The organism is Algoriphagus sp. NBT04N3 (assembly GCF_019443765.1).
GTDB lineage: Bacteria > Bacteroidota > Bacteroidia > Cytophagales > Cyclobacteriaceae > Algoriphagus > Algoriphagus ornithinivorans.
This window is the reverse complement of record NZ_CP048415.1, coordinates 2,856,387-2,914,057: the sequence shown is the minus strand read 5'-3', so window position 1 is coordinate 2,914,057 and position 57,671 is coordinate 2,856,387. Positions and strand designations below refer to the sequence as shown.

General features: G+C 39.6%; 49 protein-coding genes (2 of these 49 cut by a window edge). 28 read left to right on the top strand and 21 right to left on the bottom strand.

Annotated features, from left to right (window positions below; translation table 11 throughout):
* The 12 genes from GYM62_RS12585 to GYM62_RS12535 form a co-directional block, all read left to right on the top strand.
* Window positions 1-432: the 3' portion of a TonB-dependent receptor gene (locus GYM62_RS12585; RefSeq protein WP_219956670.1), read on the top strand. The gene continues 2,550 nt to the left of window position 1, outside the view; 432 of the gene's 2,982 nt are visible here — the last part of the coding sequence; the start codon falls outside the window, past its left edge; the stop codon is at window positions 430-432.
* Between the two features lie 13 nt (window positions 433-445).
* Window positions 446-1,903 carry a RagB/SusD family nutrient uptake outer membrane protein gene (locus GYM62_RS12580; RefSeq protein ID WP_219956669.1) on the top strand — a complete coding sequence of 486 codons (1,458 nt, stop codon included), beginning with the start codon at window positions 446-448 and terminating at the stop codon, window positions 1,901-1,903.
* Between the two features lie 17 nt (window positions 1,904-1,920).
* A complete protein-coding gene (locus GYM62_RS12575) occupies window positions 1,921-2,751 on the top strand; it encodes a hypothetical protein (protein ID WP_219956668.1) in 831 nt (276 codons plus the stop codon).
* A gap of 179 nt (window positions 2,752-2,930) precedes the next feature.
* Window positions 2,931-6,377 (top strand): S8 family serine peptidase, encoded by a 3,447-nt coding sequence (locus GYM62_RS12570; RefSeq protein WP_219956667.1) that lies wholly within the window; start codon window positions 2,931-2,933, stop codon window positions 6,375-6,377.
* Window positions 6,374-7,078 (top strand): hypothetical protein, encoded by a 705-nt coding sequence (locus tag GYM62_RS12565; RefSeq protein ID WP_219956666.1) that lies wholly within the window; start codon window positions 6,374-6,376, stop codon window positions 7,076-7,078. Before GYM62_RS12570 ends, GYM62_RS12565 begins: the two co-directional genes overlap by 4 nt.
* Before the next feature lie 735 nt (window positions 7,079-7,813).
* The gene (locus GYM62_RS12560; RefSeq protein WP_219956665.1) at window positions 7,814-10,792 is read left to right on the top strand and encodes a TonB-dependent receptor; all 2,979 of its coding nucleotides are present in this window, start codon (window positions 7,814-7,816) and stop codon (window positions 10,790-10,792) included.
* Between the two features lie 11 nt (window positions 10,793-10,803).
* Window positions 10,804-12,159 (top strand): RagB/SusD family nutrient uptake outer membrane protein, encoded by a 1,356-nt coding sequence (locus tag GYM62_RS12555; RefSeq protein ID WP_144604069.1) that lies wholly within the window; start codon window positions 10,804-10,806, stop codon window positions 12,157-12,159.
* A 205-nt stretch (window positions 12,160-12,364) separates the two neighbouring features.
* Window positions 12,365-12,964 (top strand): hypothetical protein, encoded by a 600-nt coding sequence (locus GYM62_RS12550; RefSeq protein ID WP_219956664.1) that lies wholly within the window; start codon window positions 12,365-12,367, stop codon window positions 12,962-12,964.
* Between the two features lie 139 nt (window positions 12,965-13,103).
* Complete coding sequence (locus GYM62_RS12545; protein ID WP_219956663.1) at window positions 13,104-13,520, top strand: 6-carboxytetrahydropterin synthase; 417 nt, start codon at window positions 13,104-13,106, stop codon at window positions 13,518-13,520.
* Window positions 13,521-13,776: 256 nt separating this feature from the next.
* Window positions 13,777-13,875, top strand: coding sequence for a hypothetical protein (locus GYM62_RS21165; protein ID WP_370627672.1), 99 nt, complete (start codon window positions 13,777-13,779; stop codon window positions 13,873-13,875).
* A 9-nt stretch (window positions 13,876-13,884) separates the two neighbouring features.
* On the top strand, window positions 13,885-15,018 hold the full coding sequence (gene lpxB, locus GYM62_RS12540; protein WP_219956662.1) for a lipid-A-disaccharide synthase: 1,134 nt from the start codon (window positions 13,885-13,887) through the stop codon (window positions 15,016-15,018).
* 104 nt (window positions 15,019-15,122) lie between these two features.
* Window positions 15,123-16,370, top strand: coding sequence for a serine hydrolase (locus tag GYM62_RS12535; protein WP_255590374.1), 1,248 nt, complete (start codon window positions 15,123-15,125; stop codon window positions 16,368-16,370).
* Window positions 16,371-16,435: 65 nt separating this feature from the next.
* On the opposite strand, the gene GYM62_RS12530 is transcribed toward GYM62_RS12535, so the two are convergent.
* The 4 genes from GYM62_RS12530 to GYM62_RS12515 all read right to left on the bottom strand — a co-directional run bounded on the left by GYM62_RS12530 (window position 16,436) and on the right by GYM62_RS12515 (window position 20,990).
* On the bottom strand, window positions 16,436-17,839 hold the full coding sequence (locus tag GYM62_RS12530) for an MFS transporter (RefSeq protein ID WP_219956661.1): 1,404 nt from the start codon (window positions 17,837-17,839) through the stop codon (window positions 16,436-16,438).
* Window positions 17,840-17,979: 140 nt separating this feature from the next.
* Window positions 17,980-19,509, bottom strand: coding sequence for a SulP family inorganic anion transporter (locus GYM62_RS12525; protein ID WP_219956660.1), 1,530 nt, complete (start codon window positions 19,507-19,509; stop codon window positions 17,980-17,982).
* A 127-nt stretch (window positions 19,510-19,636) separates the two neighbouring features.
* The gene (locus tag GYM62_RS12520; protein ID WP_219956659.1) at window positions 19,637-20,605 is read right to left on the bottom strand and encodes an FAD-dependent oxidoreductase; all 969 of its coding nucleotides are present in this window, start codon (window positions 20,603-20,605) and stop codon (window positions 19,637-19,639) included.
* 25 nt (window positions 20,606-20,630) lie between these two features.
* The gene (locus tag GYM62_RS12515; RefSeq protein WP_219956658.1) at window positions 20,631-20,990 is read right to left on the bottom strand and encodes a DUF2200 domain-containing protein; all 360 of its coding nucleotides are present in this window, start codon (window positions 20,988-20,990) and stop codon (window positions 20,631-20,633) included.
* 120 nt (window positions 20,991-21,110) lie between these two features.
* On the opposite strand from GYM62_RS12515, the gene GYM62_RS12510 reads away from it, so the two are divergent.
* Window positions 21,111-21,935: a hypothetical protein gene (locus GYM62_RS12510; protein ID WP_219956657.1), complete on the top strand. Its 825-nt coding sequence runs from the start codon at window positions 21,111-21,113 to the stop codon at window positions 21,933-21,935.
* Between the two features lie 128 nt (window positions 21,936-22,063).
* Here GYM62_RS12510 and GYM62_RS12505 read toward each other — a convergent pair whose 3' ends face one another.
* The 16 genes from GYM62_RS12505 to GYM62_RS12430 all read right to left on the bottom strand — a co-directional run bounded on the left by GYM62_RS12505 (window position 22,064) and on the right by GYM62_RS12430 (window position 40,883).
* Entirely contained in the window at window positions 22,064-22,996 is a 933-nt protein-coding gene (locus tag GYM62_RS12505) for a serine hydrolase (protein ID WP_219956656.1), read from the bottom strand.
* Between the two features lie 83 nt (window positions 22,997-23,079).
* A complete protein-coding gene (locus tag GYM62_RS12500) occupies window positions 23,080-24,033 on the bottom strand; it encodes a hypothetical protein (RefSeq protein ID WP_219956655.1) in 954 nt (317 codons plus the stop codon).
* 30 nt (window positions 24,034-24,063) lie between these two features.
* Complete coding sequence (locus GYM62_RS12495) at window positions 24,064-25,026, bottom strand: 2-hydroxyacid dehydrogenase (protein WP_219956654.1); 963 nt, start codon at window positions 25,024-25,026, stop codon at window positions 24,064-24,066.
* Window positions 25,023-25,514, bottom strand: coding sequence for a VOC family protein (locus GYM62_RS12490; protein ID WP_219956653.1), 492 nt, complete (start codon window positions 25,512-25,514; stop codon window positions 25,023-25,025). The genes GYM62_RS12495 and GYM62_RS12490 overlap by 4 nt, the downstream gene beginning before the upstream one ends.
* A 5-nt stretch (window positions 25,515-25,519) precedes the next feature.
* Window positions 25,520-26,683, bottom strand: a complete 1,164-nt coding sequence (locus GYM62_RS12485; protein WP_219956652.1) for a mandelate racemase/muconate lactonizing enzyme family protein — start codon at window positions 26,681-26,683, stop codon at window positions 25,520-25,522.
* Window positions 26,680-27,567, bottom strand: coding sequence for a sugar phosphate isomerase/epimerase (locus GYM62_RS12480; RefSeq protein WP_219956651.1), 888 nt, complete (start codon window positions 27,565-27,567; stop codon window positions 26,680-26,682). Before GYM62_RS12480 ends, GYM62_RS12485 begins: the two co-directional genes overlap by 4 nt.
* 121 nt (window positions 27,568-27,688) lie before the next feature.
* On the bottom strand, window positions 27,689-28,591 hold the full coding sequence (locus tag GYM62_RS12475; protein WP_219956650.1) for an NAD(P)-dependent oxidoreductase: 903 nt from the start codon (window positions 28,589-28,591) through the stop codon (window positions 27,689-27,691).
* 22 nt (window positions 28,592-28,613) lie between these two features.
* Window positions 28,614-29,657 carry a serine hydrolase gene (locus GYM62_RS12470; RefSeq protein WP_219956649.1) on the bottom strand — a complete coding sequence of 348 codons (1,044 nt, stop codon included), beginning with the start codon at window positions 29,655-29,657 and terminating at the stop codon, window positions 28,614-28,616.
* Window positions 29,658-29,733: 76 nt separating this feature from the next.
* Window positions 29,734-30,861 carry a DUF4221 family protein gene (locus GYM62_RS12465; RefSeq protein WP_219956648.1) on the bottom strand — a complete coding sequence of 376 codons (1,128 nt, stop codon included), beginning with the start codon at window positions 30,859-30,861 and terminating at the stop codon, window positions 29,734-29,736.
* Window positions 30,862-31,127: 266 nt separating this feature from the next.
* Complete coding sequence (locus GYM62_RS12460; RefSeq protein WP_219956647.1) at window positions 31,128-31,475, bottom strand: hypothetical protein; 348 nt, start codon at window positions 31,473-31,475, stop codon at window positions 31,128-31,130.
* Between the two features lie 161 nt (window positions 31,476-31,636).
* A complete protein-coding gene (locus GYM62_RS12455) occupies window positions 31,637-31,963 on the bottom strand; it encodes a hypothetical protein (protein ID WP_219956646.1) in 327 nt (108 codons plus the stop codon).
* 75 nt (window positions 31,964-32,038) lie between these two features.
* Complete coding sequence (locus GYM62_RS12450) at window positions 32,039-33,310, bottom strand: NDP-hexose 2,3-dehydratase family protein (RefSeq protein ID WP_219956645.1); 1,272 nt, start codon at window positions 33,308-33,310, stop codon at window positions 32,039-32,041.
* A complete protein-coding gene (locus tag GYM62_RS12445) occupies window positions 33,273-34,244 on the bottom strand; it encodes a glycosyltransferase 61 family protein (protein WP_219956644.1) in 972 nt (323 codons plus the stop codon). Before GYM62_RS12445 ends, GYM62_RS12450 begins: the two co-directional genes overlap by 38 nt.
* Window positions 34,241-37,381 (bottom strand): glycosyl hydrolase, encoded by a 3,141-nt coding sequence (locus GYM62_RS12440; RefSeq protein ID WP_219956643.1) that lies wholly within the window; start codon window positions 37,379-37,381, stop codon window positions 34,241-34,243. The genes GYM62_RS12445 and GYM62_RS12440 overlap by 4 nt, the downstream gene beginning before the upstream one ends.
* Before the next feature lie 731 nt (window positions 37,382-38,112).
* Window positions 38,113-39,519: a DUF6600 domain-containing protein gene (locus tag GYM62_RS12435; RefSeq protein WP_219956642.1), complete on the bottom strand. Its 1,407-nt coding sequence runs from the start codon at window positions 39,517-39,519 to the stop codon at window positions 38,113-38,115.
* Between the two features lie 362 nt (window positions 39,520-39,881).
* On the bottom strand, window positions 39,882-40,883 hold the full coding sequence (locus GYM62_RS12430) for a Gfo/Idh/MocA family protein (protein ID WP_219956641.1): 1,002 nt from the start codon (window positions 40,881-40,883) through the stop codon (window positions 39,882-39,884).
* Window positions 40,884-41,418: 535 nt separating this feature from the next.
* Here GYM62_RS12430 and GYM62_RS12425 point away from each other — a divergent pair.
* The 6 genes from GYM62_RS12425 (at window position 41,419) to GYM62_RS12400 (ending at window position 49,960) form a co-directional block, all read left to right on the top strand.
* Window positions 41,419-43,242, top strand: coding sequence for a hypothetical protein (locus GYM62_RS12425; RefSeq protein ID WP_219956640.1), 1,824 nt, complete (start codon window positions 41,419-41,421; stop codon window positions 43,240-43,242).
* A gap of 254 nt (window positions 43,243-43,496) precedes the next feature.
* Window positions 43,497-44,678 (top strand): hypothetical protein, encoded by a 1,182-nt coding sequence (locus GYM62_RS12420; RefSeq protein ID WP_219956639.1) that lies wholly within the window; start codon window positions 43,497-43,499, stop codon window positions 44,676-44,678.
* A 2-nt stretch (window positions 44,679-44,680) separates the two neighbouring features.
* Complete coding sequence (locus GYM62_RS12415) at window positions 44,681-46,045, top strand: DUF6443 domain-containing protein (RefSeq protein ID WP_219956638.1); 1,365 nt, start codon at window positions 44,681-44,683, stop codon at window positions 46,043-46,045.
* A 358-nt stretch (window positions 46,046-46,403) separates the two neighbouring features.
* On the top strand, window positions 46,404-48,695 hold the full coding sequence (locus GYM62_RS12410; protein ID WP_219956637.1) for an RHS repeat domain-containing protein: 2,292 nt from the start codon (window positions 46,404-46,406) through the stop codon (window positions 48,693-48,695).
* A gap of 10 nt (window positions 48,696-48,705) precedes the next feature.
* Window positions 48,706-49,128: a hypothetical protein gene (locus GYM62_RS12405; protein WP_219956636.1), complete on the top strand. Its 423-nt coding sequence runs from the start codon at window positions 48,706-48,708 to the stop codon at window positions 49,126-49,128.
* Between the two features lie 16 nt (window positions 49,129-49,144).
* Entirely contained in the window at window positions 49,145-49,960 is an 816-nt protein-coding gene (locus GYM62_RS12400) for an RHS repeat-associated core domain-containing protein (RefSeq protein ID WP_219959463.1), read from the top strand.
* A 239-nt stretch (window positions 49,961-50,199) separates the two neighbouring features.
* On the opposite strand, the gene GYM62_RS12395 is transcribed toward GYM62_RS12400, so the two are convergent.
* The gene (locus tag GYM62_RS12395) at window positions 50,200-50,535 is read right to left on the bottom strand and encodes a helix-turn-helix domain-containing protein (protein WP_219956635.1); all 336 of its coding nucleotides are present in this window, start codon (window positions 50,533-50,535) and stop codon (window positions 50,200-50,202) included.
* A gap of 153 nt (window positions 50,536-50,688) precedes the next feature.
* On the opposite strand from GYM62_RS12395, the gene GYM62_RS12390 reads away from it, so the two are divergent.
* From GYM62_RS12390 to GYM62_RS12355, 9 genes are all read left to right on the top strand, one after another.
* Entirely contained in the window at window positions 50,689-50,919 is a 231-nt protein-coding gene (locus tag GYM62_RS12390) for a hypothetical protein (protein ID WP_219956630.1), read from the top strand.
* Window positions 50,920-50,923: 4 nt separating this feature from the next.
* Window positions 50,924-53,488, top strand: coding sequence for a CHC2 zinc finger domain-containing protein (locus tag GYM62_RS12385; protein WP_219956634.1), 2,565 nt, complete (start codon window positions 50,924-50,926; stop codon window positions 53,486-53,488).
* Entirely contained in the window at window positions 53,385-53,726 is a 342-nt protein-coding gene (locus GYM62_RS12380) for a hypothetical protein (protein WP_219956633.1), read from the top strand. Before GYM62_RS12385 ends, GYM62_RS12380 begins: the two co-directional genes overlap by 104 nt.
* Window positions 53,727-53,905: 179 nt before the next feature.
* The gene (locus GYM62_RS12375) at window positions 53,906-54,817 is read left to right on the top strand and encodes a tyrosine-type recombinase/integrase (RefSeq protein WP_219956628.1); all 912 of its coding nucleotides are present in this window, start codon (window positions 53,906-53,908) and stop codon (window positions 54,815-54,817) included.
* The gene (locus GYM62_RS12370) at window positions 54,811-55,686 is read left to right on the top strand and encodes a tyrosine-type recombinase/integrase (protein WP_219956632.1); all 876 of its coding nucleotides are present in this window, start codon (window positions 54,811-54,813) and stop codon (window positions 55,684-55,686) included. Before GYM62_RS12375 ends, GYM62_RS12370 begins: the two co-directional genes overlap by 7 nt.
* 47 nt (window positions 55,687-55,733) lie before the next feature.
* A complete protein-coding gene (locus GYM62_RS12365; RefSeq protein ID WP_219956627.1) occupies window positions 55,734-55,976 on the top strand; it encodes a type II toxin-antitoxin system HicA family toxin in 243 nt (80 codons plus the stop codon).
* A complete protein-coding gene (locus GYM62_RS12360) occupies window positions 55,973-56,197 on the top strand; it encodes a type II toxin-antitoxin system HicB family antitoxin (protein ID WP_255590373.1) in 225 nt (74 codons plus the stop codon). Before GYM62_RS12365 ends, GYM62_RS12360 begins: the two co-directional genes overlap by 4 nt.
* A 2-nt stretch (window positions 56,198-56,199) precedes the next feature.
* Window positions 56,200-56,259: a hypothetical protein gene (locus GYM62_RS21120; RefSeq protein WP_304504267.1), complete on the top strand. Its 60-nt coding sequence runs from the start codon at window positions 56,200-56,202 to the stop codon at window positions 56,257-56,259.
* 972 nt (window positions 56,260-57,231) lie between these two features.
* Window positions 57,232-57,671: the 5' portion of an RHS repeat-associated core domain-containing protein gene (locus tag GYM62_RS12355; RefSeq protein WP_219956631.1), read on the top strand. Its footprint extends 418 nt past the window's final position; only the first 440 of its 858 coding nucleotides appear in the window; it begins with the start codon at window positions 57,232-57,234; the stop codon falls past the right edge of the window.

Genomic DNA, 57,671 nt, shown 5'->3' with positions numbered 1-57,671 from the left:
GGTCAATTTGGAAACTTAGCTGGAAACCAGGATATGTTTAACCTTGAAGATTGGGGAGCATCTACTGGTAACTTAAGAACTAACCAGTTGAGCTATTGGAAGCAGCCAGGTGATATCACTACTGTAGGTCGTCCTTACGAAGGTGGTCAGGCTCCAGGAACTTCAAATATTGATACTTTCTCTACTCGATTCTTAAGTGATGGTGGATATATAAGATTGAAGCAAGTGACATTGAACTATGTACTTCCAAGTGCTGCTGCACAGAAAATTGGAATGCAAGGACTGAGCGCTTTCGTTCAAGGCTTGAACTTGGCCACATTTACGAAGTATACTGGTCAGGATCCAGAAGTTGTGGGTATTAGAGAATTTGTATCAATTGGACGTTTCCCGAATGCGAGACAGTTCTCAGCAGGTTTAACCTTAACCTTCTAATTTGAATATAGCTATGAAAAATATATTTAGAATAATGGTATTTGGTGGTGCTCTAGTAGCAGCATCTTGTACTGATCTAGAAACAACTCCTAGACAAAGCTTAACTCCAGGCACTGCTCTAGCAGATGCAAATGGATACGAATCATTGGCTTTGTCAATGTATGGAAGAGCAAGAGCTTTTGGTTATTACGGTCAAAATATGATGATAGAGCCTGAAATTTTAGCAGATAATTTAAGGATAATAGCTAATACAGGCAGATATATTGGCGAAGAGGCTAATGCAGATAGAGCCCATTTTAATCTATGGGATTTTAATCCTAACAACAACTCATTCAGAGGTGTTTATGCTGGGATCAATGATGCAAATATTGTTTTAGCCGGAATTGAAAATGTGCCAGGGCAGGAGTCCTTAAAAAATAGAGTGAAAGGCGAAGCCCACTTTATGAGAGCTTTGTTCTATTTCGATTTGGCAAGGGTGTATGGTTATGAGCCAGGTAAAGAAGTGAATGGCTGGGATAAATCAGTTATATTGAGAACTGAGCCTACTTTAGGTTTCTCTAATGCTGATTTCAGAGCTAGAGCTACAAACCGTCAGGTTTATGATCAAATTATCTCTGATTTGCAAGCGGCTGTTAACTTGTTGCCAACAGCTACTCTAAGAAATGCTTCAGTTTATAGAGCAAGTAGAGGTGCTGCACAGGCATTGCTAGCTAGAGTTTACTTATATGACTCTAAGTTTGCTGAGGCTGCTGCTTCTGCATCAGCTGCAATGGCTTCTTTCGGAATCACTGATGACGGAACAGGCTTAGCGACACCAGCTAATTATATTTCTGGATTCTCTACTGCCCCTAACCCTGAATCTTTATTCGAAATTGAGATTCGTTCTAATGACTGGTCTACTGTTGACGGTGTAAACAACTCTGTATGTTCTTTGACTGCGAATGTTTTTGCAAGTGCTCAGTTTATTGTTACGGCTACTGATGAATTAATTAATTCTTATGAAACTGGTGATGTAAGAAGAAATGCATGGGTGGCCACTACTAGATCAGGTGCTTCTGGTACTGTATATAGATCTGCTAAGTGGTTAGGACATAAAGGTGATTTCTTGGAGAACCTTCCTATTATCCGTGCTGCTGAATTGTTCTTAATCCGTGCCGAAGCAAGATATAGAACCAATGATGCTGCAGGTGCCAGAGCTGACTTGAATGCTTTGAGATCCAAAAGAGGATTGGGAGCTGTAGATGCCGCACTTTCCGGTCAGGCATTGTTTAATCAAATCATGTTGGAAAGAAGACAAGAGTTCGCGTTGGAAGGTCATAGATGGTTTGATTTGAAAAGAAATGGAATGCCAATTACAAAGGCTGGCAGGTTTGAAACCGTTCCTTACAATGATTATAGATTGCTTGCTCCACTTCCAACTGGCGAGCTTCAGTTGAATGATCAGTTGGAGCAAAACCCTGGTTATAACTAAAAAACAGAAAACTAATTATGAAAAAGTTATATATCTTATTCGCAGTAGCATTTGCCTCTTTGGCAATGACTTCCTGCTTTGATGATCCGGGGCGAGAAGTGTTCTTTGACGGAAACGTTGTTGAGTTTCATGACGGAAATCTTCCTAATGGATTCACAACAACTAAAGTCAGAAGAAACGCAACTCAAACTGATCAGGTTGATATTCAGGTGAATAGAGTATCAACAAATGCAAGTGGTGCTATCACCGTTAATATTGGGGTAGATCCAGCATCAACTGCCATTCAAGGTGTTCATGTGAATTTCACAGGAACTACAGTGACGATTCCTGCTGGACAATTTGTTGCAACATTCCCTGTTACTATCCTTACAGGAAATATTAATCCAGGAGAGCGACCAGTTCTTAAATTGATAATGCAATCTGCAACTGGTGCTGATATTTCTACCAATTATGGAGATCTAGATTTGAACATTAACGTTATATGCGAATCTAAAATTTCAACTGAGGCAGATACTTGGACAGCAACCAGTAATTCCAGATTTGGAACATTTACAGCAGACGTAAAAGTTGTTCCAGTTGCAGGAGTGGCTGGCCAATATACAATTTCAGATATTTCTGCTGGATTGTATGCTGCATTTGGTTTCAGTACTACTCAATCAGCGATTTATGCAGATAACTGTAATAAACTGACATTCGTTAGGGTAGTACAATCTCAATTTGGTGGCTTGGGTGGCCCAAGAATAGATCCAAAAGTGGGTTCTTTTGACCCTGCTACAAATACCATGATTATCTACTGGAGTGATTCCGGAAATAACATTGATGGAAGAACTACTTTAGTTAAAAAGTAATAGAATTTGATTCAAATTAAAAAAGGAGGGTTTCCCTCCTTTTTTTTGCTTTTATTTATATAAACGGGATTATTAATAGTTAGGCTTGAATTAAATTGAACCTAATTTGAATTATTTCCTGTTAAAATTTATAAACCCAAGCAGTTGTATAACAGTTTGTTGTTATAATGAGGCGCGATATGAGATTATTAGTAATAATTGCTTTTGTAATAATGGGGGGAACACTCCATGCACAAGAGACCGAGGACAAAAAAGGACTTTTAAGACAAGCAAGGATTGAAGTTAAATCCGATCTTCAAAAGCATTTGGATAAACTTAGTTTTTCAGGAAGTTTGTCCAATAAGAAATATGATTTTTTGAATTCCGAGGGCAAAATAAACCTAGAGGGTGGATTTCAGTCTAAGGTACAATACTTAGATGAATCAGGATTTCCTGTGTTTTATGCCCCGATGAACTTAAACGCAGCCAAGACAACAGGTGCAAATACACTTCAGCCTGGTGGGAGTTTGGGGCTAAATTTAACTGGGAAGGGATTAACTGTCGGGATTTTTGATCAAACCCGTCCAAAACCAGATCATGTTGAGTTTGGGAATAGACTTACTCAAATAGATGGATCTTCGGAGCAATTAAGCACACATGCTACACACGTTACTGGTACAGTGTTAGGTTCAGGTGTAAATGCTCAAGCAAAAGGCATGGCCTATGAAGCTACCGGATGGTCTTTTAACTGGGAATCTGATATTTCTAAAATGAATGCCAATGCTTATGATGCAGACACCAAGCCCAATGGCATGCTGATTTCTAACCATTCTTATGGAATTGTTCTAGGGTGGAGGTTTAGTAATGGTACTTGGACTTGGTTTGGTAACCCTAGTGTTGATCCCAAAAGAGATTGGAGATTTGGATTTTACTCTACCAAAAGCCAGGCTATAGATGAATTATTATTTACCAAACCTTACTACAGTGTGGTTTGGTCAGCGGGTAATGATAGAGATGACGTAGGGGACGGAACTAGGGATCCAGATGGACCTGACGATACAATTGGTCCGGAAGGTGTTGCAAAAAATAATTTTACCATAGGTGCTGTCGAGCAGGTTTTGAATTATACTGTTCCTGAAGATGTCAAAATGAGTAATTTTTCTTCTTGGGGTCCTGTTGACGATGGCCGAATCAAGCCGGACTTTGTAGCGATGGGCGTTAATGTATTTAGCGCTTCGATTAATTCAGGAGGACAAGATGGCTATGCCAGTCAAAGTGGGACTTCTATGGCGGCTCCTAATGCAACCGGCTCCATGTTTTTATTGCAGCAATTATACTCTAATAGAAATTCTGGTCGATTCATGCTTTCTTCTGCGCTGAAGGCTTTGACCATACACACTACCAAAGAAGCAGGCCCTGCTCCGGGACCAGATTATATGTACGGCTGGGGCTTGTTGGATGTGAATGCTGCTGCCAAAATAATTTTAAATGAAGACGGAAGTTCTTCTTTTATCAGAGAAGATATTTTGGGGAATAAAGAGGTTCAGGAATTTGAATTTGTTTCTGACGGTGTAACTCCTATTCGTGCGACTATTGCATGGACAGATCCCGCAGGTACACCACCAGGTACAGCTAATAATCCAACAAATCTGATGTTGGTCAATGATTTGGATTTGAGAATCTTCGATGAAGATGGAAAAGAATTTTTTCCATGGACATTAGATCCATCCCAAAGAGCAGGTGCAAGAGGGGATAGAACGAAAGATAATTTTCGGGACAATGTGGAGCAGGTGTATATTGAATCCCCACAAGCAAAGAAATATAGAGTGAGAATTTCTCATAAGGGAGATTTGAAATTCAATGTTCAGCAATATTCTCTAGTATTCACTGCTGGAGTAATTGATGGCTCTGATGAAACATTATACTGGATCGGTGGCACCTCAGGTGACTGGAACAACGGAGCAAATTGGTCCACTTCAGTAGATGGCCCAGCAGCAGGAAGGGCTCCAAAGGCATCTACCCGAGTAGTCTTTGAGGGTTCCAATTCGGGAAATACTACTGTCTCTTTGGATTCCAATGTAGATATCTTCAGTCTTAATTTCTTTGGAAATCAGATTGTAACTCTAGACTTAAAAGGAAATCAAATTGATGCTTCTGGAGGCCTGCGAATCAGTAATCAGATTACGACCATCAAAAATGGAGAAATTAACTTCTCTGCTGTCAACTCCAACTCTAAACTAGTTGAATTGAGTCAAGCTTCCTTTGAAAATGTTAAAATCAACTTCTTGGAAGGTAATTGGAAAGTGTTGTCCGGAGAGCTATTGGATGATATTATTATCGATAATGCAAAAGTGGAATTTGATTATAGTCAGGTTCGCGTGAATTCATTTGCAATCCTAGGTACAGGGGAGTTGAAAGGAAGCTTTGATACCTTTACTTTCAAAAAGGATTTCATTGTGGAAAGCTCCGGTACTATCAAGTCTGGTGTCAATACGGTTTTCTCTGGAACCGATGGGATCTTCAATAATTTAGCAACTCAAGCTGTCAAATCTTTATTTGCAAGTTCTGGTAAATTGACCATTTCTAGTGGTGGGATAGAGGAACTAGGTGCTTCCAGTGCAGAAATAATTTTGAACAAAGATCAGCTGTCAGTTGGAAGGCTAAATATTGGACCTGCATCAGTAATCAATTTAGGTGGAAGTTCCGAGCTAGTAATTACCGACACTATTTCTTCTACCGCAACCCTGACGCAAAAAGCAAAAATTCAAGCAACGGGTAAAGGAAAGGTTATTCACGATATTTATAGAAAATATTGTTTTGAGCACATTTCTGTTACTAATGTGGATATATCAGGTGATGCAATTATTAATTTGGGGATAGGAGCAGAGGTAAACAATTCTTCTGGATGGCTTCAGCAAAATTGTGGTGAGGTTCTATTTGCAAATTTCAAATCCACTTTTCCTTGTGTTGGAGCTGCTGTCAACTTTGAAAATCTAAGTGAAGGGAATATTTCCACTTTTTTATGGGATTTTGGTGGTTTGGGAGTGTCTAATTTGCAAAATCCGTTTTTTGTATTTGATAATGCAGGTGAATATTTGGTAAAACTTACCGTTTCAAATGCAGAAGGCTCTACAACCTTTGAAAGAAGTATTCAAATAGGCGAAAATACGCTTCAAAAGCCTGCTATTGTAGTAAATGGAATTACGCTTACCTCTCAAACGCCTGGCAGCTCGTATCAGTGGTATTTGAATGGAGAAAAAATACCAGGTGCAACAAGCAGGTCTTTGGAAGCTTCAGGAGATGGATCTTATCAAGTAGCGATTTTTGGAGAGGCATGTAATAGAGTATCTGATCCGGTAGTTATTTCAGCTATTCCTGACCAAGAGGTTGAATTAAGCAGGTTTGGTATTTTCGTAGGGCCAATTCCTTCCCAGGATCAACTGACAGTTACATTTACGAATAGCTATACAGGGCCTATTACGCTGTCAATTTTGGATATGGCTGGGAGGGTTTATAGAAGTGTTGAAATAGGAAAAAATACAGAGTCTGTGGAAGTCAACATGAATCTTCCTGCCAGTAATGGACTTTACATATTAAGAATAAAAACCAACAATTTAACTTTATACAAAAAAGTAATCAAACAATGAAGAAGTTTTTCGTAGTAGTTGCACTACTCATTTCAAACCTGTCATATGGGCAGATAAGCAATGTGGATCTGAATGGCTCACCGGCTCGTCTTTCCACTTATTCAGAAATAGATGGTTCTCCTTATTTATTTGAAGACTGGGCAAGAGCAGATATTTCACTATCCAATGCAGGATTGAAGGAAAATGTAGCTTATAAGTTCAATATTTATGAAAATGAGTTAGAGGTGATCAATGAGGCTGGAAATAAAATCTATTTGAACAAAGCCTATATTGAATATGCTATGTTGGAACGTCCGTCTATTATCATTGCGAATGGAAGTAATGAAGGGATGCTTACCAAGCTACTGTTTAAAAAAGGGTATGGAATGATTAGCGGAGTTAAGGATACTGATTTAGTCAATGTGATTGCAGAAGGAAAGAAGTATACCTTGGTCAGAAAGTTTCAGACAGATTTAGTAACACCGCCGAAGAATAGCTATTCTCCAACTCCAGGAAGAATGTTTGTGTTTGAGCAGAGTTTCTACCTGATTGATTCAAATAATGAGGTGAACTCGGTTAGAAACAGGACTAATAATATTGTGAAGTCTCTGGCTGATGATGATCAGGCTGAGGCAAAGCAAATCATCAAGGATAATAAGCTTGACTTAAGCAGGGAAGATCATATGGTGATCTTTTTTCAGAAGCTGAACCAAGAGGCCTAAAGCGAATTTAAAATGAGTTTAAACCCGGACGCAAGTTCGGGTTTTTTTGTTAGTGGTTGATTTGGCTTTAAAAAACACAATAAATATTGGGTTATATGCCTTGAATTCCCGTTAGTCCAAATTGTAAAAATGGAAGTTTGATGAAATTATTTTTATTTCCATTCTGAGTCAAATTTTGATCCGATATTCTTTAATTACTTCAACTGTAACTGAGAAAAAGTTAATTAATTTTTTAGAGGTTTGGGTCAAAATAAAATTTTGGATAAAACTCATTTATTGAATTAATAATCTACAAGATCTAGATTTAAGTCGATTTATATATTAGATGTATATATAAATCGGTATAAACTTTTTATATAATATATATATAATGGCTCGTAAAATTGCTTTAAATAGTTCAATACATATAAATTAATTGTATTTTTTTTTAAAAAAAATTGAATTTTTCCTATGCTAATAATTTATAAAAAAAATACTGACTAGTATTTATTTTGTCCTAATTAATAAAAATGTTAAAAAAATTTAATTTGGATTTAAGTCAAAAAAAATAGTAAATAATTAATTAAACGAATTATAATTAATAATGACAGAATAAAATTCTGAAAAAACAAATTATATATTAATATTATTGTATTTTAAACTTAAAGAAATTTTATACCTTTTGTATTATACTGCTTTGTTAATTGAATATTTCGGAATATCATTGATATTAAATTAAACCAAAAATATATCCTTATGAAAAAAGTTTTACTTTTCGTACTGATGGTCTTTTTAGGGCAAACATTGGTATTTGCCCAAGGCCGTACAGTATCAGGGACGGTAATGTCATCGGAAGATGGTTTGCCTGTTCCTGGAGCATCCGTACTTGTTAAGGGTACGACGACAGGTGTGGCTACGGATTTGGATGGTAAGTATACCATTTCAGTTCCAAACACTGGCACTACCTTAGTGTTCAGCTTTGTTGGCTTAATGTCCAAAGAAGTTCAAATTGGTAATCAGTCTATCATTAATGTAACGCTAGACCCTGATTTAAAATCTCTATCAGAAGTTATAGTTGTAGGTTATGGTGAGATGACTAAGCGCGAAGTAACTGGAGCTATTGCTTCTGTTCGTTCAGAAGATATCAAAAACCTACCTGTAGCAGGATTAGACCAATCAATTCAAGGTCGTGCGGCTGGTGTTTTGGTAAGTTCCGCTTCAGGAACTCCAGGAGGTGCGATAAGCATTAATGTGAGAGGTACAGCTTCTATTTCGGCAAGTAATGAACCACTTTATGTAGTTGATGGAATGCCGATTTACAGCGGGAATACATCAAGCTTAGGAAGAGGTGGACAAACTACCAACGTACTATCCCAAATCAACCCGAACGATATTGAGTCAATAGAGGTGTTGAAAGATGCTGCTTCAGCAGCAATCTATGGATCAAGAGGAGCCAATGGTGTAGTATTGATTACCACCAAAAGAGGAAAGGCTGGAAAAGCACAGGTTGATCTATCCATGTACAAGGGAATTCAAGAGCCAACCAATAGAGTTGAAAACGTAACTGGCTCTCAGTGGAGAGAGCTTATGAATGAGTCAAGAACAAATGACGGGAGACCAGCTTTATTCACAGATGCTCAAGTTGCAGACGCTCCAAATGCAGATTGGTTTGGTCTTATCTTTCAGCAAGGAACAATTGAAGATTACAACGTTTCTATCAGAGGAGGTACAGAAAACACTAAATTCTTTGTTTCTGGAGGCGCATTTTACAATGAAGGTTTCCTGAAATCTTTTGATTTTAAAAGATATTCAACCAGCCTTGCAGTAGATCATAAATTCAATGAAAAAGTAGATTTAAAGTCCAGCCTTCGTCTTGTAAATACTAGACAAAACCTAAACAACAACGATAACAATATTTTCGGTGTATTTAGTGCGGCGACTTTAGGAAGACCAGATTTCGAGCCATTCTTGGAAGACGGAAGTTACAATCACGCTTTCAGTACTTTGATTGGTCACCCTTTAGCTTTGGCCCAAGAGGTAAAAAACGAACTAAATGAGTATAGATTGCAGCCAAATATTGCAGTTGGATATAAGTTTTTCAAAGGGCTTCGTTTTGAAACTTCTTTCAGAGCTGATGTTATTTATGGTCGTGAGGATAGATACAATCCAAACACTGTTAGAAGTGGTTTTGCAACCAATGGTTCTGGTACTCAGGCAAACAACTTATTCACAACCTATTTGAACGAGAATATTTTGTCCTATTCTCAAACATTCGGTGATGATCATTATTTTGATGCAATAGTTGGACAGTCTTATCAGCGATATATTTCCGAAACTGGGAATGTGACTGGCATCAATTTCCCAGGTCCTGATTTCAAATATATTACCTCAGCTGCAGAAGTTAATTCAGGTTCTTCATTCAGAACTGAGTATGCACTTTTATCTTACTTCGGTAGAGCAAACTATAGATGGAAAGATAAGCTATTGGTTTCTGCAAGCTTAAGAACAGACGGATCATCTAGGTTCGGTGCTGAAAATAGATTTGGTGTATTCCCAGCAGGTTCTGTAGGGTATATTTTATCGGAAGAGTCTTTCTTAAAAGATTCTGAAACAATCAGTTTGTTGAAAGGTAGAGTGAGTTATGGTGTTACTGGTAACCAAGACGGTATCGGTAATTTCCAGGCTTTGAATCTTTATTCGGCTGGATCTAACTACTTGGCTTCTCCAGGTTTCGCTCCTTCTCAGTTGCCTAATGCTAGACTTAGCTGGGAGGAAAGTAGTACTTTGAACTTTGGTTTAGACTTAGGTTTCTTAAGAGATAGATTCCAAGTTTCAGCTGAGTATTTTATTCAAAACACTACAAACCTTCTTTTGAATAAGCCAATTCCAAACACTTCTGGATTTACTTCAATTACAGAGAATATTGGATCTATGAGAAATAATGGTTTTGAATTGTCTCTTTCAGGAAATGTAATTAATAGAGGAGGATTTAATTGGGATTCTCAATTCAATATATCATTTATTAAAAATGAAGTGACCGCAATTGTAGACGAAGCTACTCCAATTAATTCATTGCAAAGTAGAGCTGCAGTTGGTCAACCACTAGGAGCGTTCTTTATGATCAAATCAAATGGAGTAGATCCTGAGACAGGAGATCTGATTTTTGTAGACTTGAATGAAGATGGGGCAATTACTCCAGATGACAGGCAGTACCTAGGAAAGCCAAATCCAGATTTCTTTGGAGGTCTAAATAATACCTTTACATATAAAGGGTTTGACTTGAATGTCTTCTTTCAATTCACTTATGGTTTTGACATAATCAATAGATCTGCCCAGTTTAATCAACATTTAGGATTCTCTGCTTGGGGTATGTCTGAATTAGCTCTTCAAAGATGGCAGCAGCCAGGAGATATTACGAATATCCCAAGAGCAACTTCACTTGATCCAAACAGAAATAACAGGGTAGATTCTGACCGTTGGCTGGAAGATGGTTCTTTTATTAGATTGAAAAACCTATCTCTTGGATATAACCTTCCAAATAGTGTCTTGCAAAGAATCGGAATGAGACAAGTGAGAATTTATGGAATGGCTCAAAACCTAATTACTTGGACGAAATATACAGGTTGGGATCCAGAATTGAACTCTAACCCAGGAGCCAATATTGCGAGAAACTATGATTTCTTGACTTTCCCTCAAGCAAAAACATTCACGTTAGGTATTAATGTTGGATTTTAAAGCAGCGAAAAATGAAAAATATAATAAAAAATAAAATGGTAGGTGTGCTTCTAGGAGCAACCATAATCGTAAGTTCCTGCTCTGAAGATTTATTAGATCTTGAGCCAGTTGATTCTCTTTCTTCCAACTCTGTATTTGTCAATCAGCAAGGCGCAAATGCTGCAGTATTAGGAATGTATAGTGGTCTAGCAGGTGGAAATAATCTAGGCTTCAGAATGAATGTAGTAGGTGATATTGCGTCAAATGATGTCTCACACACTGGATCATTCAATACCTGGAGAGACCTTGATTTAAAAAACTGGGATGCTGTCAATGGTGAAATCGGTTCTATCTGGGCATCTGCCTATAATAATATCAACCGTGCCAATAATATTATCCAAAATGTAGATGGAATCGACATGGCTCAGGCTCTAAAAGATCAATACAAAGGTGAAGCTTTATTTGTAAGAGCATTAAATCATTTCAACTTGACCAATTATTTTGGTGATGTTCCTTTGGTTTTGAGAGCTACCGCAGCTCCTATAGATGAAAGCTACTTTGTTTCCAGAGATCCAAAATCTACGGTATTGCAAAGAGTTCAGCAAGATCTGACAGAGGCAATTAGTTTACTTCCTGCTTCTTACAGCTCCAATAATAACACAAGACATAGAGCTACAAGAGGAGCTGCTCAAGCTTTATTGGCGAGACTGTACCTTTATACAGGAAACTATGCTGAAGCTGCAGCGGCAGCAAGTTCCGTAATTTCAAACACAACATATTCGTTGGTTTCATTTGAGAACATGGTTGCATCCAAAGGTACTCAAGAAGCGATTTTTGAATTATTCTTTGATGCAAACAACCAAAATCCAGTTACCTTTTGGTACGGGCGTGATAATGGTGGGAGATATGAATTTGGAGTAACTCCAAGTCTTTGGAATGCATATCAGCCAGGTGATTTGAGAAGAGCATCCTCCATTAGAGAAGAAGCTCCAGGAGTATTTGTAAACTTTAAGTACAGAGATAATACTACAGGTACTGATGGAGTTCATGTAATTCGTTTGGCAGAGATGTACTTAATCAGAGCTGAAGCTAGAGTTAGAACAGGGGACTTTGCAGGAGCTGCTGCCGACCTACAGGTTATCAGAAGAAGAGCCTTCAATGATCAAACCATCGTAGTCACCCTTCCGAATGATGTAGAACAGGCAATCGATATAATTCTTGCAGAAAGAAGATTGGAGTTTGCTTTTGAAGGACATAGATGGCATGACTTAGTAAGAACTGGAAGAGCGGTTACCGAATTTGAATTGCCAGCTTTTAGAACATTGTTGCCAATTCCTTTAAATGCTAGAGATGTAAACCCTAATTTAACTCAAAATCCGGGTTATTAATTTTAAATGATAATGGCTGCCTTGGGAACAAGGCAGCTTTTTTTTGCAAAAAAAAACTAATATCATCTTTTACCGTGGAATATCGTAAACTGATTTTCAACGTAATTGATTACTCATGAAAACCTTTTTATTATTCATCGGCATTTTTATATCCAGTAAAGTATTCCCCCAAACAGCTATTGGGAATTCGGAAGGAAGACAAACCTTGATTGATACCAAAGATAACTTTGCTACTTATGTTGGAGTAAACCCTAAAAGTGAAGGTATAATAGGTTCTCCTTTTTTATTCGAGGAAATGAAAAATGCTACGGTTGTAATGCAAACAGGTAAAATTCATGAAAATATATTGGCCAATATTTATTTTGAAAAATCTGAATTGCTTGTTCAACTCAGACCCAATTATACTGTAGTACCTGAATTATCCGAAATTGAATCTATTACTTTTTTAGATAATAATATGGTTTTTAAACCCGCCTTTTTAGATGGTAAATGGGAATATGCTTACCAATTGATTCAGCTTCCTCAAAAACAAGTTTTGGCAACTTTTGAGAAAAGATTCCAAAAAGCAGATGTAGGAGGAGCCTACAATTATGGTTCTAAATTCGATCAGTTTAAAGAAATTTTATCATACTTTATAGTTCAAGATGGTGAAATCAAAAAAGTAAAGAAGTCTAAATCAGGACTAAAACATCTCGAATCTTCATTCTGGAAAGAAGTTGAGTCTTATTTAAAAGAGAATGAATTGGATTTAAATAATCCAGCAGAAATGAAAAAGGTATTTGAAATACTCCTTAAAGAGGAGTGAGCTTTTTTGCAGTATGATAAAGAAGCTTTAAAGTAATTCAAAAGCATATTTTTCTATTGTTGAATTCATATCTTGAAAATCACTGATTATTCAGCAGTTCCAGATCTTTTCTATAAATTTGCACCCCAATAGAGGAGTCATGATTTACGTTTGCCGAAAAGAACATTTCAACGCCGCACACAAGCTTTGGAATCCCAAATGGTCTGATGAGAAAAACTTTGAAGTTTTTGGTCCTTGTGCCAATGTAAATTGGCATGGGCATAACTTTGAGTTAATTGTGACTGTAAAAGGATTGCCTGACCCTGAAACCGGTTTTGTGGTTGATTTAAAGGAATTAAGTAACCTTATTAAAAAGTTGGTCATCGATAAAGTAGACCATAAAAATCTTAATATGGACGTGGACTTCATGGAAGGAAAGATGGCTAGCTGCGAAATTCTGGTAATGGAGTTCTGGAAAATCTTGGAGCCTGCTGTTAAAGAAATAACTCCTAATGGAGGCTTGCATAAGCTTACGCTTTATGAAACTCCAAGGAATTTTGTGGAGTATTTCGGGTAATCTTTTTCTCTACCACAGAGGACCCAGAGAATCTGAGATTTTTTAATTTTTCTAAATACACCTAATCATACCAGTTACAAAATTTCCTCGACTCGTAATAGACTGGATTCTTAGACTATGCTCAGCAAAGGCAAAAAAAGATACCTATCTACGGCAGGCTGGTTTGAACAAGACTTTCTTTAATTGAACTTAAGTCCATTTTTTGGGTCTATTTAAATGAAATTTGGAAAAATCTTAGAGCTATTCAAAAACCCAACTGATTACTTGTTTGAAATTAAGTGGATATAGAATAGGTTTATTGTTAAACTTCAATGTTTTGAAATTAGTCAACGGCTTATTTAGACTAAAAAATTGATAACCCCCTGTGTCTTTTGTAGTGAAAAATAAAAAAATTTATATCATTTCCGGTGAGCGGTCGGGCGATTTGCATGTCTCTAATTTGATTCAGGCTATGAAAGCTACCGATCCATCTATTCAGTTTAGAGGAATGGGTGGTTCTTATTCTAAAGAAGCTGGCCTGGATTTAGCCGTGGATTATTCAGAAGTGGCTTTGATGGGCTTTATTGAGGTGGTTTTGGGTTTTAGAAAAGTAATTAAATACCTCGACTTAGTTAAAAAAGATTTACTTAACTACAAGCCGGATATTTTAGTCTTGGTGGATTATGGTGGCTTCAACATGAAAATAGCCCAATTTGCAAAAGCCAATCAAATCCCTGTTCACTATTATATTCCACCAAAAGTATGGGCTTGGAATCAAAAAAGAGCGCTAAAACTGAAAGCCTTTACTGATAAGGTTTATAGTATACTTCCATTCGAACCTGTTTTTTTCAAGAAGTATGACATGGAAGTGAAATATGTGGGTAATCCTTTGTTGGATGAAATCAAAAAATTCAAAGCTCATGATTTTTTCTTTCAAAAAAATGAGCTCAGTTATGCTCCTATTATTGCACTACTACCGGGAAGCAGGACACAGGAAGTACTCGCCATGCTCAATAAGATGATAGCCTTGGTTCCGAAGTTTCCCAACGCCCAGTTTGTAATTGCAGGTGTCGATGGTTTGAATCCAAACCTCTATAAACCTGCTAAAGAGGCTGGAATCAAACTTGTTTTTAATCAGACGTATGATCTTCTTTCCCATGCCACAGCCGCAGTGGTAAGCTCCGGTACCGCTACCTTGGAAACGGCTCTTTTTAGAGTTCCACAGATTGTAGTATACCGTACATCACCTATTTCTTACCACATTGCCAAAAGGCTTATTCGAATTCCATATATCTCTTTGGTCAATTTAATTGCGGATCAGACTGTAGTGAAAGAATTGATTCAGAATGATTTTTCTATTGAAAATCTGGAGAAGGAACTACTCTTGATTTTAGGAAATCCTATTTACAAGGGTCAAATGCTTCAGGGCTATGATTTGATCCGAGAGAGATTAGGAGATCAGGAGGCTTCCAAAACGGTAGCATCAAGTATTCTTCAAGAATTGGAATCCGGTAAATAAGGAGCTATCGGTCAGCGGGAAAATAGAATAATTAAATGCTTCCTGTATTAATACTGGGTAATTATTTGGAAAAGGTTTAATTTATCCGAATAAATATCCCAAAAATGACCAAATTCAAATTCTTCTTCCTGTTCTTTTTTCTAGGAATTACTCAGTCCTTTGCTCAATCTGTTCCTGGAATTATTTCAGATCGAGTATCCAAATTGGATGCTATGCTGGATGAGGCAATAAAAAATCAACAAGTTCCCGGCCTAGTTGCCATGATTCTCAAAGACGGGAAAGTGGTCTATCATGAAGCAAAAGGTTTTGCGGATGTGCCAAGCAATAGGCTGATGAAAAAAGATGATATTTTTAGAATAGCCTCCCAAACAAAAGCTATTACTTCCACTGCGGTTATGATGCTTTGGGAGGAGGGGAAATTTAGATTGGATGATCCCATTTCTATGTATATCCCTGAATTCAAAAATCCTCAGGTTCTTTCCAATTTTCGTTATGCTGATACAAGCTATACTACCAAGCCTTCATCTAAAGAGATCACCATCCGACATCTTTTGACCCATACTTCTGGCTTGGGTTATGGAGTGATAGACGGGGATGAACGCATGCGGATGATTTATTCTAAAGCTGGTATCACTGACTTATTTACCACAAAAAATATCAGTATTGAAGAGAGTGTGAAAAAGTTGGCAAAGCTTCCACTGCATCATGAGCCAGGAAGTAAATATACCTACAGCGAGGGACTGGATGTATTGGGATATTTTATTGAAGTTGTTTCCGGAATGCCGTTTGACCGATTTCTTCAAGAGCGAATTTTTGATCCTTTGGGAATGAAGGATACCCGATTTTACCTCTCTGATATTCAGGCTCCAAGATTGGTAACGGTACATACTTTTAACCAGGGCAAGTGGAACCCTTACCCAGTCACTTTTTATGATCCCGAATATCCCAGAAAAGGAGCTAAACGCTTTTTTTCAGGTGGAGCCGGCTTATCAAGTACGACAGCAGATTATGCTAAATTCCTTCAGATGTACCTCAATGGGGGAGTTTTAAATGGGAAAAGAATTTTGAGCTCTCACACGATTGAAACCATGATGAAAAACCAGGTTGGTGATTTGTGGAATGGAGATAAATTTTATGGGCTTGCATTTGGAGTTGTCACCGAACAAGGAGTTGCAACTGGGGGATTGGGTAGTGAAGGAACCTTCGATTGGGGAGGTTATTTTAATACCCAATACTTTGCAGATCCTCAGGAAAACATCATCGGATTGATCTTCAAACAAACTTCCGGAGCAGGTAATGGAGATCAGACTGGTTGGAAATTTAGGCAAATGGTATTCACCTTAATCGAGTAATTGAATAGCTGAAATTCTGTACTGTCTAAAATTTGAGAAGTTATAGATTGGTCAATTTCAGATGATTATGCTGTTTTCTCTTGCAAACTTTCTCCGTCCTTGTAATGGAGTTTTCTAAATACAAAAGCAGAGAAAATAGTCAATCCTCCTATAACCAAGAAGGTAAATCGGAAAGCATTGTGAATTTCGTGATCTATTAAACCAGCATCCCCTTCAAAAAGCTTCAAAACGATCAAGCCGAATGCTACCCCGAATCCTATTGCAAGTTGCTGATTAACCGACAATAGAGAGTTGCCACTACTGGTGTGATAAGGTCGCAAGTTGGCAATGGCGATGGAATTCATAGAAGTAAACTGGATAGAATTGAAAAATCCCAAAACTGCGATAATTGGAAGGTGCCAATAAATTGAGCTCTGAAGACTTGGAATTGCAAAGGCACAAATCAAAAGGCCAATTAAAAAGGTGTTGAACATCAATGTAGTTCTGTATCCAAGCTTTTGAAGAATTTTCATGACTACTGACTTACCTAACATGGCAGTTAAAGCCATTGGAGCAACAATCCAACCTGAGATCACTGCGGATTTTCCATAGGCTATCTGTATCATCAGAGGCAAAAGCAAAGGGACAGAACTGATTCCTAGTCTTGTCGCCAAGTTTCCAATAATTCCAACTCTAAAGGTTCGAACTTGGAATAAGTCCAATGGGAAAAGTGGAGTTTCTCTTTTTTTAGCATGCCGATAGTAAAAATAGAACAATAAAAAACCGAAGAATAAACCGACCAGAAGGGGAGTGGTCTGAACAGAATTCCCTAATAATTCCAAGGAAACGGAAAGGACAAAAGTGGCAGCTGCAAAAATCAAAAATCCCTTTAAATCAAAATCTGAAGGGCTGGAATAGTAATCCGGTAAATACTTGATGCTAAGGATAATTCCAGCCACTGCAATAGGAAGATTGATCAGGAAAATCCAATGCCAAGAGAGATAATCCACCATGTATCCACCTACCAAAGGACCTAAAATAGGTCCTATCAAAGCAGGAATGATGGCATAATTCATAGCTCTTACTACTGCGTTTTTTGGAAAAGCCTTAATTAAGGTCAGTCTACCCACTGGGGTCATCATGCTGCCTCCCACACCTTGTATCACTCTGGAAATGACTAATTGAGTAAGGCTTTGGGATAAGGAACAAAACAAAGAGCCCAAAGCAAACAAGGCTAATGAAAAAATGAATACTCTTTTGGTTCCAAAGCGATCTGCTACAAATCCACTAATTGGCATCAAAAGAGCCACTGTCAATACATAACTGATAATCGCATTTTGCATATTGAGAGGAGACTCGTTCAGATCCTCTGCAATGGCAGGTAATGATGTATTCAAGATAGTGGAATCCAACATCAGCATAAAAATGGCTGTTGCCAGAATGATTGGAAGTACTTTTTTTATTTGGGAATCAGAAAGAGCTTGCCCCATAAATTGAATGATATTCTATCTTTTTATCATTGATGAAAAATTCACCTTCCCTAATCGAAACAGGTTCATAATTGGATAGGTTCCTCTAAGATAAACCAAAAAAAAAGCGCAAAGGATTGGATTTCTTTGCGCTTCTAATTTTATAACTGATCAACTGCGACCTTGTAAGTGGGGTCTTCCATTACATTGACATCAATAATAGAATCAGCTTTATCAATTAATCGTCTACAGTCCGGGCTTAAATGTCTCAAGTGGACTCTTTTTCCGACTTTCAAATATCGTTCGGTAATTTTGTTGAGCGCTTCAATAGCAGACATATCTACAATTCTACTTTCTTTAAAGTCAATAATGACCTCTTCTGGATCATTGAGTACATCGAATTTATCATTGAAGGCTGAAATTGAACCGAAAAACAGTGGGCCATACATTTCATAGTGTTTTACGCCATTTTCATCAATTCGCTTTCTGGCACGAATTCTTTTAGCATTGTCCCAAGCAAAAAACAGAGCCGCCAAGATCACTCCAATCAATACGGCTAATGCCAAATTATGCAATACCGCAGTTACCAAAGTAACCAAGACCATCAAGAATACATCTGATTTAGGCATTTTGGTGAAGGTTCTCAAGCTTGCCCACTCAAATGTTCCAATAGATACCATGATCATTAGGCCTGTTAATGCTGCCATTGGTACCTGCTCAATTAGGCTGGATCCAAACATGATAAATACCAAAAGCATTATGGAAGCAACGATTCCTGATAGCCTCGCTCTTGCGCCTGATGAAACATTGATCAAACTCTGCCCGATCATAGCACAACCACCCATACCTGAGAAAAATCCGGAGAGAATATTGGCAGTTCCTTGAGCTACAGCTTCTTTATTTCCTCTTCCTCTCGTCTCAGTAATCTCATCTATGATATTCAAAGTCAATAAACTTTCAATCAATCCTACTCCTGCAACAATAGCTGCATAAGGAAAAATCAGCTGAAGGGTTTCCCAAGTGAAGGGAATGGATGGAATATGAAAAGGAGGGAAGCCACCTTTAATAGAGGCAATATCCCCCACTGTCTTCGTGTCAATATCTAAAAATGTTACGATCGCAAAGACTGATAAAATAGCGGTCAGGGATGCAGGAATAGCTTTTGTCAGTTTTGGGAGTCCCCAAATAATCAGCATAGTCAACAATACTAACCCCAATAGAATGTAAAGAGTAGAACCGCTCAACCAATTCCCATCTTCTCCTTTAAACTGATCCAATTGTGACATGAAAATAATGATTGCCAAACCATTGACAAATCCAAAAATCACTGGATGCGGCACCAGTCTCATCAATTTTCCAAGTCTTAGTGTACCCGCAGCGATCTGTAAAATACCGGCTAAAATGACTGTAGCAAATATATACTCCACTCCATGGGAAGCTGCCAAGGTTACCAATACAACTGCAATGGCTCCTGTTGCTCCAGAAATCATCCCTGGTCTACCTCCTAAAATGGAAGTGACCAATCCCATCATAAAAGCAGCATACAACCCGGTCAAGGGAGATAATCCTGCAATCAGGGCAAATGCCACTGCTTCAGGAATTAAAGCCATGGCTACCGTTAGCCCGGAAAGGATTTCAATTTTGTAATCTACTTTTTGAGAAAAGTCGAATAGGTTCAAATACTTCTTCATAAATAGGTTTGATTAGCAGGGTTTTAAAAGAAAATTTTTCTCTATTGCAACTGCCTTGGTTTGAAAGGAAGCGCAAAGGTACAAAAAATGAGTCAAACCAAATATTATTCTGAGAACAAGGTTGTTTCTAATGGGAGGAAACCTTTTTCCTCAACTCCTCTGCCAATTCCAAAGCGCAACCCCAAGCTACGGTAAAGCCAGCACCTCCATGTCCATAATTATGAAAAATTCTAGGATAATGGGGATCAAATTCAAATCGGACGGCACTTCTTTTTGGTCTTAATCCTACCAAAATTTCCAAAACTTTCGGAGGTGTACTGACTCCAAAAGCTTCTAGTCTTTTTAAAATGAGATCAGTATCTTTAGCGTCCTCGTTTTCATTCCAATCATTGTCATAATCAGTTCCACCAATGACAGCATCCTGACTTCTATTGATTATGTAAGAAAGAGCTCCTTTTTTGGTAGGATCAGCGAATGAGGAAACTTCCATTTTTTCAGTTCTAAGAATCTGACCTCTCATGGGATGCAGGTCCTGATCTTTACAGAGGGCTTTTGCACCTAAACCTGTACAGTTTATTACAAAAGATCCCAGTTGATTCATTTCCTCCAAACTATCAAAAGTACGCAGCTCAAACTCTCCTCCTGCATCACAGAATTTTTCAAAAAGATAAGGAAGATATAAAGGAGGTTCGGCAAGTGGTACATCGGCAATGAGTCCTTTTTCCATGCCTTTAGGAAGCTCTCTTTCTGTGGCCTCTCTCACCGTTCCGGGAGGTAAGTGCTTGACCCATTCTTCTTCCTTCAGGTCATTATAAGCATTCAAAAATGGAATCATGCTTACTCCCCTGGCAATGGAGGATTCTTTTAGGTAGCGTGCATAACTTACGCCTGCCCATTGATCAGTTTTGATTTTGGGTTCTATGGAATAGGGAAACCAAACAGCCCCGACTTTATTAGAAAGAGTCTGATCAAATTTTTTGTCAGCAAAGATTTTAACTAGAAATCCAGCTTCCTGCAATGCAATAGCGGAGGTCAAACCGATGATACCGGAACCAATTACCGAAACGCTATTTTTTGCTTGATATGGTGATTTCAATGGAAAAATTGAGCAATTGGTTAAATCAAGCTTGTCTTAGGATCTTCTCCATTTTCTTTCCTTTGGCTAATTCATCCACCAACTTATCCAAATATCTGACCTTTTGAGATAATGGATTTTCTATATTTTCCACTCTGATACCACAAATGACCCCTGTAATTAAATGAGCATTGGGATTTAAATTAGCCTGTTGAAAGAATTCCTGAAAATTGGCTTTTTCATTAATCAAGGTCTGAATTTTCTGATCATCGAATCCAGTCAACCATTGGATTACTTCCAGTAATTCTTCTTCAGTTCTTCCTTTCTTTTTCACTTTTGTGACATTATGTGGATAAACGGAAGAAAATGTCATTTCGGCAATTCTCTGATCTGTAGTTTTGCTCATCACTATCTACAATTAATTCATTCAATCTACCCTTTTTCTATTGTTTTTTGGTCAAAAATTTATTTTTTTAAACTTTAGTTACTTTGTAATAACAAATCGGCTTTTTAAAAATTTTTCATCATGCAAACAGATAGATTAATGGGAATAGTAGTCTCATTTTACCCAGACAAGAATTATGGATTCATTCAAACTCAAACTGAAGACACCTATTTTTTTTATCAATCAGAGCTAAATTATCAGGCAGACTTTGTTGAGGGCTTGATCCTCAAGCGTTACGAAGCGCTGATTGGAGACCTGGTAAGTTTTGTATTAAGGCCAAATTTTAGACCTGATGATCCACCTATTGCCACTGGTTTAGTTAGAATGATCAATTTTGACCGTCTTAAAATGATTGAAATGGCAACGAAGAAAGAATATTTGGTGGGGACTTTAAAAAAATTGGGGGATGAATTTTTTGTCAAGCATCGTGAAACAGGCGCATGGGTAAAAGTAACTGAAAATTCTTTATACAAAGACCCTAAATCCTGGATGGAAGACAGGATTCAATATTGGGTAAAGTTTAAAATCAATCGGCCAAAAGGAGAAGAAAAGGTCGTTGCCTATTTATTAGACATGCCCTTTAGAGGTAAAGTCAAAGATTTAATTTTAAAGATAGAAAACGGACAAAAAATTGAAGGAAAGGTCGTTCACAGGTCGAATGCAGGAATAACTGTCGTGATCAAAGATTTCTACATTAATGGAAATTTATCTATTAAATCAGCCTTGAATGATGAGGAAAAGGAATATTTCAATCAAGTGAAATTAGGCGATTTTATAAGTGCTTATCCAATTGATATTGATCTGGAAAAGGAATTAATAACGCTCGATTTTTTTAGAGCGAAAGCTGAACTCGAAGTAGAAAAAGTTGAAAAAAGGGAAATGGTTTTAGAGTTAAATCAAGGTTAATTAATCACTGCATTTATTTTTTCCCATAGTGCCTGATCAAAGCCTGAAAGGGCAAAGCTAGGCCTTGTAGGATCTGAGGCTCTTCCCATCCTTACAATGACCATTTTTTTGCTTGGAATCACGTAAATTCATTGATCTTCTGCCCCCATGGCGGCAAACATATCAGCTGGAGCATTAGGGATTAGTTGTCCCGGGAAAATATTTTGGCTACCCGGCAACATAGCCTGAGATTTACCATTAAGCCACCATAGATAGCCGTAAGCAGGATTAATCGTCTGTGAAGTTGAAGTGCTTTCTTTGAAATAATCCTCTTTAATTATTTGCTGATCAGCCCATTTCCCTTGATTCAGGGCTAAAAGTCCAAATCGCCCCATACTTCTGGTCGTGCTATGATAAATTGTAAAGACAATTCCGGTATTCCAAAAACCTTCCATTCCAATCTTACTCTCAAGCTTGGAATCAAAATAAGATTCAAAACTCTGGCCGCTTGTAGATGATACTACATCCATCAGTTTTTGAAATACATTGTGATAGGACCATCTTGTTCCTGCGTCAGCCAAATAAGTGAGATTAGATTTGATAATCAGTTCACTTTCATCATTGATTCCCGAAGTCATGGTCAATAGAGATCTGGGGGTAATCAAATTTTCCTTATTTAATGGCATATTAGTCCAGCCTTGTCCAAGATATAGGGAAACTGGTCTATAGATATCAATCAAGCCTTCTATTTGAGCGATTCCAGTGGTAGCTGTAACTAGTGTTTTCCCGGCGCTATTCCATTGCCACATGGTATTTGCGGTATGGCCATCAAAATATTCTTCCAATGCTATTTTTCCATTAACCAGAATGAGAAAGGATTTGGTGTTTTTTGTCCTTAGAAAATCCAGCAGAGACGGCAATTCACTTTGTTTCCAACCTAGTTCTGAATTATTGACTGTTTCCCAGCTTGATCCTTGGATGGGCGGGAAATACATCTCAGAAATAGATGGGCTAGGATCGACTTTTTCACAGGAAAAAATCAGAAAAGAAGTCAAAATCAAAAGTGGAAGTCTAATTTTCATAGTAGAAAATTTAATGATTTGACTCTGCCCAAAGCAAAAGGTTTAATCAATGACATTTGAGCTTTTTTGGACTCCTCTACAGTCTACTTGTCTCCAAAATATTTTATCAAATCACTCTCCGCCGCTATATATCCAAAAGAAGCAAAGGAATTGGTTTGAATGAGCTCTTCCATCATCATTTTGGTGGTTAGGGTATCTCCATTATATAAATACCAATTGGCCACTCCGTAGCGAATAGCATCATTGGAAGGATTTCCGCCAGGTCCTGCTTGAATCAAAGAATCCACAGGCAACCATCCCTTGTAAAGCGCACATAAATCTGCATAACTCTGGTTTTCGATTACTGTTGAATCAGCATGGATCGGAGCTAAAATTGAATCGGCTTTGCTCGGATTGCCCAAACGTTGCTGTATCATGTATAGCCAATGAGTACTGGAAACAATATTATCGTAAAGGTCACCACTTTTCCTGCAAAGTAGGTAGGCTTCATAGGCTTTCTCATAATCATGTTTGAGATAATAGGCCAACCCTAAATGATAATAGATATTTCCGTGTAAAGTACTTACAGGGATATTTTGTGCATTAGGCATACCATCTGGCTCAATTTCATTTTCTGTGCCTTGAATCAGAGTGGCTGCTTTTTCCAAATCTTCAATCGCTTTGTCAAATTCACGAATGCTGATATATCTATGGCCTCTATGTCTGTATAATTTGGGTTCATTGGGAAATTTTTCAATCCCTTTGGAATAAATCTCTATAGCCTGACCATACTGGCCCAAATAGGCTGTTCTTCTTCCATACCAAATCAAAGCTTCAACATCATCCGGGTTTGCTTCATAAGTAGCTTTTGCTTCCTTAAATTGATTTAGCATTTTTTCACTCGGGCTAGCAATAGTATAGGTTTTCCCGAGGGGAGTAGTAAATACGGAGTCAGGTTCTGAAAGTATCCAGTCTGATTCTTCTGATATGTCATTCTTTCTGCAGGATAAAAGGGAAAGGGTTATAGCTAAAAAGAAGAGAAAGCGTAGGTTGATCATGTTTTTTCGATAAAAGATTGAATGCTGCTATCAAGTTAGCTCTAATTGAGCTCGATTGAAAATACAGTTTTTGGTAGGCTCCATTCCTTTCAAAATCGATAAAGTATTATTCACCGTCATCACACACATTTGAGTATAGGTCGATTTGGTCAAACTGCCTACATGTGCTGTGATTAAAGTATTTGGGAGGGAAATTAAAGGTTCATTTTGAGAAGGGGGCTCTTCAGTCAAGACATCTGCTGCGAATCCCCCCAATTTTCCAGACTCCAAAGCATCGTTTAAGGCTTTTTGATCAATGATAGGTCCCCTTGCTGTATTGATAAGCAATGCTCCTTCTTTCATTTTTCCAATTGCTTCTGCATTGATTAGATTGGAAGTTTGAGGAGTTAGTGGCAAGTGTAAACTGAGTACATCCGAATTTTTCAAAACCTCTTCAAATGACAGCATAGGGTAGGGAACATCTTCTTTTTCTGCACTCCAATAACAAACCTGCATTCCCAAAGCGTCAGCTATACGGGCTACTTTTTTCCCAATATTGCCCATGCCCAAAATCCCTAAAGTTTTTCCGTTTAACTCATCTCCGGCATAGGTTCCCCGATCATTCCATCTGCCTTCTTTAACCATTGTAAAAGCGCTGTAAAGCTTTCTTTGCAAATTCAACATCAACGCAATGGTATGCTCTGCAATGGTGTTTGCATTGCTATTGGGGGCATTTACGACTTTGATTTTTCTCCGGGTAGCTTCTTCTACGTCAATGTTATCCAAACCAACACCACAGCGTGCTATGATTTGAAGCTGGGGTAATTGGTCCATCAATTCAGCTCTTACCTGGCCTTTCCCTCTGGTGATGATTGCCGAAACATTCCCATTTCCAATTGCTTCTTGAAGGGATTTTTCATCTAGAGCTAAAACCGTTTCAAATTCCTTTGTATCCAAAAGGATTTTCATAGCCTCTTCTGCTACGGTTTCCAAAAGCAAAATCACTGGCTTCATTTCTTCTTGTGATATAGCGTAGCATCCTTGGACTTGTATCCTCGGAAATCATTTCTTCCTGATACATAAATCCCAGCTTTGAAAAGTTCGTCTTCAAATATGTTAGGATCTATTTTAGTCTCAGGGGATGAGGAGAGTTCAATCAAGTTGCCGGATGGGTCACGAACAAACATCTGAATAGGGCCATCCGGAAGCTGTCTGACATTTCCCCAAGGCTTGATATCGATGATACCCAGTTCTTTCATTCTCCAAAAAATTGTATTGATATCATCTACTTGAAGACAAATATGTCCACGGAAGGAAAAAACATCTTCCCATTCTGTTAAGTGTAATTGTTGATCCTCATTGATCTTAAAGAAAGCTGTAGGATAGTCGAATAGGAAAGCGGGGATAGGTTCTAAGCCCAATTCATGCTCATAAAATTCGCAAGCCTCCTCTAAGTTGCTGACCACTAAGGCTACATGATTGATTTGTATTGCTTTTGCCATGGCTGCTATTGTTTAAATTCTTTCACAAAATCCCAATTTGGAGTCAATCCTAAACCGGGTTTGGTAGGTTTTGATAAATTTCCATCTTGGTCCACAGTGATTTGTTCTTTGACCAAGTCATACATCATGGGATTTCCTCCCAATGAAAACTCAATAACATTGGCTGAAGGAGAAGCAAAGGCTACGGACAGTCCCGCCATAAATGAAAAAGCCGAACCCCAGCAATGCGGTGCCAATTCCAATTGGTAGGTATGTGCGAGCTGTGAAACTCGCATTGCTTCAGTGATTCCGCCTATGATAGCACAATCCGGCTGAATGACATCCAGTGCTTTTTCAGCGATAAGGTCCCGAATATCAAAAGCTGTATATTCACTTTCTCCTGCTGCAATTGGAATGAAAGTAGAAGCCCTCACTTCAGCAGTACCGATTTTATTATCTGGACTGATGGGCTCTTCAAACCAATATAAATTGCAATTTTCCACACCTTTACAGAACTGCTTGGCTTCCGGAACACTGAAAGTGCCATGTGCATCAGCCATCAATTTGATATGATCCGGAAGTGCTTCTCTCGCAGCTTTGACACGCTTGATACTTTCTGCCACGGATTCATCCATGACTCCAACGCGCATTTTTACTCCTGAAAAGCCCTTAGAAGTATAGCTGTTCAACTGCTCGCCTATCTTTTCTGCATTAGCCCAACCGCCACTGGCGTAGGCAGGCATTTTATCTCTGCAACTGCCACCTAAAAGATCTACCACAGGAACACCCAGTATTTTTCCTTTTATATCCCAAAGCGCCGTGTCTATTCCACTCAAAGCAGAAATAGTCAAGCCTCTTCTTCCCAAAATCGGGAATTTTCTACCTCTGGATAGTGCATAATGATCTCTTGTGCCATTATACACAATCTCCCAAACCCGGGTGATCTCACTGGCATCTTTTCCAATTAAGATGGGTTTGAGCTCATTTTCAATGCAACTTACAATGCTCGCACAGGATCCCGAGGATCCAACCGCTGCTTTTGCTTCACCAAATCCCTGAAGTCCCGAATCAGTGGTGACTACCACCAAAGTCATATCAAAATTGGTCAGTAATCCATAATCAGAACGATGCTGCTTTTCTGTTGGGATTGGGCAACGAAGCCAAAATGCCTCAATATTTGTGATGATCATTTTAGATAAGGCTTAAGTTTTTCGGCAGATTTTTGAGTAAGCATGGTGTAAAATTCATCGGTAATTGCAGTGCTGCCATGGTCTTGTAAAAACTTCAATTGCTCTTTACTCAAACCTTCTGGAGCTTCGTCAATGGAATTTGGATAAGGATTGGCAGGAGTTCTATCAAGAGGTGCACAAAACTCCACTGAGATCACCTCATTATATCCAATCTCTGACAAAGTGTTCATGATTTTTTCCCAATTCAGTTTTCCCATACCGGGAGCCATTCGATTGTTATCTGCCACATGAAAGTTCACCAGTCTTTTTCCAACTTTTCGGATGGTCTCAAAAAGATCAATCTCTTCAATATTCATGTGAAAAGTATCCAAGCAAACCCCGCAATTTGGTCCTACAGCCTCAGCCAAAGCTAATGCCTGTTCTCCACGGTTGATAAAGTAAGTTTCAAAACGATTGATAGGCTCTATTCCTATTTTCAGACCATTTGCTTCGGTATAAGCGTAAATCTCTTTAACTCCTTCCACCGCCCATTGCCATTCTTCTTCGGGCCTTGCGTCTGGTACAATTTTTCCCACAGTAGCCGGAACCAGAGAGATTACCTTGCCTCCCAAGTCTTTGACCATTTTGGCCAAATCCAATACATATTGTACGGATTTTTTACGTTGATTGGGATCTTTGGCAAGTAGGTTTCTATCCTCTAACATGAGGGTTACAGAGCCCCAGCACTGAATATTGTATTTTTCCAGTAGGCTTTTGACTTCTTGGGTATCATATTGTTCCGGCGCTCCCTGAATCTCAAGATGAGTATAACCTAAAGCAGAAATACGCTTGAGGGTACTTTCCAGGGATTCTGCTCTCATCCAATTGTGAATGGCTAATTGCATACAAAAATTTCATTGATTAGTAATGCTTTAAGTTAATCGAAATTTTTCAAAAAGTATGCGGAGCCCCGCCTGCTAAGTCAAGCATTTAACAGGCGGTTGGATGAGGTGCTAAGTGGAGAATTTATTTCCAGTCCAGATAGTTTCTCCAGTTATGTTGCTCTTTGAAGCCTAATACTTCCTTGATTTTCTTGTTGGAAAATAAAGCCTCGTGTTCTTCCAAATCACGTTTAAGAGGAACTCCGGGGAAGAATCTTTCTGCTAATTCCTTACTTGGAATCACAGCTCCATTATGGTCATTGCCTGCGTTAAATACCTGAAAACCCAAGTTATCTTTCTGAATGCATAAGTCTACGATTTGTCCTAAATCCCTTGCATCTATGTAACAGAATGCATTTCTTCGGCGGACTTCAGGGTTTTTCAAATAGTGCGGAAAAAGCTCTTGATATTCATGAGGTTCAATAACATTTCCTATTCGCAATGCATAGATATCAAAACCTGATCTTCTCTGAAAAGCCCTTGCGGTTTTTTCATTGACCACTTTGGAAAGTCCGTAGCTATCCATGGGATTGATATCATATTCCTCATCCAATGGTAGATAATCAGGATCTGTTTTACCATCCGAAAAACAAATACCATAGGTGGTTTCAGAAGAGGCAATGATGATTTTTTTGATACCTAATTTTACTGCCGCCTCGATTACATTATAAGTACCTACCGTGTTGACCCTAAAAGTTTCATTATCTGGCTTTATTAATATCCTAGGAACCGCAGCAAAATGAACCACTGCTTCAAAGGGAGGAACTCCATTTCCTGATTCTAATTCATCCAAGCCTGCATAGGAACTCATGGCATTAAACATTTGTCCGGAATCTGTGATATCAGCATGAAGATTATCTACTCCAGGTATGTTGAGCGGGGTAAGGTCTACATTCAAAACCCGATAACCTTGATTGAGGAGATATGGGATTACATGCTTTCCGGCTTTCCCGGATCCTCCGCTGAAGAGTATTCTTTTTTGGGTCATGGTTTTCAAATTTGGTATAAAATCAATCTTGTTGATTTTGCAGGATTTTAACTATCCTATTATAGATAAGTTCAGTAATTGTCCAAGTATCCCCTCCGCTGGTGTTTACGAACTGAATTATTACGGCATCTAAATTTGGGTGAAATTTGGCAATGCTGGAATATCCGGGTAAAAGGCCTGTATGCTCGTAAGCATATAAAGAAGAATAGATTTCCTTTTCCTCTGAGGAAAAAAGACTTCCATCATTCAGTATTCTCAGAAATTTTCCAACATCTTCGATAGTTGCAATCATGGAACCTCCCGGATTGGTGAAGTCATTCATCTTAATATCTGGTTCGTAGCCAACAAAATATCCACTTACTACATCATCTGAATTAACCTCTCCAAGTAGACTAAATGTATTATTAAGGCCATTTGGCTCCAATAATTCTTCTCGAATAAATTGATGATGGCTATAGCCCAATACTTGGTCAATAATTTCTCCAATCAATAAATAATTGGTATTTGAGTAGCTATATTCCTCATTTGGAGCAAACTCTGAAGGTTTATTATATACAAACTTCAAAGCTTCATCATTTGGAGGAGGATTCCCCCAAGGATAGTCAGGATGATCACTGTAATTGGGGATGCCACTTCTGTGCTGAACCAACATTCTTAAACTTATTTTGTCGGAATTTTCAATTTTTCCGGCTAGTTCAGGTAGGTAATCCTGCAAGGATTTATCCAAAGATAACTTCTCATGATGCACCAATTTCGTGACGGCAGCTGCTATGTAGAGCTTGCTGATGCTGGCTATTTTAAAGTAATCCTGTGAATGTATAGGTTCTTTTTTCTCCCGATTTCTATATCCTGCCGAGTAAATTATTGGCTCTTTTTCAGACTGATCTATATAAACCATAATTCCATCCAAACCGAAATTGAGAGCATCATCGACTTGGTCTTGGATTGTTTCCGGTAATGGAGATAACCAAAGCCAAAGGATGGTCCATGGAACAAAAAAAATCAAGGAAGCTAATCCTAATAGAGGCATTCCTATCTGAAAAATACGTTTTACAGATTTCTTCATAAGCACTGAGTGCAAGATAGAAATGATAGGTAAAAAGGGAAAATATCAAGTGAATTATACCTAATGCTTGATTTTTCTACCGATTCACCTCGATCAACTGAAATCTCATAAAATCCTCTGATAATTCAGGGTTTTCAGGATGATCGGTAGATATCCAAATTCCTTCATTGGTTCCGAAAATGTATTGCCCGTTATATTGATTTGGCTCCAAAGTGATTTCTCCAACCTTTTTATAATCAGTATCCAGAAACACCAAGCCCCATTGAGAAGCTAAAAAGGTGGCATCTGCGGTGCTTTCCGGAATGTCTTCAAATTTCGCCACCCGAACGAGCAATTCTTGTTCTGGCAAATAAAATAGATCAGTGTAGATATCTACATTGTTGATCATCTTCATGATTTCATTCATGTCCTCAAACATGTTAGACATAGAAGAGGTGGTTGGCTCCTCTGGAAATTCGGAATGAGCTGCCGAATGAGCTTGAACTTCCCCATTTTTCACTTGGTATAAGTTTCGGAAATTCAAATTGATCACTGGCTCCTGATCAGGTCCGAGTGATAGGATAGGGAAGATTGCTTTGTTTAGATTATTTCCCACAAACTCCTCAGGGAAATAACTCACTGGGGTAAATGATCCAGCTAAACTATCAAATTTGAGAAGGTTCGGTATTTTGGTCAATTCCTCCGGGCTCAAAGAAGTCCATTCGAAAACCAAAGGAAAGGCTGCAAAATAAATTCCATCATTAGCGATAGTGAAAATATTGGAAAAGAGGCTCACTCCATCTTTCTCTAAATCTCCGGTATCCATTTGAATTTTTTGAAGAATTTTACCATTTCCGTCAATTTTAAAAAGGGTGTTTGTACCGGCAGTTAAATAGATTTCATCTAGGCTTTTTGCAAAGAATCCTGCTACAAACTTTCCGATCCCATTTGGTCCCTCTTGCTCAAGCTGGATTGTCTTGATTAGTGATCCATCTGCCTTGGAGTAGATGAGAACTTGAAATGATTTATAATCAAAAAACAGGAGATATTGATCCTCCACTGATTGAAAGGCATGATTGAAGTGGCCAACCCCAATAGGTAGGGGGAGGGTCTTGATTGTATTAGTGATGCTTAATTGGATCTCAGATTGAGATTCTGATTTATCAGCTGAATTACATCCAAAAAGGAGAAATAAAAGTCCAGAGAATAGGATTAGTTTCTTCATAAAATATCTTTAAACTATTAAGATAATAGAAGATTTAAGAAAAATTAGAAGGCTGGCTAATTTTTTGGTTTTAAGAAAGTAGAAATATTCTAAAGATGATTTGATTACACCCTTCAAACCAGTAAGTAAATAGCTCGGTGAATAATCAATCTAGGGGTGCAATAAACTTGAGTTGACTTTATCCTGAAGAAGAATTTCAATCTATTAGGCAAGTTAAATATCGCCCTTTCAAGACTTCTGATATAAAGATGGTTTATAATCCTATTTCAGTTGAAATCTATTACCTCTGCCTTTGCAGAAATGGTCTTTTCTGGCGTTCGATAAGTAAAAAAAGTTTCCTCTCCTGCCTTAAGAAATGGTATATGTTTACCTGTAACATCTTGACTTTTTGAAAATTGCAAAGTGTCAATCTCAAGAATCGCCCTATTAGCTGAATAATAGGTGATCTCACAAGAGATTGAGTTAATATCTTGTTCCATGTTGTTTTCAACTGTGAATAGGACCAAGTTTCCTCGAAATTCTTTGAACTTGACTTCTATTGGATCACTGCTACAGGAAAGTAATCCTGGCCCAATGAAAAAACTAATTAGTATGATTCCCAACTTTGATTTCATACTCTTTGATTTTGATAAACGGTAAGAAAAAAGTAATTGTTTTTTACTTAAATGTCAATTTTAGCAATTGCCTAATTTATTATGTGTTAAGGATTTAATATTGATGCTGAATAATTTTTGACTTTAATATTCGGTAACCGATTAACGGGAGCTTTTATTTTTTAACTAGAAAAAAATCCCCATACAGTGACAATGAGAAGAATGATACAAAAGAATAATACTCCAACCCAGGCAGGTTGGTGGTAGCGATGTTTCCAATTATTTCTGAAAGAAGGGATAATAAAAGCCAGTCCGACGAATATCAATCCAAATACAAAAGCACCAATGCAATTTTCTAAAATGCCTATCAGTCCCTGAACTGAAAAGAACCCGTGCTCAGCAGATTCTCCTGAATACTTTCTCACGATCCTCCATCCCAGATATTCCACTAGGCTCATCACTAGAAGAGTGATAACTCCCATCCAAATAAGGTGACTCTTGTATTTCAAAGGATTTGAATTTTATGGATAAAATTAAACTCAGTATTTTAATTCTATTTCAGAACCCTTACTACTCCAAGCAGATTAATCTCCAAACGCTTTTGGTTGCAATAAATCAAGTGCTATAGAAGCGGCACAGCGCAATTGAAAACTGCAATAATTGGATTGTTTTAAGTAGAACACTAAAGAGTCAACGCTGGTCCAAATAAAATCATCTGTTAAATTGAAGTCATTGATTTCTATCAATTGATACTCGCTGTCGTTTTGAAAAAATCTTCCCCCTTCATCGCATTGAATTATTTTTCTTTTTAACCTTCCATTGGTTATTGGTTTACTAGAATTTGGATTTTCAGGACTTGACATATAGGTTGGGTAAAATGCAAACTCAGTTGAGATTCCCCATTCATGATCTTTTTTGATTAAAAATTCAATACTATCACCCATTACTCTGTAGGCTAATTGAATTAAACCTTGGCTCGGTAATTTATATAAAGGTTGAGACCAAGCTTTTACTTCTCTATTTGTTGCTGAAAAATGAAAAAATCCGATCGTCGGAAGTGCTGGGTTTAATGCACTTATTCCATTTTTAGTAGTATTCCAATTTTCCAATTGATCTACAGGAATCATTTTGTAATTCCCTAATGTGTAATTATTAGGCTGATCAATTTCAATTTTTTTTCTATCCTTTTTATCCTCCATCAATAGGCTGTCCCAGTCAAAAACAGCTAAAAGAGATCTAAGGTCTGCGTTTAAAAAATTATCTTTTAATAAGACTCCCTTAATTGCTTTTAAAGAAGCCCAAACCATATTTTCTTTGGTTTCAATTAAATCTTCGGAGAGTAGGTAGTGATGAGTTTTACTTTTTTGGAAATATTTGGAACCTAGGTCATGCTGCATGGAGTGGGTAATAAGATTACATCCAGGTACAAAACTTGTAAAATACTCAATGTAGGCAGTTGCTTTCCCGCCATGAAGTCTCAGGTAATTTGCAGGTGTACTTTGGATAGTAGGGCCAAATTGAATTACTCCGGTATTTCCAGGTTCTACACGCGCTTGAAGTAAAACGTATATTTCATTTTGTTGTCTTGAAATTATCAAACCTGTTAATGCACTTTGGGGCTGATATAGCATTAATTTTTGATCATTCAGCCCGGTAGTGGTTTCCACACCTACAACTTGAAAAAAACCTTTAGACGAGTGAGATAATGCTCCGTCTGAAAAATTCCATTGATTTTGAGATTCAAAATCAATTTCCTTCAAATCAAACTCAGACCTTTCTTTCGTTTCATTTAAAAAATCGATTAAGGATTGTTTCGAATCAACAATGGTTAGGGGTCTTTGTATTTCTCGTTCCATTTAAAATAGATTTTATTGTTTCAAAGTTTAATCTTGGCGATTTCTCCCCATGATGGGGAATTTCATAAAATTGGTGACCACAACATCTTGCCAAAATAGGCTGAGCAGCTTTGTTAATGAGTCCACTACTAGCTTGCATTATAACGGTGGAGTTGCTTGGCATCCAAAACATGTTAAATAAATCTGCTCCTCTAATTCCAATCAATGTTTTTGAGCGATAATGTGCACTTATTTGTTCCTTTAAATTGTGGTCTCCAGAGGCAAAAATAAAAGGATTATAGGCTCTTTTTTCTAATTCCTGATATAGGGAATCGATACCTTGGAGTTGTCTTCTTTCAGAACCATAACCCTTAAGCCACCTTGTTTCAATAGATTTTTTTCCTAAGGTAGAGTTGGGAGGATCAGACCTTTTTAATATCAATGTATAAGCTCCACAAGTTTCTTTATCCGGTGAATCTGCCCAATCGATTAAGCTATTTCTTATGCTCATGATTTGGGACTCGTAAGCTTTTGGGAAGGTGCCAATAAGCTCTAAATAAACATCCCATCGAGGAATAATAATAGAATCTTTTTTTTCTAGAAATTCATGGAAAATAAATAATGAAGCTTTGGTGCCTCTGAGTTTTAATTCAAGTTTCAAAAGGCGCCTTTTTAGCTTTTCTCTGTAGGACTTCCAGTACTTTTTTGAAATCTCCAATTTCTTTTCAGATAGTTGTTTCATTTCGTAGGAAAATAAACTTTCCTTCAAAAATTCTTCAAGAATTCTATCCGTCATTGGGTTGCAACTATCAATAATCAGTTTTTTATCTTTTAAATATTCTGAGTTTTTTTCAAGCCAAACCAAAAACGGCAAAAAGAAACCTAACATGTAATGCCAATAATTGCCCAGATCACCACCTTTGGTAGGATCCGCTATTATCTTGATTTCCTTCATTTTACAAACAAAACCCCAATTCCATCTTCTTTGGCCTTTTGATTAAAGTCCTGAACAGCGCTATCAATCAATCTTTCCCCTTCAGCTTTCAAAGACTTCCATTGCTCCATCAATCGGGCATATTCTGCCTTGGTTCCTTCATTTACTTTCGGGATACTGCTCTCTCCATGGTTAAGCATAAATAGGAAGTTAGCTGTAAACTTATTCGGGAAGTTCTCCACGTCATCATATGCGGTGGATCTTCTCTGGATCATTTCTTCATCCCAAGCCTTCAATTCTTTGAGAAGGGTCTCTCCCGCAGCCTTGATTTCTTTATACTCAGCTTTTCCTTCCAATCTTTTCAATAAGGCAGCAAGCTGATCTTGATAGTCTTTAGCGGTGTTTAACATATTAAGCATAGTGCTTACCTCAGCTTCCAATTTGCTCATCCACTCATGATAAGCTTGGTAATCAGCCGCAGTAAGTTTATAGGCAGGAATATCCTTGATTTCAGCTTTGGCTTCCGAGCTCACACCCATTCCGCTCAAGCGAATGGTATACATGCCCGGAATAGCTTTGTGCCCTCGATAACTTGACTCAATATAAGCTCCCGGGATTCCAGGCATTGTTGGATGACGCAAATCCCAAACAAAGCGATTCAATCCTTTTCTGGTTGAAATGGTGGGTTCCAGTGGTGGTCCACCAGCCCAGCTTTTTGTCTCGGGATTTCTTTTTGAAGAAATTTTCCGAACCAAATTGCCTTTTGCATCCAGAATTTCCAAGGTCATCTCAGTAGAATCTGTCGCTGATTCTGGCAGTGAATAATGGATGATCATTCCATTTGCAGGATTAATTCCTTCAAAGGGATGAGTGCCTGTAAACTCATCCAAGTTCCCTCCATTCATACTGGAATACCAGTTTCCTAAAAGTGCATTTTCAGGAGTGTAGAGTGTGGGTTGATCTACCTTTTCTTTTACTTCCCGTACCACATTCAACTCGTCTAAAATCCAGAATGAACGTCCTGAGGTTGCTACAATCAAATCATCATGCGCTACTTTCAAGTCAGTGATTGGGGTGACAGGTAGATTCAACTGAAATGAAGTCCAGTTTGCTCCTCCGTCTCTGGAAATGTAAACCCCTTGCTCTGTTCCCGCATAAAGCAGACCTTTCTTTTTGCTGTCTTCTCGAACTACTCGTGTGAATGCTCCATATGGAATTCCTTTAGAAATATTGGTCCAGGTCTTTCCGTAATCTGTGGTTTTATAAATCGCCGGAGTGTAATCATTGAATTTATAGCGGGTAGTGGCAATATAGGCCGTAGCAGGATCATGGGGAGACACTTCAATAGCATTGATCAAAGTCTCCTGCAATCCCTTTGGAGTTACATTGGTCCAAGTTTTTCCGCCATCTCTAGTAAGGTGCACCAGTCCGTCATCGCTTCCTGTCCAGATTACTCCAGCTTCATGTGGGCTTTCCATGACATAGGCAATCGTGCCATAATTTTCAGCTCCCACAGCTTCATTGGTATAGGGCACTCCCGGAGTGCCTTGCTTTTCTTTTTCATTCTTCGTCAAATCGGGAGATACTTCTGTCCAAGTTTGTCCCATATCCTGGGTCTTCAACAAGACCTGAGAAGCATGGTAAAAAGTATTTGGTTCATGTTGAGACCAGATTATAGGTGCGTTCCAATTGAAGCGGTATTTCATGTCTTTGGCATCCATCCCCAAGTATTGGATGGGAGCCGCCATGATATTGGTTGATCCTTGGGTTTCCATGTCCAAAACTTCGATAGTTCCCTGATAGCTACCGCCTAATACATAGCGGGGATTATCAGGATCGAATGCTAAAAATGCAGATTCACCACCTGCCGAATAGTTCCAGTTTTCACGCGAAATTCCACTTCTCCCCAAAGCCATACTGGAAATCACAACAGAAGTATTGTCCTGTTGGCCTCCATAAATTCTATAAGGGAATTGATTGTCGGTATTGATCCTGTAAAACTGGGCGGTTGGCATATTATCTTGAGTGGACCAGGTTTTTCCACCATCAAAGGAAATAGAACCTCCTCCATCATCAGCCAAAATCATGTTTTTGGAATTTTTGGGATTGAACCATAAATCATGGTAGTCTCCATGAGCCCCGTCTACTGCCTCAAAGCTTTTACCCCCATCGTATGACATGAGCATCGGAGCACTTTGCACCCAAACCGTATTTTCATCATTGGGATCTGCGAAAACTTCAATGTAATACCAAGCACGTTGGGTTAAACGATTGTCCTTATTGACCAGCTCCCAGCTTTCACCTGCATCATTGGAAACAAACAGTCCCCCCAAGTCTTTGTAGGTGTCACTTTCAACCAAAGCATACACTTTATTGGAATTGGCTCTGGAAACTGAAACGGCCATTTTACCTTTTTCCTTTGGTAATCCATTTTCAATTTTTTTCCAGGTTTTTCCTGCATCTGAAGATTTATACATGCCTGAACCCGGTCCGCCTGAAATCACCTGCCAAGGTTTGCGTTGGTGCTCCCACATGGCGGCATAAAGCACCTCCGGAGTATTCATGTCCATGGAAAGTTCCACCGCTCCGGTTTTAGTATCTACAAAAAGTACTTTTTCCCAAGTCTCTCCGCCATTGACAGATTTATAAACCCCTCTCTCAGGGTTTGGTGCATTCAAAGCACCCTGAGCTGCTACATAGACAATATCTGGATTGCTTGGGTGAATTTGGATTCTGGAGATATGTTCTGTCTTTTCCAGTCCGAGTTTTTTCCAAGTTTTTCCGGCATCCGTGGATTTATATACTCCATCACCGTAGGAAGTCATGACTCCTCTGGGCGCATGTTCGCCCATTCCTACATAGACGATATTTGGGTTGGATTCTGAAACGGCAATGGCTCCAACAGATCCTGTTGAAAAGTATCCGTCAGAAATATTGACCCAATGCTGACCAGCATCACTGGTTTTCCAGACACCACCACCCGTGGTTCCAAAATAATAGGTCAATGGATCACCGACTACCCCAGTGGCAGTAACTGAACGGCCACCCCGAAAAGGCCCTATATTTCGGTATTTGATGGGGATGGAAGAATCATAAATGCTTTGTGCAGGGCTTTCAAAAACTAAAAAGATCAATAAAACAAATAGATATTTTTTCATATTGGAATTGGTGAATTCAATCCAAAAGATAGAAAAAATATAGCTTTTCTAGTCTGTTGAAATAAAAGAGGCTATGGTAAGCCACATTTTTTTAGTGTTGGTCTTAAAGTTTCTTCGGAATTTCAAATTGAGAAATGACAATAATAGGGCTTAAAAGCAAGACTTTTGGTATTAATATAAGGTTGAAAAAACCATTTTGAAATTTAGTTAATAGAGAATTTGACTACTTGACGATGCTTCAGCAAGAGATTAACAATGACAGATTTAATGAAATTTCAAAAAATGTGAAATACTCCTAATTAGATTTTTTATACTTAGTATAGTGTTGCTAAAATGAGCATATCCTGCTTCAAATGAGTGTTTTGCTTTTTTCCTCTTTATTCTTTTGCCTTGAAGCAAAAGAATCAAAAATTCAAGACGCAGCAAAGCTCCAACAGCACAAGGCCGGACGCTGGCCCGCTGCTGCGTCAGCCCACCCGCCCTAATAAATTAAGTTTTGTGCTCCAAAAATGGTTTATACATGGGGAATGATCAGGCATATGCTATTGTTAAATGGCCCTTTCAGATACTTTTATACCCTCGAAGAATATTTATGACATCTTGATAGCAATCAATTCTTAGCATAATAAACGAAGTCGAAACCTATTCCTAAATATGGAAAACATTTCGACTTCGCTCAATTCAACAAATTAACCTTATGAGGCGGGCTCAATAACTTTATTCACTCTCTCTCAATTATTCCTAGAATTTCCTCTAGATGAGCTTCCTCTTGTACTTCCTGAAGAAGATCTGTTGGAGGAAGACCTGGACTCTACTTTTGCCCCTGTGCTTTTGGTATTGGAGCTAGGTCTTTGAACCCTTGAACCGGCAGGACTTGAGTTGCTTCTACTTGGGGCACTTGAGCGTGTATTCACTTGCGGAGTACTTCTTCTCGAGGCATCAGGCCTTACTGACTCTTGTCTGCTAGGTGCTGGTTGAGTTCTCACATTGGATTGTCTACTAGGCTGAGTTCTGACATCAGACTGTCTGCTAGGTGCTGAAGGCCTTCTGACATCTGCCTCTCTAGAGGTATTTGGAGAACTACGAACTTCACCTTGTCTCGAAGGAGCAGGGGAGCTGCCTCTTCTATTTTCTTGATAAGGTCTCATCTCGAAGTTTGCATCTCTACCTCTGCTCGGCTCGGCAGTTCTTACCCTGCTATCATTCGAGCTTCTAGAAGGGCTACTTTCATAGCGGGAGTTTTGTCCTCCTCTAGAAGGATAGGCAGATCTCTCATCTGATCTTATTTCTGAATTTCTTCCACCTACATTTGCCGTACCTGCGCTTCTGGTGCTTCTCACCTGATCAGGACTTGATACTCTGGAGGGTCTTGCGTCCACAATTCTGCCTCTTGAAGAAGCTTGCAGATCAGGTCTGTAGATATCTACTGAATTTCTGGATACAGAAGCTCTTCCTGGGTTACTGCTTTGTCTTACCTGATATACTGGAACTGTTCTTCTGATAGTTCTCTCTACCTCTCTTCTGCTAGGACCTGTGATATAGGTATTGTTATTATAAATTACCGTGTTGTTGATGATTTTGGTTCGGTTGATAATCTTAACCCTATGATTGTATGGCGCATAGTATCGGTAAGAATATCTGTCATAAATCCTGTTGCAAGGCAAGAAAACCCAATGATAAGTAGGAATGTTGATCCTTACATTGACAGAAAAAGCCGGACCTAATGGAGCCCAACCATAATAACCACCCCCACTTCTCCAACTTACCCAGGCCGGCCCCCAATCATAACCCGGTATCCAAGCCCAGCTTTGGAAGTAGTCATCGAAGTACCACCTTCCATAGTGAAATGGTGCCCAGCCCCAATCATAATAAGACACCCAGGTATTGCCATATTCAGTCATCACCCAATGGCCGTTGGTTCGGTAAGGATGAAAATCTCCCTGAACAGCAGGCAACCAAATGTATCCATGTCGGGCATCTTTGATCCAGTCTCCATAAGGCTGTAATTCATCATAGAATACCTGAAATGAAACTCCATTCCAATCTTCTGCTTTGGAAGGTTGAGTGAATAAGATCCCTAAGAATACTATTCCAGCGAGTATGGACCGGTGCCAGTAATTTGAGAGTAGCTTTTTCATTTGTTTGTGGTTTAAAGTGGGAAATCTGGATTTTCCGGCTGGTGATTTTTAATTTATAGATGCATCTTTCTCTGTAAAGGTTGCATTCTAATAGAAACTAAAATCAAGCCAATCTTTCGAACTTTCATGAAATTCCAAATGGTTTAATAGTATTATCGTAAAAAATTAATAGAAGGTTCGGTGGTAATATTTCATTTTAATCAAAAATACTTTTAAAAAATACATACTTATTTAAAAAAATTAAGTAATGATTATTTTTAGGGACAAAAGTTTTTCCAAAGCAAATAAGCTTCCAATAAAAACTAGCCTGAAAATGGACATTTTCTCAGAAATTGACATTGATAGAAAAAATTGAAATTTTTTTAGATTTTTTTTGAAGTCAAGTGATCCATTGCCCAGTTTGCTTTGGAGGCGGTAATTCCAGTGCTTGGGCAACTGCCTTTTCCAAGCAATTGCGATACAATGCTTTCTATGAGAGGTTGCTGAATATGCTTGGGTAGATCTACTTGATAGTGGTAAGGTTCTTTCCCGTCTTTAAAAACTGTGAACTCTCCTTTGCCAAAGGTTTCCACTTTGATTTGACCTTTGCTTCCATCTATGACGATTTCATCCTTTTCCGCGGACTTAGAGGTGGTAAAGCACCAGTTTCCGGTTCCCAAAACTCCGTTTTCAAAGGCAAAAGACCCGACAACAATATCCTCTGCTTCATAGGCTTGCGCTTGGTTGCTACAAAGCCCATTGGCAAAAATGATATCTCCAAAAAAGAAAGCCAGCAGGTCCAATTGATGGGAAGCCAAATCAAAGAAGTAGCCACCTCCCGATATTTCCGGTTGAATTCTCCAGTTGTTTTCCAACTGTGCAATAATTTCAGGCTCAACCACCTGTTTCATATTGATATGAACAGTGCGTATATCTCCAATATGTCCTACGTTTAGTAACTCTTTGATTTTGACAAAATGAGGGAGCGCTCTTCGATAATAGGCAACAAATAAAGGCACCTCATGCTTTTCACATACCTGGATCATTTCCAGACATTCTGCATAATTTCTGGCCATGGGTTTTTCCACATACACCGGTTTTCCGGCCTCTGCAGCCAATTTGCATAGTTCCAGGTGTACATTTGGAGGTGTGGCTATGTAGACTGCATTGACTTTGGGATCATGAATCAGTTGTTGCGCATCCGTATACCAAGTATCTATTCCATGCCTTTGGGCATAATCCTTCACTTTTTCTTCTGATCTGCGCATGACAGCTACTATCGTGCTATTTGGGATTTTGTCCATGGCAGGAGCTGATTTGACCTCACATACATCTCCAACTCCGATAATTCCCCAGCGAACTTCCGAATGATTAAACTTCTTCATGCTTAAAAATAGGGGGAGAAAAGGCTATTTAAAAATCAAAAAGCGTTTGGGTTGTTTTATTTAAAGGCCACCTCGGCAATCTACGACGGCCAAGTCGTCCGTCAGGTAATTCGTGCACCTTTTACACTGGCTTTTCGGGTAACACAGGAAGAAGATGGGACTTAATTCTCTTTAACAATTGTGTAAAATCCTTGAAAACTATTCGATTTTGAAAAAAAACTTTTCTTTTTTACTCGTCAACTATTTATGCTCCCAAATTTTATTTTGCTAAAACCATTGATTTTTGTAAAAATAAGTGGCTTCTATTTTTATTTGTTATGAAATTAATAATTATTATAAAAAATATGATAAAAATAATCTATAATTAGATTATTCTAATTTATTTATACAAAAAAGTCATTTTCAAATACTAATAATTGTTTTTTATATCAGAATAATATTTTGTTAAATAAAAAAAATTAAAAAAAAAATACCCTCTATAGGGTATTTTTTTTCGACTTTTTGATGATTTTATTTGGGAAAAGTCAATTAAACTATGAAAAACTTAATTTTTACTATTTTATTTTTAGCAATAGGATTGGAGGCTGTTGCTCAAGGGAATTCAAACGGAAATAATGGAAACGGTCAAACAAAGAAGGATTCCACGAAAAATGAAAAAGATCAAATATCAACACAAAACTATGCTCATATTCCTTTCAGTCCAGTAGAGCCATTCAGGAAAATGAAATCGCCACCTTCTCCTCAAATGGCCTCACTTGGGCAATTTGGGGAAATTCCTGTCAACCATTCAACTGGAATTGCAAATGTGACAATTCCGATTCATACAATAAATGTAAATGGGTATGAACATTCAATTAGTTTGAACTACCACGGTGGTGGAATAAAGGTAAATCAAGTTTCTTCAAATGTCGGACTTGGCTGGGCTTTAAATGCATCTGGCGTGCTGGCAACGACAGCAAATAAAATCGGAGGAGATTTTATTTATCTACCAACAAACTATACTTCATTTAATCCAAATACAAACCCCTCATCCTTTCCTGCTAGCAGAAATGATACCGATTATATGTGGGCACATGATGCATTGAATAACTGTTATGATACTGAACCTGATGTTATAAATTATAATTTCGGAATCTATTCAGGTGTTATGGTTCCTATTTATCAGGGATCTTATAGAGAAGTTCCTTACAAGGGGCTTTCGATTCAAAATAATGGTTCTTCATTTGTTATTTTTGACAAGGAAGGAACTAAATTTACTTTTGATGTAGAAGAGACAACATACATTCCACCAGGATGTCCGAATTCATTATATATGGCCACAGAGGGTTGTGTAAATGCTGGTATATATAATGACTCCTATTACTTATCAAAAATTGAGTCTAAGGAGGGAGGGATTATAAATTTCTTTTATGAAAATGAGTCTTATACTTACGCAGTAAACAGAACAGAGCAAAAGTATTCTTGGCTATTTGGTGGAGGCTGTGTCGCTGATTCCAATCTTCCAGATGTTCATTGTATTCAAGAAAGTACAGTTACCGGAAAAAGATTAATCAGAATAGAAACTTCAGAAAACGAGCAGATTTTATTTAAATATAAAACTGAGGCAACATCTGATGGTACTCGAGAAGATTTACCTGGATCAAAAGCTCTTCAGTTTATTGAAGTATTCAATATGGGTGAAGCTCTTCCATTAAAAAAAGTAGAATTAGTCACTTCTTATCATTTTGGGTCTGGATCAACAGGTCTTTATCATAATGTAGCTTGGGAAAAAAGGCTAAAGTTGGATCAAGTAATTTTTGATTCTGACCATAATTATTCTTTTTCTTATTTTGGAAATCTTGCTTCCCGACTTTCTTTTGACCAAGATTTTTACGGATATCATATTTACTCTTCTGTTTCAACTTTGACACCTTATAATGCAAATCATAATCCTAACGGTGCTGATAGATCTCCTAATCCTTCTAGGATAAACGCTGGTTTATTGGAAATAATCACTTTCCCAACTGGTGGATACAACAGGTTTGAATATGAACCGAATTGGGTCTTCTTTGGTAATTCAAATCAGCAAGGACCAGGAGTTAGAATCAAAAGAATAAGTTCTTATTCTGATTTAAACTCTCTAGTAAAATTTACTGATTACAAATATGTTCAAGAAAATGAATCTATCTCATCAGGCTTTATTGACAATTTGCAGTCTAGTGTCAACTTCATAGATGAACAATCTCAATGGCAACATGACAATGACACAGGTCCGTATAGATTAGATTGTAAATTTTATGTAGTCAGTAGTGATGATCAACTTTCTTCATTTATGGGAAGAACATATAACATAACTTATATAAGAGGGTTGAAGAAATAATAAATGATGGTTCTCAAGGGAAAATAGTTTATCATTTTTCTCAAATAAATGATGTTATTATCAATACTGCACCATCACTTTCCAGTATAAACTATGATTGGACACATGGTTTGCCAATAAAAACGGAGATATTCAAAAAGGAAGGATCATCTTTTGAGAAGATCGAAGAAAAGACGTTTCATTATAAAACTTTTATTACAAATACTAATTCCTTTCAAGCAAATGCTGGCCCGAGCTCATTTTATTCATTTGGAATGAAATTGAATAGGGAAAGAGCTGAAGTTCAACCAGGTCAGCAATGGTTATTTAAACCCGCGGAATATAATTTATTTAAATACGGTTATTTATCAGCGTTATTGTCGAAGTATAAAGAGACAAGTAAGTTATATAAAAATGGACTCACAAGAGAATCGAATATTTATTTTTCAATTGATTCTTTAAATAATCAAATTACTAAGTCTGTTTATAAGGATATTAATAATCCTTCCAATACAATGATTAGATATTATTTTTACTCTGATGAAATTAACTCTCAAAGTGCTTTTTTTACTTATAAAAATCCACTGCTATTTATTGATAAAAAAGTTTATAATGGAGTAGAATATACTATTAATGGTGGATATTTCCCTTTGATTAGTTTAAATGGTAGACTTTTACATAATAAGGCGTATAGGTTAGACCTTGCTCAACCTGTCAGTAATTATACTTTAAATTTAAATCAACCAGAATTGAGCCAAGGCTTTAAGTTGACAAATGAGGTGTTGAATTTTAATTCTAAGAATTATCCAGAATTAATAAAAGATAATGGGATCCAAACTAAAATATTCTATGATTATTCAGATTTAAAACCTACTGCATATATCAGAAATTTTACTGGCACAAATTCTGACTTCGCATATACTAGTTTCGAGACAAATAATCAAGGAGGTTGGAATTATACTGCTTTATCTCGTCCCATTCGAATAACTCCCTTTACTGGTAGTATTGTACACAGATTATCGGGGAACCCGTTAACAAAAAATAATTTAAATCAATCTAGGACCTATGTTTTAACATTTGCAGTAAAAAAGGATGGTAATGCGATTCCTAACTTGGTTGTGAAAAAGAATGGATCAATAATTTCTGATTCTGGAATAAGCAATAGTGATATTGGCGAAAAGTGGATTATTTATCAATATAGATTGTCTTCTAGTTCAAGTGTTCAAATAGAAGGGGATGGTGTTTTGATAGATGAATTAAGAATCCTTCCTATTGAATCTTCTATTACCACGTATGGATATTTTCCATTTATTGGTCTTAGTTATGAAAATCCCAATTCTATGATTCCTGTCAATTATTTTTATAATGGACAAAGAAGATTAAGTATGATTCTAAATCAGAATGGAGAAAGATTAAAACAATATTTTTATCAATATAAGGCACCTATATCATTTTAAGGATGAAAACATTTATAGCTATTTTAATTACATTTACAATTTGTAATATCTGCATTTCTCAAAATTTACCAAATCAGGTTGGAAGTTCAACTGCCTCTAGTCCTGAATCGTTAAATATACCTTCAATATCCTCCACGGCAAACATTAATGTCATAAGAGAGTGGAGTTTTCAGCAGGCCGTAGTTTTATTTTCGGGTGATCCTAGTAAGGAACAAGCAAGGACTTTAACATTTTATATGGATGGACTGGGAAAACCTTTGCAGGAAGTTTATTTTCAGCTTAGCCCTCAAGGTAAAGATATTGTAAAGCCTTTTGTATTTGATTCATTTGGAAGGAAAAAATATGAATTGTCTTCATATCCATCTTTAAATTCAAGTGGTAAAATTGTTTTGAATACTGCCGCAGAGTATTCATCGAGATTAAGTTCGATTTATCAAAATGAAGGAAACTTTTTTGGAAAAATTATTTATGAATCTTCACCTTTAGAAAACATTATAAAATCCTTTTCTCCCGGTAATTCTTGGACAGGTTCGGATAGAGGTGTCTCAAAAGATGATTTTCTTAATTCTATTCCAATAAAAAAATTTGAAATTCCACCTGGTCAATCCTTTCCAATACATGTTGGAGACTATGGGGCTAGCCAATTGATTACAAATAGAGTAATTGATGAAGATGGTAAAATATCAGAAAGTTTTACTAATTCTTTGGGGCAAATGGTTGCTTCGAGAAAATCCAAGATTTTATTGCCTGGTTCTAATTTTAATGATTGGTTTTGGACTTTTTACATTTTTGACCAAAAAGGCAGGATAGCTTACACTCTCATGCCGCAAGGTGCGTCAATTTGTAATTCTTCATCTAATTGGGATATTGAGCATCCAAACGTAAAAGAACATTATTTTAAGTATGAATATGACAATAGGGATAGAGTTATAAGAAAAAAAATACCTGGAGCCGGAATAACGGAATACGTTTATGATCACTTGGATAGGGTTGTAATGCAGAGAGACCCTAATCTTTCAGCTTCAAGCGAATGGATGGTAATTAAGTATAATGAGTTCGAAGAAGTATCTACTATTGGAAGATTGGTTAGTTCCACAACCCGGGATAGTTACCAATCAACGGTTGATTCGGACATTAACTTTATAAAAAATCTTACGCTAAATTCTACTGATCAATCAAATATTTATAGCAATTATACATTTGGAGGAACTACCCATACGTTTAATTCCTCTTTTAATTCTAACTTTTCTTCTCCTCTTAGAAGTACCAAGGCAATTCATGGTAGAATGACAGGTAAAAGGAAGAAGGTAGATGGTACTGGTAGCTATATTTCTGAAGTTTATTTTTATGATGAAATAGGAATTTAATTCAAAAGAAGGTTTTAAATCACAAAGGAGGTACAGATTGGACAACCATGGAGTATGATTTTTTGGGCAGAGTAATTAAAAGCTATCATGTACAGAATAATCCAAATGCAGGATCTAACTCAACTATTACATTATTAAAAACATATACATATGACCATGGCGGGAGGCTTATTTCAATTTCTCAAAAGTCAACTCTAATCCTATTCAGACTTTAGTTACTTACCAGTACGATGAACTGGGACAGCTAATTAGTAAAAATTGGAATGGACTTCAAACCGTAAATTATAAGTACAATCCTCGAGGCTGGCTCACACATATTAATGACCCAAACTTATCTGAAAGCGGTGATACATTTGGTATGCAGATTTTTTATGATTTCGGTTATAATTCCATAAATTACAATGGAAATATTTCAGGTATTCAATGGAAAAGTAGTAGAGATAACGTGAAAAGAAGCTATGGATTTAATTACGATCAGATAAATAGAATTACGAGAGGGCATTATGTTGCATTTGGATCTTCTTGGAATCTGGAATCAGATAGATATTCCTTATCTTCCATAAGTTACGATGAAAATGGGAATATTTTATCCTTGGAAAGGAAAGGTAAAGTGTCTAACCCTAATTCATTTGGCACTATCGATCAATTGAATTTCACCTATGCATCTAATAGGTTGTCCCAGGTAGAAGATCTAGTCATGCCACAATTTGGTTTTATGGACTTTAAAAACGGGGCCTCCTCTTCTAATGAATATCAATATAATAATGCGGGTAGTTTGATTTCAGATGAGAATAAAGGAATAACTAATATTTCTTATAATTTCAATAATTTACCCAGAGTTATAAATTTAGGTTCAGGTAATCAAATTACCAATGTCTATGATTCTGAAGGAAGAAAACTATCCACAACGATAGTATCCGGGGGTACCACAAAAACCTATGATTACATCGGAGATTTTGTATATCTTAACAATACAATTCAACACTTTGCACACGAGGAAGGACGTACAGCCTGGGATGGTGGAACGGGCGATCCATATGATGAGTATTTTTATAAAGATCACCTTGGCAATGTCCGTCAGGTAATACGTGCACCTTTTACACTGGCTTTTCGGGCCACCATGGAGGAGGAATACGCTCAAGAAGAAGAGCAACTTTTTGAACAGCTTCCGGAAACAAGGATACTCGACCACCGTCATAACAATACTGCGGGTGGAAACCAAGTGGCTTGGCTGAATGCCGAACGGGGAAAAATGCTTGGTCCATCAAGAACGCAGGAGGTACAGGAAGGAGATAGCTTGACGCTTGAAGTGGATGTGATTTTCGACAAAAAGAGAAAGGGCATATTGCATCCTTCTGCACTGATCAAAAGTGGAAGTCAAACATTATGGAAAGATCGCTTGCTGGAAGGGGTGCAAAATCTTAACTTTTCTCCTGAGATCAATCCGATGTTGATCTATGAGTTTACCCGATTGCTATTGGCAGAGATTGAATCCAAGAAGACCCCAGAAAGCTACCTGATGTATGCGCTATATGATCAGGACAGTGTGCTATACGATCAGGGCAAGGTCTTGGTCAGCAATGCCGCAGCCAATGAGCATGAGCAACTACGACAGACACTCAAAGTCAAAAAGAATGGATATCTTGAAACTTTTGTGGTCAACGAAACAGCTCAGAATATCTTTTTCGATAATCTAAAAGTGCAAAGTACCAGTCCGATCATCGTTCAGGAAAATGCCTACTATCCCTTTGGAATGACCATCGCAGGATTGGATTATAGTTATAATAATCATACGAATAGGTATCTGTATCAGGGCAAAGAGTTCTTAGATGACTTAAACCTAAATATTTATGATTTTCATGCCCGTGGATATGACCCCGTCATAGGTAGGACATGGCAGGTAGATCCCATGGCGGACAGCTATTACCCATGGTCGCCATACGCTTGGACTATGAACAACCCGATTAAGTATATGGATCCGACAGGTATGTTCAGTACCCATACGGATGAGGAAGGAAATGTGGTGGCGGTCTATGACGATGGGGATTTGGGTGTGTATAGACATCAGGGAAATATGGCAGAAGCGAAAAAAACAGTAAGGGAAAGTTATAACACTGAAAATACAGGGGCTGGAGGAGAGAGGATGGGAGAAAGTTTGCATGCGTTAAGTTTTGTAAACCAAAACCTCTATAATGAAACTGGACTAGTAAAAGCAGGAGATATAAAGATAGATTTTGGTTCTACTGAACTTACTGGTAGGGTTCAAGAAATACTTAATTCAGACCCATCACTTTTTGATTATTTTAAGAAGGCCGGTGGGGGTGGAGATTGGGATATAAAAGCTCATGTCTCCAATGGATCCAAGTTATTTGGCAAATATACTTCACCTAGGGATGCTGGTAATTTTGCTGCTGGTGCAGTTGCTCAAAAATCTGGTTTAGCACCCTTGGCGCAATTTGGTTATGGAGCATATAATTTATCAGGAAATAATAAACCTTTAACGCTAGCTATAACTGGTGTGGTAGGCTGGATGTCTATGGTAAATAGACCACTCGGGTTAGGTTCAGCCTACCTTATTGGGAAATATGGTGAGGATAAACTTTCCCAAAGATCTATTGATATAGGCAAAGATTTTATTAGAAGAAATTAATGATATGAATATGAGGTTTTTTCTTTCTTTAATTCTGCTGGTTATCTTTTCTTCCTGTTGCGATACCCACGTAGAGGTTACTTATGAGTATGAAGATGTTGTGATCAAAAGAGTGGATGAGTGTGGCATTTCCACTTTTTATTTTGGTGAGATTTCAGATAGCTCCCCTAGGGTTTGGACTACATACTCTGGCATAAATGACGGGTTCTCAGGTTATTTAGTGTTTGAAAAAGGTCGTGTTGAGATACTTTCAGGGGATGGATATTTTGAGTCAAGTAACAATAATGAAAAACAAATAGATTTCAGATATATAGATATATCTGAAAGACCAATGTTAACCAAAGGGGTTTATTATATAATGTTGGCTACAAACGTTGAAAAAGAGAGGAATGTGAATACGGTAAGCGGTGTAAAAGTTGACTATATGGATTGATTTATCATCATAGAGAATTGGATGTTTCAGTGGCGATGAGTACAGTTACCTCTACAATGGCAACGAGATCATAAGGGATCTTAATCTGGAAATATACGACTTCAAATCAAGGTTTTATGATCCTGCTATAGGACGATTTAACAGTATCGATGTGCTGGCCGACCATCCTAATCAAATAGGATTGTCCCCATACCAGTTCAGCTGGAACAATCCGATCAAGTACAATGATCCTAATGGGGAGTGTCCCATTTGTCCTGGTTCGTATTATTATACTAAGGCTCAAGTTATTTTTTCGCAGTTCACCAATACTGTTAAAGGTTCTTCTCAGAGGTTGTTGACACAGCAATCAGGTAACCTGAATTCTGAGTTTTCATCTCAGCTTAGTAATTCTCAAGCATCTCTCATGTCATCAGTAGCAACTATTAATGATGGGGCAGTAGTTGCTTCTGGGCTCAAGGACGCCACTGTACAGGGAGGGCTCTTGGGTGCAGAAGTAGTTCAAGATTTAGGTACAGCTATAGAAGTTGCTGGAATAGCCACTGCCCAACCTGAAATAACTGCTGCAGGCGGGATGGTTTCGGGTGCAGGAAATTTGCTGGAGGGGACTATAAGAGCTTCAACGGGAGATCTTACTGCCGGTGAAGTCGGCTATCAAGTAGGTAAAGGTATAGTGTTTGGTCAGCTTTTTAAGGGAGGAGATAAAGCAGTTAAGGCTGAGACTCTAAGCAAGGAAGCTAATAATATTTGGCAAGGTATTGTAAAAGGATGGGAAATGCTCAGCGATTGGACTTATGAGGTTACTACGAGTGTTGATGAAGAAAAAAACAAATAAGAGCTATGGATATATTTAATATGCTTATTGGCGCTTTGCTAATCCTGGTTTCAATAATCATCTTCATTATTCAAATTAGGGAGGGGACAAATAGGAAAAATGAGGGTTTTACAATTGGGGATGTAAAACTGATTTTTGCCGGATTATTTTCGTTTCTAGGAGGATTATATCTTTTTATTAGTGCGTTTTAGAATTGATGAATAACACAAAAGCCCGGCCAGTGCCGGGCTTTTGTGTTTTTAAGCGCTGAGGGAGTTCTGTACCTGGCACTTGAAGAGAAATGCGTCCATCAGTGCGAAGATGTGTTCCCGGTCCTCGGGCTGCAGTTTTTCGATGTCCTGGAGGCGTTTGACGGTTTTTTTGTCGAAGGAGCTGTTTACCCCCTCACCGACCAGATAGTCCAGCGACACGCCGAAGGCATCCGCTATTTTTTTTGCCGCCTCGATGGAGGGGACGGCATCCCCGCGCTCGTACTTGCCGATCATCTCCCTGGACACGCCGCTTTCTTCGGCCAGTTTTCCCTGTGACCAGTTTTTTTCCTTGCGAAGGTTGGTAATGATAATGCCTGTGTTCATAGCCTATACTTCCTTTTTATGTCCTATAGTAACGGATGTATGGTAAAAATATGGAATTAAAGTTCTTTTTAAAAACCTATAAGACTTGCCTGTTATGGAAAGATAATTTACTTTTATGTCTGATAGTTCCATGATAAAAAAATGAAAATAATTATGGCAGACGAAAAAGAGTACCGCTACGACTACCGGGGGCTGGACAGTTTCCTGGTGCTGGACCATGATCCGCGGCTGCTGGGCGAGCAGCTGGACGCGTTGATGTGCGACCTGGTGTATGTTTCAAGGGATGCCGAGGACTTTGGCCGGGAGCTGAGCGACTATTGTTACACGCTTCGCCGTTTGCGTGACCTGTTCCGGAAGATGCCATTACAGGGTACAGCGGGCTGAGGGGATGGAGATCACCGAGATCAAAACCAGACTGACGCTAAAGGAAGTCCTGGAACATTACGGCCTGAAACCCGATAAGCAACTGAGGCTGAACTGCCCGTTCCATCCGGACAGGACCCCGAGCATGCAGGTGTACTACAAGACCCAGACGGCCTACTGTTTCAGTTCCAACTGCCCCACACATGGCAAGAGCCTTGACGTGATCGACTTTATCATGCACAAAGAAAGCTGCAGCAAACACGAAGCGATCAAAAAAAGCGAACGCCTGTTAGCCGGGAATGTCAGTCCCGCGCAGGAGCTGACCCGGGTTGCGCTGCTCACAAACATGTTTACCTACTTCAGGAATGCGGTACACAACAGCAAACCTGCCCGTGAATACCTGGAAAGCCGTGGGCTGGACTACGGCAAAACGGAGATCGGCTACAACTCCGGGCAGTTCCACCATGGCACAAGGAAGGACGAAGCATTGATAGAAGCCTGCCTGAAATACGGCCTGCTGCTGGACAAAGGGCAAACAAACAACCGCACGGGCGAAAGGGCCTATAGCCCTTTTGGGAAGGGAGGGATCGTGTTCCCGCTCAAAAACCAACAAAACCAGATCGTAAGCCTGTACTTCCGCAGCACGGCAGACGACAGACAGGCACGCCACTTTTACCTCAGGGACAGACAGGGGCTTTACCCAAAGTATCCCAAACCCGAAACGACAAAGCTGATATTAACAGAAGCCATCATCGATGCGGCCACCTTGCTCCAGATTCCGGGGATCGCAACAGAACATGAAATACTTGCCTGCTACGGCACCAACGGGCTGACCGAAGAACATATAAAGGCCATCCAATCACTCAATAACTTAGAAGAGATCATCTTCTTTTTTGACGGGGATGCCGCCGGACTGGAAGGGGCAAGGAAACAGGGCGAAAAGCTGAAAGGCCTGCTGCCGGAAATCAAAATCAGCCGGGTAAACACCCCGGAGAGCGAAGATGTAAACAGCCTGTACATAAACCATGCGGACAGTGCGGAAGCACTCTTTACACACCTATTGGACAGCCGTACCTCTTTTGATGCGCCAAACGGGTCTTTTTATTCTTCAAATGAACCTGTTTCAAATGAAAAGAAAGAAATCCGGGAACAGATACAGTCAACGGTTCCGGAACCGCCCAAACCCACCCCATCGCAAACCATCTCACAAACAAAAACCAATACCCAGAAACCACCACAACCCATTCCCCAGCCAAAAACCAACGCCCAGAAACCAACTTCCGGCCCAAGCCTTGCTGCAGGTAGCTTTGATTCCACGAATCCCCACCGGATCATATACTTTACCGACACGGCGCATTACTATGTAAAAGGCGGGGTGAGACAGGAACCGGACAGATTACAGATCAGCCTGATGGTCGAGGGGAAGGGCAACGGTGCCTACAACCGCTACCGCAACCGCCTGGACCTGTACGAGAACAAGCAGACGGAACGGATAGCAAGGGAGGCGGCGGAAAAGCTGAACCTCAGGGCCGACCTGTTGGAACTCGACCTGTGCAGGCTGACCGACCTTCTGGAAGACTACCGTGACAGCCGGGAAACGGGGCAAAAACCGGAAAGCGCAAGGATAGTCCTGGACAGCACAAAGTCAGGTCATTGCAAAGACTTTTTAAGCAAGCCCAACCTGATCCAACGGTTCAACGGACTGATCGGGAAAGCGGGCGTTGTCGGGGAGGAAAACAACCGGGTGTTTTTGTTCTGCATCGCCGCCAGCTACGGGATGCCCGACACACTGCATGCTTTAATACAGGGCAGTTCGGGCAGCGGCAAAACCCACCTTTTGGTGAAGATCAGCAGCTTTATCCCCGATGAAGATGTAAAAAGGTTTACCAGGGTCACGGAGAGCAGTTTTTATAATTATGGCATGTACGACCTGAAAAACAAACTGATCTGCCTGGAAGACCTGGACGGGATGAAGGAAGAGGCGCAGCTGGCCTTCCGGGAACTGCAGAGCCGTGAAATGTTATCCAGCAGCACCACGGGCCAGGACGAGAAGGGCAACAACCGGGCGTATGAAAAGACCGTCTACGGACCGATCGCCTCGATGGCCTGCACGACCAAGGGGGAAATCTACGAGGACAACATGAACCGCTGTTTTCTGATCGCCGTGGACGAGACCAAAGAGCAGACACAAAGGATCATCGCCTACCAGAACCAGAAGGCATCCGGAAAGATTGACGGGCAGGAAGAAAGGAAGACTACTGAGTTCATACAGAACTGTGTTCGGATGCTCAAACCCCATGAAGTGGTGAACCCCTATGCGGACAGGGTGAACCTACCGGAAGAGGCCCACAAGATCAGGCGGCTGAACGGGCTGTACCAGAGCTTCGTCAAGCAGATGACCCTGATGAACCAGTACCGGAGGAAAAAAGACCAAAAAAGGGAGATTGATCACGGAGAAGGAAGACCTGCAGACAGCGGCGGAAATCATGTTCGACAGCATCGTGCTGAAGATAGACGAGCTGGACGGCAGCCTCCGGCTGTTTTACGAGCAGCTGAAAAGCTACATCAAGGGCAAGGGCGAGGCGTATGAATCCTACAGCTTCGGCCAAAGGGAGATCCGGCAGGCACTGAACATCAGCAAGACCCAGCTGCAGCGCTATATCCATGACCTGCTGGGTTTGGAATACATCTGCCAGGCAGGCGGGCATATCAACAAGGGCTACCGCTATAAGATTGTGTACTGGGACGATGTGGCCAAGCTGAAAGGCAAAGTGAAACGGCATTTACAGGGACAGTTGGATCAGTTGGAAATCCTGGCGACCCCTTAGCGACCCAGCCGTTTTGGGTCGCTAGAATCTGCCTCTGAAGCTTCAAAAGGCTGAAAATGGCCCTGAATCAGGCTGGCGACCCGTGACCCGGGAAAACGCAAGCCCCCTTCAATAAAAACACCTACGACGATGAAATGCGCAGCATTCCATGACACCCTTAAAAAACAATCAACACTGTCATGAAACACCTACCGATATACAACAAAGCATACCGTGACCTGTTGCTGGACTATAGGCAGTACCTGGAGCGTACGGGTTACAACAAAGGGAGCCGGGAAGCCCTTCCTTCCTGTTTGCGGGAGTTTTTTTACCGGATGGAAGGCCTGGGTATCCATGGGCTTGATAGCATCACGTCCGGCCATATCCTTGATCACTGGGAGTACCTGAAGACAAGACCGAGCCAAAGGGGCGGATCCCTGAGTGAGAGCATGGTCAGCCACCACCTGTATGCCCTGAAAACCTTTATGAACTACGGACAGTCCAGCGGCAACCTAAACAGCAATCCCTTCGGGTCACTGAGCTTCCCCAAGCCGGAACATCCACCCAGAAAGGTGTTGAGCACCGAAGAGATCAAAGCCCTGTACGGAGCCTGTGAGACTCTGAAGGACCGGGCCATACTAAGCCTGTTTTACGGCTGTGGACTGAGAAGGTCGGAGGCTGAAAAGCTGGATATATCCGACATCCATTTTAAAGGAGGACTGCTGTACGTGCGTTCCGGTAAGGGAGGAAAAAGAAGGGTGGTACCGATGGGCGTGCAGGTAACCCAAGACCTGAAGGATTACTATCTGCATGAACGTGAATCCTACAGAAATGGATCTACCTCCGACAGCCTGAAAGCTTTTATGCTCAACAACCGGGGAAACAGGATACGGGGCGGCGCCTACTGGAAGAGACTCAGGTACCTAGCGGAACAGGCGGGCTTTATGGACAGGATCGGCCTTCACTGCCTGCGGCACAGTATCGCCACGCATCTGCTGGAAGGCGGGCTGGGCATCGAGCAGGTCAGGGACTTTCTGGGCCATCGCCACCTGGAAACCACGCAGATCTACACCAGAATCAGCAAACAATACCTGAACGAACAGCTATGTTGAGGGAGAGAGAGCTGAAGGAATACCTGCTGGAAAGGCATACCCCGGAGACGGCGAAGATCTACCTTCGTGACATCCGGATCTATCTGGATTATATGACAGAGGAGAGGGCAGAAAAAGCCATCTACCAGGACATACTGCAGTACGTGGACTACCTGAGGAAGAGACACCAAAACCCAAGGACGGTCAACAGGATGCTGTACGGGGCAAAATCCTGGCACAGCTGGCTGCTGCATACCGGAAGGCGGGAAGACCACCCCTGCAGGTTTTTGAGGCTGAGGGATGCCAAAGGGCAGGATATCCAATTACAAGACCTTTTTTCTTCAACTGAACTGGAACAGCTGATGGAAAGGAAGGAACGCTATGAAGCCGTAAGAACCAGAAACCAGGTTGTTGTCAGTCTGCTGATCTACCAGGGGTTACGGCTAAAGGAAACAGAACAGTTGCGGTTACAGGATATTGATCTGGAAGCCGGGACAGTCCACAGCAGGGGTATGGCGAAAACTTTACCGAGAACCCTGAAGATGAAGCCCAAACAGATCATGCTTTTTTACCGCTACATCCACGAAATCCGACCAGAAATACAAAAAGAAGAAACGGAAAGACTGATCCTGAACATCCGGGGGAAGGCCATCAGGGCGGATGACATCAACTACCTGGTGGAAACCTTCCGGGATCTGTTCCCTGACAGGAAACTGAACGCCCAGACCATCCGGCAGAGCGTGATCGCCAACCTGCTGAAAGAGGGAAAAGACCTGAGGGTAGTCCAGGTGTTCGCGGGGCACAAAAACCCGAGTTCGACGGAGCGGTACAGGCAGACGGGATTGGAGGAACTGAAGGCGGCGGTACAGAAACACCACCCGCTGGGGTAGGGTTAAAAAGTTTGGAAAATGCAACTAAATACAGTTACTTTGAGTTTATGTCTAAGAAGGAAAAACTGATCGCCAGGTTTTTGGGCATGCCATCCGACTTTCATTATGACGAGATGGTGAAACTGCTAGGATACTTTGGTTTTGAGGAAGTAAAGAAAGGAAAGACCTCCGGTTCGAGGGTGAAATTCGAGAACGGTGAAGGGGTTCCTGTCATGCTGCACAAACCCCATCCAAGCGGGATTATGAAGCAATACCAAATGAAACAGGTCAGAGAACTATTGGAATTATGAAATATCTGGAATACAAAGGTTATACGGGCAGCATTGAGTACAGTCCTCAGGATAGTCTGCTCTATGGAAAAGTGTTGGGAATCAGAGGTCTGATCTCCTACGAAGGAGAGACAGGGAAACATCTGGAAGAGGATTTTAGGGAGGCTGTAGATGCTTATCTGGCAGATTGTAAAGAAGAGGGCAAGTCTCCCGAGAAGCCGTTCAAAGGAGCTTCAATGTAAGGATATCGGCTACCTTGCACCAAAGAGCAGCTTTATTGGCGATGGAGGCCAAGACCTCCTGAACAATTTGTTGCCGAAGCGATCCGGTTTAGGGTCGACAAAGAGCCTGCCTGATTGTTTTTGCAGGAATGGGAAACCGTTCCGGGGAGGTTTGCGGTAACCACAACGTTCACAGGTTAAGCGGTGTTCGTCCTCGTCATCCGGCAAAAAGCCACGCCAGCCCGTCAGGTAAGCTTCGTGCCTCAGCCCACATGCCGCCCTTCGGGTGCTTGTGCCTCGCAGCCTGTCATGTCTTTTGCGCTCCTTCCTCTTCCTCACGGCTGTTCCAGTGTCTGCTTAGGCCGCTTCACTTCTCCGCCTGAGGCGGATGCGTTCAGCCACCATACATCCACCCACAGCCGGGGTTAAGGCGGGCCTGCTGGCCACCGACAGACCGCAGCTCCCAAGATGACCTTTTGAAAGGCAAAGTGGTATCTTAAGAGCCGCTCACTGCCAGTCACTTCCTACGGTCGTTTTCCCTGTCAGGCTGTCGGCGGCACCCGCAGGCGGCCCGCGAGCCAACGCACAAAAAGGCCGGCCGCCCAAAAAATCACCCCCAACCCCCGATCAAGGGGGCTTTCCCAACCCACAATGCCGGGACAGATCTCCGAAAGCAGGTTGGGTGCAGGAAAAAAACAACAAAAAAGAAGAGGCAAACCGACCAAAGTGAGGTTCGCGAACACCATAAAAAAACAATAAAAAAGTGAGCAAAGTTAGGCGGGTCGCACGAGGCCTGCCCACCGTCAAAAAGCAAGTCCACAGGGCTATTTAACCGCCCGCAGAACAGCCGCACCTTAAACCGCCCGGCTCCCTTGCTTTTTGCCATACCCGCCAGATTGAAGGCTTTCTTTTTTTTTCCTTTTTTCTTTTGGGATGATGTTTTACTGGGGCTATCATGAAAGTTCCCTCTTCTTTTTTCAACTGAAAACATCTTCAGATGAAAGAAAAAACTATCTTTATGGGAGTGTGCCGGGAGTGCATGACGTTCTTTAAAAGTGAGTGGGGGGAGTTGGGAAGAGCCGGAAAAAGGTTGCGCGGGAGTATACCGTTACCTCTACAATGGCAACGAGATCATAAGGGATCTTAATCTGGAAATATACGACTTCAAATCAAGGTTTTATGATCCTGCTATAGGACGATTTAACAGTATCGATGTGCTGGCCGACCATCCTAATCAAATAGGATTGTCCCCATACCAGTTCAGCTGGAACAATCCGATCAAGTACAATGATCCTAATGGGGAGTGTCCCATTTGTCCTGGTTCGTATTATTATACTAAGGCTCAAGTTATTTTTTCGCAGTTCACCAATACTGTTAAAGGTTCTTCTCAGAGGTTGTTGACACAGCAATCAGGTAACCTGAATTCTGAGTTTTCATCTCAGCTTAGTAATTCTCAAGCATCTCTCATGTCATCAGTAGCAACTATTAATGATGG

What these genes read in the sequence shown, in the direction of transcription:
- GYM62_RS12580 (WP_219956669.1), top strand. Translation starts at nt 446, where the DNA reads ATGAAAAATATATTTAGAATAATGGTATTTGGTGGTGCTCTAGTAGCA.
- GYM62_RS12575 (WP_219956668.1), top strand. Translation starts at nt 1,921, where the DNA reads ATGAAAAAGTTATATATCTTATTCGCAGTAGCATTTGCCTCTTTGGCA.
- GYM62_RS12570 (WP_219956667.1), top strand. Translation starts at nt 2,931, where the DNA reads ATGAGATTATTAGTAATAATTGCTTTTGTAATAATGGGGGGAACACTC.
- GYM62_RS12565 (WP_219956666.1), top strand. Translation starts at nt 6,374, where the DNA reads ATGAAGAAGTTTTTCGTAGTAGTTGCACTACTCATTTCAAACCTGTCA.
- GYM62_RS12560 (WP_219956665.1), top strand. Translation starts at nt 7,814, where the DNA reads ATGAAAAAAGTTTTACTTTTCGTACTGATGGTCTTTTTAGGGCAAACA.
- GYM62_RS12555 (WP_144604069.1), top strand. Translation starts at nt 10,804, where the DNA reads ATGAAAAATATAATAAAAAATAAAATGGTAGGTGTGCTTCTAGGAGCA.
- GYM62_RS12545 (WP_219956663.1), top strand. Translation starts at nt 13,104, where the DNA reads ATGATTTACGTTTGCCGAAAAGAACATTTCAACGCCGCACACAAGCTT.
- GYM62_RS12535 (WP_255590374.1), top strand. Translation starts at nt 15,123, where the DNA reads ATGACCAAATTCAAATTCTTCTTCCTGTTCTTTTTTCTAGGAATTACT.
- GYM62_RS12530 (WP_219956661.1), bottom strand. Translation starts at nt 17,839, where the DNA reads ATGGGGCAAGCTCTTTCTGATTCCCAAATAAAAAAAGTACTTCCAATC.
- GYM62_RS12525 (WP_219956660.1), bottom strand. Translation starts at nt 19,509, where the DNA reads ATGAAGAAGTATTTGAACCTATTCGACTTTTCTCAAAAAGTAGATTAC.
- GYM62_RS12515 (WP_219956658.1), bottom strand. Translation starts at nt 20,990, where the DNA reads ATGAGCAAAACTACAGATCAGAGAATTGCCGAAATGACATTTTCTTCC.
- GYM62_RS12510 (WP_219956657.1), top strand. Translation starts at nt 21,111, where the DNA reads ATGCAAACAGATAGATTAATGGGAATAGTAGTCTCATTTTACCCAGAC.
- GYM62_RS12505 (WP_219956656.1), bottom strand. Translation starts at nt 22,996, where the DNA reads ATGAAAATTAGACTTCCACTTTTGATTTTGACTTCTTTTCTGATTTTT.
- GYM62_RS12500 (WP_219956655.1), bottom strand. Translation starts at nt 24,033, where the DNA reads ATGATCAACCTACGCTTTCTCTTCTTTTTAGCTATAACCCTTTCCCTT.
- GYM62_RS12495 (WP_219956654.1), bottom strand. Translation starts at nt 25,026, where the DNA reads ATGAAGCCAGTGATTTTGCTTTTGGAAACCGTAGCAGAAGAGGCTATG.
- GYM62_RS12490 (WP_219956653.1), bottom strand. Translation starts at nt 25,514, where the DNA reads ATGGCAAAAGCAATACAAATCAATCATGTAGCCTTAGTGGTCAGCAAC.
- GYM62_RS12485 (WP_219956652.1), bottom strand. Translation starts at nt 26,683, where the DNA reads ATGATCATCACAAATATTGAGGCATTTTGGCTTCGTTGCCCAATCCCA.
- GYM62_RS12480 (WP_219956651.1), bottom strand. Translation starts at nt 27,567, where the DNA reads ATGCAATTAGCCATTCACAATTGGATGAGAGCAGAATCCCTGGAAAGT.
- GYM62_RS12475 (WP_219956650.1), bottom strand. Translation starts at nt 28,591, where the DNA reads ATGACCCAAAAAAGAATACTCTTCAGCGGAGGATCCGGGAAAGCCGGA.
- GYM62_RS12470 (WP_219956649.1), bottom strand. Translation starts at nt 29,657, where the DNA reads ATGAAGAAATCTGTAAAACGTATTTTTCAGATAGGAATGCCTCTATTA.
- GYM62_RS12465 (WP_219956648.1), bottom strand. Translation starts at nt 30,861, where the DNA reads ATGAAGAAACTAATCCTATTCTCTGGACTTTTATTTCTCCTTTTTGGA.
- GYM62_RS12460 (WP_219956647.1), bottom strand. Translation starts at nt 31,475, where the DNA reads ATGAAATCAAAGTTGGGAATCATACTAATTAGTTTTTTCATTGGGCCA.
- GYM62_RS12450 (WP_219956645.1), bottom strand. Translation starts at nt 33,310, where the DNA reads ATGGAACGAGAAATACAAAGACCCCTAACCATTGTTGATTCGAAACAA.
- GYM62_RS12445 (WP_219956644.1), bottom strand. Translation starts at nt 34,244, where the DNA reads ATGAAGGAAATCAAGATAATAGCGGATCCTACCAAAGGTGGTGATCTG.
- GYM62_RS12440 (WP_219956643.1), bottom strand. Translation starts at nt 37,381, where the DNA reads ATGAAAAAATATCTATTTGTTTTATTGATCTTTTTAGTTTTTGAAAGC.
- GYM62_RS12435 (WP_219956642.1), bottom strand. Translation starts at nt 39,519, where the DNA reads ATGAAAAAGCTACTCTCAAATTACTGGCACCGGTCCATACTCGCTGGA.
- GYM62_RS12430 (WP_219956641.1), bottom strand. Translation starts at nt 40,883, where the DNA reads ATGAAGAAGTTTAATCATTCGGAAGTTCGCTGGGGAATTATCGGAGTT.
- GYM62_RS12425 (WP_219956640.1), top strand. Translation starts at nt 41,419, where the DNA reads ATGAAAAACTTAATTTTTACTATTTTATTTTTAGCAATAGGATTGGAG.
- GYM62_RS12420 (WP_219956639.1), top strand. Translation starts at nt 43,497, where the DNA reads ATGAAATTGAATAGGGAAAGAGCTGAAGTTCAACCAGGTCAGCAATGG.
- GYM62_RS12415 (WP_219956638.1), top strand. Translation starts at nt 44,681, where the DNA reads ATGAAAACATTTATAGCTATTTTAATTACATTTACAATTTGTAATATC.
- GYM62_RS12410 (WP_219956637.1), top strand. Translation starts at nt 46,404, where the DNA reads ATGCAGATTTTTTATGATTTCGGTTATAATTCCATAAATTACAATGGA.
- GYM62_RS12405 (WP_219956636.1), top strand. Translation starts at nt 48,706, where the DNA reads ATGAGGTTTTTTCTTTCTTTAATTCTGCTGGTTATCTTTTCTTCCTGT.
- GYM62_RS12395 (WP_219956635.1), bottom strand. Translation starts at nt 50,535, where the DNA reads ATGAACACAGGCATTATCATTACCAACCTTCGCAAGGAAAAAAACTGG.
- GYM62_RS12390 (WP_219956630.1), top strand. Translation starts at nt 50,689, where the DNA reads ATGGCAGACGAAAAAGAGTACCGCTACGACTACCGGGGGCTGGACAGT.
- GYM62_RS12385 (WP_219956634.1), top strand. Translation starts at nt 50,924, where the DNA reads ATGGAGATCACCGAGATCAAAACCAGACTGACGCTAAAGGAAGTCCTG.
- GYM62_RS12380 (WP_219956633.1), top strand. Translation starts at nt 53,385, where the DNA reads ATGTTCGACAGCATCGTGCTGAAGATAGACGAGCTGGACGGCAGCCTC.
- GYM62_RS12375 (WP_219956628.1), top strand. Translation starts at nt 53,906, where the DNA reads ATGAAACACCTACCGATATACAACAAAGCATACCGTGACCTGTTGCTG.
- GYM62_RS12370 (WP_219956632.1), top strand. Translation starts at nt 54,811, where the DNA reads ATGTTGAGGGAGAGAGAGCTGAAGGAATACCTGCTGGAAAGGCATACC.
- GYM62_RS12365 (WP_219956627.1), top strand. Translation starts at nt 55,734, where the DNA reads ATGTCTAAGAAGGAAAAACTGATCGCCAGGTTTTTGGGCATGCCATCC.
- GYM62_RS12360 (WP_255590373.1), top strand. Translation starts at nt 55,973, where the DNA reads ATGAAATATCTGGAATACAAAGGTTATACGGGCAGCATTGAGTACAGT.